This is a genomic window from Variovorax sp. LjRoot175, assembly GCF_964253805.1.
Taxonomy (GTDB): Bacteria; Pseudomonadota; Gammaproteobacteria; order Burkholderiales; family Burkholderiaceae_C; genus Variovorax.
In genome coordinates this window covers 5,512,055-5,566,717 of the sequence record NZ_CAXURY020000001.1, presented here as the reverse complement: position 1 = coordinate 5,566,717, position 54,663 = coordinate 5,512,055, and the positions used below count along the sequence as shown (strand labels likewise).

Here is a 54,663-nt window from a genome sequence, read left to right as displayed (position 1 = left end):
CTACGCCGCGGTCGACGAGCTGGTGGACAAGCTCGATCGGCAGGTGGTCCGTCACAAAGACCGCCTGCAGGACCACCATCACGAGGCGCCGAAGCGCGTGATGTAGTACCTCTCCGGGCAAATACTCTTGCGGGCCGCCTCAGGGCGGCCCTTTGCTTTTTGCGGAGCAGGTGCATAATCGCCCCCGCCCCGCCCCAACATGAACCGACTCGCGTCCATCCTGCCGCCCGCTCAAGTCCTCGTGAGCGTTGACGCCACCAGCAAGAAACGTGCTTTTGAAGAAGCGGGCTTGCTGTTTGAAAACCTGCACGGCCTGGGCCGTGCCCTCATCACCGACAGCCTGTTCGCCCGCGAGCGCCTGGGTTCCACTGGCCTCGGCCACGGCGTGGCCATCCCTCACGGGCGCATCAAGGGCCTCAAGTCGCCGATGGCCGCGGTGTTCCAGCTCGCGAATCCGATCGGTTTCGACGCGCCGGACGAGCAGCCGGTGGTGCTGCTGATCTTCCTGTTGGTGCCCGAAGCGGCCACCCAGAAACACCTTGAAATACTTTCGGAGATCGCGGAGCTGCTCAGCGATGCCGGCCTGCGCGAGCAGATCAAGTCGAGCTCCGACGCCGCCGCGCTCCACGCCCTGATCGCAGGATGGCAGTCCGCCCAGGTGGCCTGAAGCGCATCCGCACGAGACAGTCTGGCGCATGAAGCCGACCGTCATCAGTGCCGACGCGATGTTCGAGGAGTTCCGCGGCTCGCTCCGGTGGGAGTGGCTGGCGGGGCTGGGCGCCTCGGAGCGCCAGTTCGATCCCGGCGTCATCAGCCGCGCCCAGTCGGCCGCCGACCTGGTGGGCTACCTCAACTACATCCATCCTTACCGCGTGCAGATTCTCGGTGCGCGCGAAGTCGCCTACCTGACGCGCGGCACGCCCGACGATTGCGTGCGGCGGATCGCCCGCATCGTCACGCTGGAGCCGCCCATGCTGGTGCTGGCCGACGGCCAGCCGGCGCCCGACGAACTCCTGTCGATCTGCGAGCGGGCGCAACTGCCCCTGTTCGCCACGCGGGAATCCTCGGCCTTCGTGATCGACCTGCTGCGCGCCTACCTCTCCAAGCACTTCGCCGAGCGCACCTCGATGCACGGCGTGTTCATGGACATCCTGGGCCTGGGCGTGATGATCACGGGCGAGTCGGGACTCGGAAAGAGCGAGCTCGGCCTGGAGCTGATCTCGCGCGGCAACGGCCTGGTGGCCGACGACGCGGTCGACCTCTACCGCATCAACCAGACCACGCTGGAAGGGCGCTGCCCCGAGCTGCTGCAGAACCTGCTCGAGGTGCGCGGCATCGGCCTGCTGGACATCCGCGCGATCTTCGGCGAGACGGCGGTGCGCCGGAAGATGCGCCTCAAACTGATCGTGCACCTGGTACGGCGCGACAGCTTCGAGCGCGACTACGAACGCATGCCTTCGGCGCCGCTGACCCAGGACGTGCTGGGCATTCCGGTGCGCAAGGTGATCATCCAGGTGGTGGCCGGGCGCAACATCGCGGTGCTGGTGGAAGCGGCGGTGCGCAATTCGATCCTGCAGCTGCGCGGCATCGATACCTACGCCGATTTCGTCGCCCGCCACCACAAGGCCATGGAAGGCGCCCGCGAGGACGATTAGCCCCCCGGCTTTTCACTTCGCTTCGCTGCGTGTAACTCCACCCCCCGAGGGGGAGGCGCGGCCCGCCTTGGGGCGGCCCGGCGGCGGCCGCCGTCTTTCAGTTCAGCGCTTGCTGGCGCAGTCGCCGCACAGGCCGTAGAGCGACATCGCGTGGTCCTGCAGAATCCACTTCTTGTCGGTCGCGATCATCTGCTGGCGGCGCTCGATCTCGGGGTCGTAGAACTCCTCGACCTTGCCGCAGGAGGTGCACACCAGGTGGTCGTGGTGCTTGCCTTCGTTGAGTTCGTAGACCGCCTTGCCGCTCTCGAAATGGCTGCGCTCGAGAATGCCGGCCTGCTCGAACTGCGTCAGCACGCGGTAGACCGTGGCCAGGCCGATGTCGGAGTGCTCGTTGAGCAGCACCCGAAACACGTCTTCCGCCGTCATGTGGCGCTGGCCGCCGTTCTGGAAGATTTCGAGAATCTTGAGACGCGGCAGGGTGGCCTTGAGGCCGGTGTTCTTCAGTTCGTCGATGTTGCCCATGATGGTTCCTGCGCCGGCTGTGCGAGAGGGGCACGCCGAGGGGCAGCCGCTACAATGGCCCGATCATATCGCTACCCCTCTTTGCCCTTTTGCCCATGCCTGACATTCCACAACGCCGCCTCTGGCTGCTCGTCGGCGCAGTCGCTGGGAGCCTCTGCCTCGGCGCCTGCAGCAGCGTCACCGAACGCTCGCGCGATGCGCTGCATGCCATCACGCCCTACAAGGTCGACGTGGTCCAGGGCAATTTCGTGTCGAAGGAGCAGGTCGAGCTGCTCAAGCCCGGCATGTCGCGCCAGCAGGTGCGCGAAGTCCTCGGCACCTCCCTGCTGAACGACGTCTTCCATTCCAATCGCTGGGATTACGTGTTCACGATCCGGCGCCAGGGCGTCGAGCCCCAGCAGCGCCGCCTGACGGTGTTCTTCAATGGCGAAGTGCTCGAACGCTTCGAAGGCGACCCGATGCCGAGCGAGGAAGAATTCGTCGCCGCGCTCGACACCCGCAAGCGCAGCGGCAAGGTGCCGGCCCTGGAAGCCTCGGAAGACCAGCTCAAGAAGTTCGATCCGGCCAAGGACAAGAAGGCGGACGGCGAGTCCGCCGCCTCCTTGCCTCCGCTGCCGCCGAGCTATCCCCCGCTCGAAGCGACGCGCTAGCGCGCGCCGGCCGCGCCGGCCGGCTTTCTTCCAGGCTTCAAGGCTGAAACGCGTGACTGATTCTTCCTCTCCCTCCATTCCCCCGCTGCGGCGCATCGCGATCGCCGGCGCTTCCGGGCGCATGGGGCACATGCTGATCGAGGCCGTGCGCGAGGCGCAGGACTGCCGCCTCGCCGGCGCGCTCGATGTCGCCGGCAGTCCCGCGATCGGCAGCGATGCGGCTGCCTTTCTCGGCTTCACGAGCGGCGTCCCGATCGTGGCCGACCTGCGCACCGGCCTCCAGGACGCCCAGGTGCTGATCGACTTCACGCGGCCCGAAGGCACGCTGGCGCATCTGGCCGTGTGCCGCGAGCTCGGCGTGCAGGCCGTGATCGGCACCACCGGCTTCAGCGACGCGCAGAAGGCCGAGATCGCCGCGGCGGCGAAAGAAATCGCGATCGTGATGGCGCCCAACATGAGCGTCGGCGTCAACGTCACGTTCAAACTGCTCGAAATGGCGGCCAAGGCGCTCGCTACCGGCTACGACATCGAGATCATCGAGGCGCACCATCGCCACAAGGTCGACGCACCCTCGGGCACCGCGCTCAAGATGGGCGAGGTGATCGCCGATGCGCTGGGCCGCGACCTCAAGGAATGCGCTGTCTATGCGCGCGAGGGCGTCACCGGCGAGCGCGACCCGTCCACCATCGGCTTCGCGACCATCCGCGGCGGCGACATCGTGGGCGACCACACGGTGCTGTTCGCCGGCACCGGCGAGCGCATCGAGATCACGCACAAATCGGCCAGCCGCGCGACCTATGCGCAGGGCAGCCTGCGTGCCGTGCGCTTCCTGGCCGGGCAGCAGAGCGGCCTGTTCGACATGTTCGACGTGCTCGGCCTGCGCCAAAGCGCATGAGTGTTCTGGAGCTGCTCACCCACGGCGACGGCGTCAGCCGTTCCGTGGCCGTGCTGCTGCTCCTGATGTCGGTCTCCAGCTGGGTGGTGATCCTCTGGAAGGCCTGGCTGCTGCGCGGCGGCACGCGCGACGTGGTACGCAGCATCGCGGCCTTCTGGCAGTCGCCGTCGCTCGGCGATGCCGAGCAGAAGCTCAGGGCCTTCGACCGCGCGGCCCTGGTCTGGCCGGCCGTGAGCGCGGTCAGGAGCCTGGCCGCCAAGTCCGATGCCGCCACGCTCGGCGGCGCGGTCGACCGCGCCCAGCGCCTCACGCGCGCCCTGCGCGACGCCTTGCATGCCGCGCTGCGGCGCCTGCAGGCCGGGCAGATCCTGCTCGCCACGGTCGGCGCCACGGCACCCTTCGTCGGGCTGCTCGGCACGGTCTGGGGCATCTACGGCGCGCTCGTGGGCATTGCCGGGGAAACCGGCGGATTCACCATCGATAAGGTGGCCGGCCCGGTTGGCGAGGCGCTGATCATGACCGCCTTCGGCCTCGCGGTCGCGATTCCGGCCGTGCTCGCCTATAACGTGTTCGGCCGCGTGGTCAGCCGAATCGAGGCCGAGCTGGAAGGCTTCGCCCACGACCTGCTCGGCGCGCTCGGCGACGAGCCGCAGCGCGAAGCGCCGCTGCCGCCCGCGCGGCCGATGCCGGTCTGAGAAGGGCACAGAACCCATGGCCTTCGGTCGCACCTCGCTCGGCAGCACCGCCACCGGCGGGCGGGCGATCGGCGCCGGCGGGCAGCGGCCGCTGTCGGACATCAACGTCACGCCGCTGGTGGACGTGATGCTGGTGCTGCTGGTGATCTTCATCATCACCGCCCCGTTGATGGCCAGCTCGATCAAGCTCGACCTGCCGCGCACCGACGCCGGCCAGCCCGCCGACACGCCCAAGTTCGTGAGTCTCGCGGTGGATGCGGAGGGCAAGGTCTTCCTTAACGACCAGGCCGTGAGTGTCGAGGAGCTCGCGGCCGGCCTCGAGAAGGCCGCCGCCGCCAACCGCGACACCGAGGTCCAGCTGCGCGCCGACCAGACCGTGCCCTACGGCAAGGTGGTCGAGTTGATGGGCATCGCGAACAAGGCGGGGCTGAGCCGCATCGGCTTCGTGACCGAAGCGCCGGCCACCAGGAAGCCTTGAGCTTCCTCACCCGCGATAATCCGCATTCCCCGGCCGCCTGATGCCGGGCTGTTGCCCCAAGCCCAATGAACCCCAGCTACAAACCCAGCGACGTCGAGTCCGCTGCCCAGGCCGCCTGGACGGCGGCCGATGCCTACCGCGTGACCGAGGACGCGCGCAAGAAGAAGTACTACGCCTGCTCGATGCTGCCGTACCCCAGCGGCAAGCTGCACATGGGCCACGTGCGCAACTACACGATCAACGACATGCTCACGCGCTACCTGCGCATGAGCGGCTACAACGTGCTGATGCCGATGGGCTGGGACGCCTTCGGCCTGCCGGCCGAGAACGCGGCGCTCAAGAACGGCGTGCCGCCGGCCCAATGGACCTACGAGAACATCGGCTACATGAAGAGCCAGCTCCAGGCCATGGGGCTGGCGATCGACTGGAGCCGCGAGATCGCCACCTGCGACCCCAGCTATTACAAGTGGAACCAGTGGCTGTTCCTGAAGATGCTCGAAAAAGGCATCGCTTACCGCAAGACCCAGCTCGTCAACTGGGATCCGGTCGACCAGACCGTGCTGGCCAACGAGCAGGTGATCGACGGCAAGGGCTGGCGCACCGGCGCCACGGTGGAGCGGCGCGAGATCCCGGGCTACTACCTCAAGATCAGCGACTACGCCGAAGAACTGCTCGAGCACACCCAGCACAAGCTGCCGGGCTGGCCCGAGCGCGTCAAGTTGATGCAGGAGAACTGGATCGGCAAGAGCGAGGGCGTGCGCTTCGCCTTCCTGCACGACATCAAGGACGATCACGGCAAGCTGATCCAGAGCGGCCTCATGCACGTCTTCACGACGCGCGCCGACACCATCATGGGCGTGACCTTCTGCGCCGTGGCGCCCGAACACCCGCTCGCCGTGCATGCCGCGAAGAAAGACCCGAAAGTCGCCGCCTTCATCGAGGAATGCAAGAGCGGGGGCACCACCGAGGCCGAGCTCGCGACGCAGGAAAAGAAGGGCGTGCCCACCGGCCTGCACGTGCAGCACCCGATCACCGACGAGCCGATTCCGGTCTGGGTCGGCAACTACGTGCTGATCGGCTACGGCGACGGCGCCGTGATGGGCGTGCCCGCGCACGACGAGCGCGACTTCGCCTTCGCCAACAAGTACGGCATCGAGATCATCCAGGTCGTATTGGTCGACGACGAACCGCACTTCGACTACCACCGCTGGCAGGACTGGTATGCCGACAAGCAGCGCGGCGTGACCATCAACTCCGACAACTTCAGCGGCATGTCCTACGCCGAGGCGGTCAAGGCGGTGGCGCACGCGCTCGGCCAGAAGGGCCTGGGCGAGATGCAGACCACCTGGCGCCTGCGCGACTGGGGCGTGAGCCGCCAGCGCTACTGGGGCACGCCGATCCCGATCATCCACTGCGAGGAGCACGGCGCGGTGCCGGTGCCCGAGAAGGACCTGCCGGTCGTGCTGCCCACCGAGTGCGTGCCCGACGGCTCCGGCAACCCGCTGGCCAAGCATGAAGGCTTCCACGCCGGCGTGGTGTGCCCGGTCTGCGGCAAGCCGGCGCGGCGCGAGACTGACACGATGGACACCTTCGTCGACAGCGCGTGGTACTTCATGCGCTATTGCGACCCGAAGAACGACCAGGCCATGGTGGCCGAGGGCGCCGACTACTGGATGCCGATGGACCAGTACATCGGCGGCATCGAGCACGCGATCCTGCACCTGCTCTACGCGCGCTTCTGGACCAAGGTGATGCGCGACCTCGGTCTGGTGAAGATCGACGAGCCCTTCAGCAAGCTGCTCACGCAGGGCATGGTGCTCAACCACATCTTCTACCGGCGCACCGAGAAGGGGGCCAAGGAGTACTTCCCGCCTTCCGAGGTGACGCCCGTGCTCGATGCGCAGGGGCGCATCACCGGCGGCACCCTGGCCGACGGTTCGAAGCTCGAATACGGCGGCGTCGGCAAGATGGGCAAGAGCGAGCGCAACGGCGTCGATCCGCAGGACCTGATCGAGAAGTACGGCGCCGACACGGCGCGCCTCTACACCATGTTCACCGCGCCGCCCGAGGCCACGCTGGAGTGGAACGATGCGGCTGTGGAAGGCAGCTACCGTTTCCTGCGCCGGGTCTGGAACTTCGGGGTGGCGCTCGAAGCGGCGACCGTCAGCGCCGCGGAGAACGCGGAGATCGAGATCGACGCGATCGACCCGCGCTCGGCCTTCGGCAAGGAGGCCAAGGCGCTGCGCCGCGAGGTCCATACCGTGCTGCGCCAGATCGACTACGACTACCAGCGCATGCAATACAACACCGTGGTGTCGGGCGCGATGAAGCTCCTGAATGCGCTGGAGGGCTTCAAGTCCGACGGCAGCACGGGCGACCGCGCGGCCGTGCGCGAAGGCTTCGGCATCCTGATGCGCTGCCTCTACCCGGCCACGCCGCACATCACGCACGCACTGTGGCATCAGCTGGGCTACGACAAGCTGCACGGCCCGCTGCTCGACGCGCCCTGGCCGGTGGTCGACGTGGTCGCGCTGGAGCAGGACGAGATCGAGCTCATGCTGCAAGTCAACGGCAAGCTGCGCGGCTCGCTGCGCGTGCCGGCCAATGCCTCGAAGCAGGAGATCGAGAAGATCGCGCTCGCGAGCGAGGTGCTGGCCAAGCATGCCGAGGGCGCCGTGCCCAAGCGCGTGGTCGTGGTGCCCGGGCGGCTGGTCAACGTGGTGGTATGAAGGAAAGCATGAATACACGCACCCGGTCTCAGCGCTTCCTGCCGCGTCGCGGCTTTCTCGCCCTTGCCGCGGCGGCCTCGCTTGGGGTCGCGGGCTGCGGCTTCGAGCTGCGCCGTGCGCCGATCTTCGCGTTCAAGACGCTGGCGGTGCCGGGCAGCTCGGCTTTCGTGAACGATCTTCGGCGCCAGATCCGCGCCGCCGGCACCGTCGAGCTGATTCCGGCCGACAAGCTCGACACGGCCGAAGCGGTGCTCGACATCCTTGCCGAAAACCGCGAGCGCATCGTGCTCTCCACCAATTCGGCCGGCCAGGTGCGCGAGCTCCAGCTGCGCCTGACGATGCGCTTCAGGCTGCGCACGCCGGGCGGCAAGGAACTGCTGCCACCGACCGAGATCCAGCAGCAGCGCGACATCACCTACAACGAAACCGCGGCGCTGGCGAAGGAAAGCGAAGCGGAGCTGCTGTTCCGCGACATGCAGAGCGACATCGCCCAGCAGACGATGCGGCGGCTGGGCGCGGTGAAGAGCCTCTGATGCAGCTCGGCCCCGCGCAGCTGGAAGCCCATCTGCAGAAGGGCATCAAGCCGCTCTACACCATCCACGGCGACGAGCCGCTGCTCGCGCAGGAGGCGGCCGACGCGATCCGCGTAGCGGCACGAACGCAGGGCTACACCGAGCGCAGCTCGTACACCGTGGCCGGCGCGCATTTCGACTGGAGCGCGGTGCTCGCCGCGGGCGGGTCGCTGAGCCTGTTCGCCGACCGGCAGATCGTCGAAATCCGCATCCCCTCGGGCAAGCCGGGCAAGGACGGCAGCGTCGCGCTGCAGCAGATCGCCGAGGCCGCGCAGGGCAACGACAGCACCCTCACGCTGGTGATGCTGCCGCGCCTGGACAAGGCCACGCGCACCGGCGCCTGGTTCTCGGCGCTGGAGAACAACGGCATCAGCCTGCAGATCGAAAGCATCGAGCGCGCCGCGCTGCCGCAGTGGATCGCGCAGCGGCTCGCGCAGCAGGGCCAGCGCGTGAGAGGCGGCGAGGAAGGCCAGCGCACGCTGCAGTTCTTCGCCGACCGCGTGGAAGGCAACCTGCTCGCCGCGCACCAGGAAATCCAGAAGCTCGCGCTGCTGCATCCCGAGGGCGAGCTGTCGTGGGAGCAGGTCGAAGGCGCGGTCAACAACGTCGCGCGCTACGACGTGTTCAAGCTCTCCGAAGCCGTGCTCGGCGGCAATCCGCAGCGCGTCGCGCGCATGCTCGACGGCCTGCAGGCCGAAGGCGAGGCCGAGGTGCTGGTGCACTACACGCTGGCCGAGGACATCCGGGCGCTGAAGCGCGTCAAGGACGCGATGGCCGCCGGCCGGCCGCTGCCCATGGCGCTGCGCGAGAACCGCATCTGGGGCCTGCGCGAGCGCGCCTTCGAGCGCGTGCTGCCGCGGCTGGACGATCGTGCGCTGGCCCGCATGCTGCGCGCCGCGCACATCGTGGACGGCATCGTCAAGGGCCTGAAGCAGCCCGACTGGCCGGCCGGCGGCTGGCAGGCGCTGCAGCGGCTGGCGCTGATGCTGTGCCGGGCCTGCGCGGCGCCGGCCCGGGGCTGAGCGCGCGATCGTTCCTCTTTCGCGAACCCCGCGTTTCCACGCATTGCCGCCCTGCCCGCAGCCCGCGTGGGAAAATGCGCGGATGAACGCGTTCAACGTCAACGAACACATGCAGACCCTGGGGCTGCAGGCCAAGGCGGCCGCCGCCCTGATGGCCAAGGCCTCCGCGGCCACCAAGAACAAGGCGCTCAAGGCGCTGGCACGGCGCCTGCGCGAGAGGGCGGAGGGCCTGGCCCCGGCCAATGCGCGCGACATCGAGCGCGCTGTCGCGGCCGGCCTCTCGGCCCCGATGGTCGACCGGCTCAAGCTCACGCCGAAGGTCATCGAGACCGTGGCGCTGGGCTGCGAACAGCTCGCCGCGATGCCCGACGTGATCGGCGAAGTCATCGGCATGAAGCAGCAGCCCAGCGGCATCCGCGTCGGTCAGATGCGGGTGCCGATCGGCGTCTTCGGCATGATCTACGAGAGCCGGCCCAACGTGACCATCGAGGCCGCGAGCCTCGCGATCAAGAGCGGCAACGCGGCGATCCTGCGCGGCGGCTCGGAGGCGATCGAGTCGAACAAGGCGCTCGCGCTGCTGGTGTCGGAGGCGCTGGCCGAGGCGGGCCTGCCGGTCGAGGCGGTGCAGCTGGTGCAGACCACCGACCGCGAGGCGGTGGGGCAGCTGATCGCGATGCCCGAGTTCGTCGACGTGGTCATCCCGCGAGGCGGCAAGGGCCTGATCGAGCGCATCAGCCGCGAGGCCAAGGTGCCGGTCATCAAGCACCTGGACGGCAACTGCCACGTCTTCGTGGACGACACGGCCGAGCTCGACATGGCGGTCAAGATCGTCGACAACGCCAAGACGCAGAAGTACAGCCCCTGCAATGCGGCCGAGGGCCTGCTGGTGGCGGCCTCGATGGCCGAGAGCTTCCTGCCGGAGATCGGCGCGATCTTCGCGGCCAAGGGGGTGGAGATGCGCTGCGACCCCGCAGCGGCGCGCATCCTGCGCGCCGACGGTGCGCTCCCGCCGGGCGCCCGGGTGGTGGACGCGGTCGAGTCCGACTGGTCTGAGGAGTACCTGGCCGCCGTCATCAGCATCAAGGTGGTCGCGGGCGTGGACGAAGCCATCGCGCACATCAACCGCTATTCGAGCCATCACACCGACGCCATCGTCACGCGCGACCACATGCACGCCCAGCGCTTCCTGCGCGAGGTCGACTCGGCCAGCGTGATGGTGAACGCGAGCACGCGCTTTGCCGACGGCTTCGAGTTCGGGCTCGGGGCCGAGATCGGCATCAGCACCGACAAGTTCCATGCGCGCGGGCCGGTCGGCATCGAGGGGCTCACCTCGCTCAAGTACGTGGTGCTGGGCCAGGGCGAAGTGCGGAGCTGAAGGTGGCGCGGATCGGGGCAGCGCTTGTCATCCGCTCCAGCGCCCCCAAATCCTACAATTCCACTCCACCTTTCGTCGCAGAACACGCATAACAAGGCCGTCGCATGGTTCCCCATCTCGTCACCGCCCTGACCGGCCCCATCAACGAACTCGAACAACGCGTTCTCGACTCCATGCCGGCCATCGAGCGCTGGTTCCGGCTCGAATGGATGGAGCACACGCCGCCCTTCTACAGCTCGGTCGATATCCGCAATGCCGGCTTCAAGCTGGCGCCGGTCGACACCACCCTCTACCCTGGCGGCTGGAACAACCTGACCGATGACATGCTGCCGCTGGCGGTGCAGGCCGCGCAGGCCGCGATCGAGAAGATCTGCCCCGAAGCGCGCAACCTGCTGGTGATCCCGGAAAACAATGCGCGCAGCACCTTCTACCTGGCCAACGTGGCCCGGCTGGTGCGGATTTTTCATATGGCGGGGCTCAATGTGCGCGTGGGCTCGATCGATCCGGCGATCAAGTCGCCCAAGAAGATCGAGTTGCCGAACGGCGAGACCGTGTGCCTGGAGCCCGTGGTGCGCGGCAAGCGGCGCCTGGGGCTCAAGCATTTCGACCCCTGCACCATCCTGCTCAACAACGACCTCGCGGCCGGCACGCCCGGCATCCTGGAAGACCTGCACGAGCAGTACCTGCTGCCGCCGCTGCATGCCGGCTGGTCGGTACGCCGCAAGAGCAACCACTTCCACAGCTACGAGGAAGTTTCCAAGCGCTTCGGCAAGCTGTTGGGCATCGACCCCTGGCTGATCAACCCGATGTACGCGCGCGCCGGCGGCGTCGATGTCGCCGAGGGCCAGGGGATGGACGTGCTGACCAGCCACGTGGACGCGCTGCTCACCAAGATCCGGCGCAAGTACAAGGAATACGGCATCAACGAGAAGCCCTTCGTGGTCGTCAAAGCCGACAACGGCGCCCATGGCATGGGTGTCATGACGGTGCGCGACGTCAAGGATCTCGAGGCCCTCGGCCGCAGGCCGCGCAACAACAAGACCGGCACCGCCAGCGAAGCCCAGGAGCCGGGCGAGGTGATCGTGCAGGAAGGCGTGCTGACCAACGAGCGCGTGCACAACGGCGTCGCCGAGCCGGTGGTCTACATGATGGACCGCTACGTGGTCGGCGGCTTCTACCGGGTGCATGCCGAGCGCAGCCCCGACGAGAACCTCAACCTGCCGGGCGCGAGCTTCGTGCCCTTGGCATTTTCGGAGAGTGCGCACTTACCGCAACCGGGCGCCAAGCCCGGCGCGAGCGCCCCGAATCGCTTCTACATGTACGGCGTGATCGGACGGCTGGCCATGGTGGCGGCCAGCTACGAGCTCGAGGCGACCGATCCGGACGCCGAAATCTACGAATGATTTCGTAGTACGTGTTGCGGGGCCTTCCGGCGGCGGCAAAATAGCGACCCCACAGCAACGCAAACAAGAGGGCGGAAGGCGACGCGGCGGCTGCACCCAGCTGCCCAGGCGCCCGGGCGTGCAGCGTCATGCCGGACACCCTTTTTCATCGACTCCGTGTCCCCCACCAAATCTTCCTCTGCCGCGCTGATCCTTGCGGCCATCGGTGTCGTCTATGGCGACATCGGCACCAGCGTTCTGTATGCGGTCAAGGAGGTGTTCGGCCACGGCCACGTTCCCTTCACGGTCGAGAACGTCTACGGCATCCTGTCGATGTTCTTCTGGACCTTGACGGTGATCGTCTCGCTCAAGTACGTGGTGCTGGTCCTGCGGGCCGACAACGAGGGCGAGGGCGGCCTGGTCGCGATGCTGGCACTGGCCTCGCAGGCGGTGGTCGACAAGCCCCGCCTGCGCCACGTGCTGCTGATGGTCGGCATCTTCGGCACCTCGCTCTTCTACGGCGACGGCGTCATCACGCCGGCCATCTCGGTGCTGTCGGCGGTCGAGGGCCTGGAGGTGGTGTCGCCGCACTTCAAGCACTACGTGATCCCGATCACGCTGGTCGTGCTGTTCTGCCTGTTCGCGCTCCAGAAGCACGGCACCACGGGCATCGGCCGCTACTTCGGCCCGATCACGCTGGTCTGGTTCTTCGCGATCGCGCTGCTGGGCGTGTGGCAGATCCTCGCCCATCCTGAAATCCTCAAGGCCATGAGCCCGCACTATGCGCTGCGCTTCATGTGGGACAACCCCGGCACCAGCTTCATCATCCTGGGTGCGACCGTGCTGTGCGTGACCGGTGCCGAGGCGCTCTACGCCGACCTCGGCCACTTCGGCAAGCGGCCGATCCGCGTCGCCTGGTTCTCGGTCGTGATGCCGGCGCTCACGCTCAACTACTTCGGCCAGGGCGCGCTGCTGCTGGAGAACCCGTCGGCGGTGAAGAATCCCTTCTACATGATGGCGCCCGAATGGGCCCTGATACCGCTGGTGCTGCTCGCCACCGCCGCCACGGTGATCGCGTCGCAGGCGCTCATCACCGGCGCCTTCAGCGTCACGCGGCAGGTGATCCAGCTCGGTTACCTGCCGCGCCTGAACATCGAGCACACCAGCGTGCGCACCGCGGGGCAGATCTACATTCCCTTCGTCAACTGGGGGCTGTTCGTCGCGATCGTGCTGGCGGTGGTCATGTTCCGCTCGTCGAGCAACCTGGCCGCGGCCTACGGCATCGCCGTGACCACCGACATGCTGATCACCACGGTGCTGACTTTCTTCGTGATCCGCTATGCCTGGAAGTACCCGTTGTGGCTGTGCATCGCCGCGACCGGCTGGTTCTTCGTGGTCGACTTCCTGTTCTTCGCCTCCAACCTGTTGAAGCTGTTCGAAGGCGGCTGGTTCCCGCTCCTGATCGGCGGGTCCATCTTCATGCTGATGCTGACCTGGAAGGAAGGCCGGCGCCTCATGGGCCAGATGCAGTTGGCCGAAGCCATCGACCTGCGCGGTTTCCTCGATTCGGTGTTCGTCAATCCGCCGGCGCGCGTCGACGGCACCGCGGTGTTCATGACCGCGGAGCCGGGCGTGGTGCCCAATGCGCTGCTGCACAACCTCAAGCACAACAAGGTGATGCACGAGCAGAACCTGTTCGTCACCGTGCGCAGCCACGAAGTGCCGTGGATTCCGATGGACAAGCGCATCGAGATGGAGCCGCTCGGGCATCACTGCTGGCAGGTGGTGGTGCACTACGGCTTCAAGAACGACGTCGACCTGCCGCGCGCGCTGGAGCATGCGCGGCTGCGCGGCTGCCAGCTCGAGCCCATGACGACCAGCTACTTTCTCTCGCGCGACGTGGTGATCCCCACGCTCGGCAGCGGCATGGCGCCCTGGCGCGAGAAGCTCTTCGCGCAGATGCACCACAACGCGAGCGGGGCGGCGGGCTTCCTCGGGCTGCCGAACAACGCGGTGGTCGAGCTGGGCTCGAAGATCGAGATCTAGGGCGTCGAGGCCGTCGATGCGATTCTTCAAGGACCTGAGCCTCTCGGCCATCCAGCAGCTCGGCTGCGGCAAACCCTTCGCCGGCAAGGACATCGCAGCTGCCTGCAAGATCAAGCAAGACGCACGGGCCGCTTCTGCCGAAGCCGCCCCTTCCTCATCGTTCGCCGGAAAGACATCCTGATGCACATTCTTTTCATCGCTGACCCGCTCGAGCAGTTCAAGATCTACAAGGACACCACCTTCTCGATGATGCGAGAGGCGCAGCGCCGCGGCTACACGCTCTCGGCCTGCGAGCCGCGGCACCTGAACTGGCAGCGCGGCCGGCCGGTCACCGCCAGGGTGCGCGAGATCGCGCTGACCGGCGAGCAGGCATGGTTCCGCGAAGAGGCCGTGATCGAACGCCCGCTGCACGCCTTCGACGTGGTGCTGATGCGCAAGGACCCGCCCTTCGACGCCGAGTACATCTACGCCACTCACCTGCTCGAACAGGGCGAGCGCGAAGGCGCGCGCGTCGTCAACCGGCCGCGCGCGCTGCGCGACCATCCCGAGAAGCTCGCGATCATGGAGTTCGCCGAGTACACGACGCCCACGCTGGTCACGCGCGATCCGGCCGCGGTGCGCGCCTTCCATGCCGAGCACCAGGACATCATCCTGAAGCCGCTCGACGGCATGGGCGGCATGGGCATCTTCCGCGTCAAGGCCGACGGGCTGAACCTCGGCTCGATCGTCGAGACGCTCAACAAGAACGGCGCCGAAACCATCATGGTGCAGCGCTTCGTGCCCGAGATCGCGCAGGGCGACAAGCGCATCCTCGTGATCGGCGGCCAGGCCGTGCCGCACAGCCTGGCGCGCATTCCGCAGGGCACCGAGGTGCGCGGCAACCTCGCGGCCGGCGGCAAGGGCGTGGCGCAGCCGCTGACCGACCAGGACCGGCGCATCGCCGAAGCGATCGGACCGGTGCTCAACGAACGCGGGCTGCTCCTGATCGGGCTCGACGTGATCGGCGGCTCGCTGACCGAGATCAACGTGACCAGTCCGACCTGCTTCCAGGAAATCACCGAGCAGACCGGCTTCGACGTGCCGGCGATGTTCATCGATGCGTTGGAGGCGTACCTCCGCTAGCGCCTGGCCCAGCGCGCGCACCGCCTCGGCGAAGCCCGTGCGCGGCGCCCGAATTCAGCCGGCGCGCTGGCCGTCGACGAACACCGCGAGCTCGTTGGGCGCGAAGGCGGTCCAGGTCTCGTTGGTGGTCAGGGGCGCCGTCACCACCACCGCCACCCGGTCATTCGGCGTGGTGTGCTGCGCAAAGTCGATGCTGAGGTCTTCGTCCGACAGCTCGGCCGTCACGAAAGGATGGCGCCGCTCGATGTACCAGAGGTTCGTCGAGGCGTGCGACCACAGCGCCTGCCCGTTCGAGAGCATGAAGTTGAAGGTGCCGTGGCGCGCGACGCGCGGCGCCAGCTCGCGCAGCGTGAGCGTCAGTTCCTCGACGCTCGGCACGTCGGCGTGCGACTTGGCCATCTCCTGCATGATCCAGCAGAAGGCGTGCTCGCTGTCGGTATTGCCCACGGGATGAAAGTTGCCGTGCAGCCGCGGCCTGAAGTCCTTCAGGTCGCCGTTGTGCGCGAACACCCAGTAGCGGCCCCACAGCTCGCGCACGAAGGGGTGGCAGTTCTGCAGGTTCACCGCGCCCTGCGTGGCCTTGCGGATGTGCGCGATGACGTTGCGGCTCTGGATCGGGTAGCGCCGGATCAGCTCGGCCACCGGCGACTCGCAGGCCGGCTGGTGGTCGACGAAATGCCTGAGGCCGCTGTCCTCGAAGAAGGCGATGCCCCAGCCGTCGGCATGGTGGTCGGTGCGCCCGCCGCGCTGCGCGAAGCCCGTGAAGCTGAATGTCACGTCGGTCGGCGTGTTGCAGTTCATTCCGAGCAATTGGCACATGGGTCAATTAGAGCGCTTTTCGCGCAACTGCCAGGCCGCGCAGATCGCCAGCGCGCAGAGGCCGGCCAGCATCGCGAACACCTCGTTGAAGGCCGCCAGCCGCGCCGGGCTGGTGGCCGTGTTGACCAGCGAATCGCCATGCACGGCCAGCCGCCATTCGAGCACGATCGCGCACAGGCTCACGCCGGCCGCGCCGCCCAACATGCGCAGGAAGTTGATTGCGCTCGCGCCCTGCGGAATCAGCGGCTTGGCGAGCGGGCGCATCGAGCCCAGGTTGAGCGAGGGCAGGATGAAGCCCAGCCCGACGCGGCCGATGATCGCGAAGGCCACCAGCAGCCAGAGCGCGCTGTCGAGCCGCAGCAACAGCATCAGCGCGAAGGAGACGGCCAAGAGCGCGAGCCCGGTGCACACCAGGAGCCAGGTCGGATGCCGGTCCGCGAGCCGGCCGACACCGGCAATGGTGAAGGCGAGCACGATGCCGGCCGGCAGCAGGATGGTGCCGACGTGCGAAGCCGAAAGCTGCAACCCGACCTGCATGTAGACCGGCAGCAGGTAGGTCGAGCCGAACAGCGCCGTGCCGTAGATGAAGGCGACCACGCTGCCCATCGCGAACTGCCGGTACTGGAACAGCGCCAGGTTCATCAGCGGCGTGCCGCCCGCGGCCGCGAGCCGCCGCTGCCAGCCGACGAAGGCGCCGAAGGCCACGACCGCGCCGACGAGCAGCGCCGCGGCCTGCAGCGGCGCGTCGCCGCGCAGTTCGACCAGCCCGTTCAGCAGGCACAAGGTGCCGGCGGTGCCCAGCGCGAGGCCGCCCCAGTCGAGCCCGCCGCTGCGCGCCGCCGCCACGCCGCCGGGCGCCGTGGTCGGCACGAACTTGTAGGCCAGCCAGATCGAGGCGATGCAGAAAGGCACCACCATGAAGAAGATCGAGCGCCAGCCGAACAGGTCGACCAGCACGCCGCCGATGCTGGGGCCGATGGCCGGCGCCAGCACCACGCCCATGCCGAAGATGCCGGTTGCGCGGCCCTGCTCGTGGGGCTCGAAGGCGCGCAGGATGATGATGGCCGGGATCGGCTGCACCACGCCGGCCGCCAGGCCCTCGGCGACCCGCGCGATCAGCACCAGCGGGAAGTGGTTGGCCAGCCCGCCCGCGACGCCGCCGAGCAGCAGCAGCACCATGGTGCCGACATAGGTGCGGCGGTAGCCGTAGCGCGCGAGCAGCCAGGGCGTGGTCAACATCGACACCGTCATCGCGACCATGAAGCCCGAGCTGACCCACTGCGCGCGCTCCTGGCCCAGCGCGAAGTGGTGGCTCATGCCCGGGATCGCCACGTTGACGATGGTCGAGGACATGATCGATGCCATCACGCCCACCATCACGGAAAAGAGCAGCAGCCAGCGGTAGCGGGGCCCATAGCGGCTGCTGAGGGATTGCGGCGGGAGCGTCGAGGTCATCGGGGGAGGCAGCCTGTTCGGGCCGTCCTACAAGGATATCGGGGTTTGCGCGCCGGTCCTGGCGCAGAGGCAGCCTTCACAATGGTCCGGCTGTCCCGCACGAAATCCAAAAGAACACAGAGCTATGGAATCCCCTACCCCCGACGACAGCGGCCCCGCCGTCGAAGCCGAAGCCGCGCCCTCGCTCGCGGCCGAGCTCCAGGCGCCCACCGTCACCCGTGCCTACCAGTGCCAGTGCGGCCGCCCCGTGTTCCTGCGCAACAGCCAGTGCCTGGCCTGCCATACGCCGCTCGGCTTCGTGATCGAAAGCCTGGGCGTGGTGCCGCTCGCGCCCGCAACGTTGGAAGGCGCCGAGCCCGACACCTTCACCGTCTTCGGCGATGCCGGGGGCAAGACCTACCGCCGCTGCGCCAACCTGATGACCCCGGCCGCCTGCAACTGGATGGTGCCCGCGCCGCGCGAAGGTGACGACCCGGCCTTCCACACCGACGGCCTGGTGCCCGGGCTGTGCCTCTCATGCAGCGTCACGCGCACCATCCCCGACCTGTCGATCGAGAGCAACGGCGAGCTGTGGCGCAAGCTCGAACTCTCCAAGCGCCGGCTGATCTCGCAGCTGCTGGCGCTGGGCCTGCCGGTCGTCACGCGCCTGACCGATCCGGTGCACGGCCTGGCCTTCGACTTCCTGAGCAACATGCCGGGCGGCCCGCATGTGATGACCGGCCACGAGATGGGCCTGATCACGCTCAACGCCGAAGAGGCCGAGGACGCGGTGCGCGAGCGCATCCGTGCCGAGATGCGCGAACCCTATCGCACGCTGGTCGGCCATTTCCGCCACGAGATCGGTCACTACTACTGGGACCTGCTGGTCTTCCCGACGCCGTGGCTCGACGGTTTTCGCGAGCTCTTCGGCGACGAGCGGGCCGACTACGCGACGGCGCTGCGCAACCACTACGACAACGGCCCGCCGCCCGACTGGGCGAACCGCTACGTCACGAGCTATGCAAGCGCGCATCCGTGGGAAGACTGGGCCGAAACCTGGGCCCATTACCTGCACATGGCCGACACGGCGGACACGGCGAAGAGCTTCGGCGTCGATGCGCAGAACGTCGAAGTCACCAGCGACCTGTTCGAGCTCTCGGATCTCTGGCAGCCCGAACATCCCGGAGCGGCGAATTTCCTCGACTTCCTCAACGGCTGGGTGCGCCTCACCAATGTGCTCAACGAGCTGTCGCGCAGCATGGGCCAGCCCGACTACTACCCCTTCGTGCTGCCGCACGTGGCCGTAGGCAAGCTGCAGTTCATCCACGAGGTGATCGCCGAAGAGCGGGAGCGCGGCCGGCAGCCGCCGGCGCCCGTCAATCCTGAACCGCCGGCGCAGGAGCAGGATCAGCAGCAGTCGCAGCAACAGCGGCTGCAGTAGTGCAGCGCGCGCAGATGCAGGCGAGGCCGCGCATCTCTGCAGGGACGCGCGCGAGCACGGCGCGGTCGAAGTCGGTTTGCATGCACCAGCAAGGCGGCTGCACTTGGCCGGTCTCGCGCTCGATCTCCATCGCGCAGCGGTTCGCCTCGCCGCACAGAGGGCAACGCGAAGGATCGGGCCGTGCAGCTGCGGCGTTCATTTGGCGATCTCGAAGGCCGGCAGCTTCTTCGCGACCACGTGGTTCTGCAGCGTCACGTAGACCGGCAGCCCGTCGCGGTAGGCCGGATAGTCCTCGCCCTGGATCAGCGGCAGCAGGTAGCTGCGGCACTTGTCGGTGATGCCGTAGCCGTCGGCCGAGATGAAGTCGCGCGGCATGAACTTCTCGGTGTTGGCCACCTGGTCGAGCGGCGCGCTGCCGATGCGGTAGGCATAGGGCGAGTCGGAGGTCCGATCGATGGTCGGCATCACCGAGTTCTTGCCTTCGAGTGCCAGCTCGACCGCGCGCTGCCCGAGCTCATAGGCCTGCCGCGCGTCGGTGGCCGAGGCGATGTGGCGCGCCGAGCGCTGCAGATAGTCGGCCACCGCCCAGTGGAATTTGTAGTCCAGCGCCTCCTTGACCATCTGCGCCACCACAGGCGCCGCGCCGCCGAGCTGCGCATGGCCGAAGGCATCCTTGGTACCCTGCTCGGCGAGGAAGGTGCCGTCGGGATGGTGGCAACCTTCCGACACCACCACCGTGCAATAGCCATGGTGCTTGACCAGCGCATCGACGCGCGCCAGGAAGGCCGGCTGGTCGAAGGGAATCTCGGGGAACAGGATCACGACAGGAATGCCGTGGTCCGCCGCCAGGCCGCCGGCCGCCGCGATCCAGCCCGCGTGGCGGCCCATCACCTCGAGCACGAACACCTTGGTGGAGGTGGCGGCCATCGAGCGCACGTCCAGCGAGGCTTCGAGCGTGGACACCGCCACGTACTTCGCGACCGAGCCGAAGCCCGGGCAGCAGTCGGTGAGCGGCAGGTCGTTGTCGATGGTCTTCGGCACATGGATCGCCTGCAGCGGGTAGCCGAGCGAAGCGGACAGCTGGCTCACCTTGAAGCAGGTGTCGGCCGAATCGCCGCCGCCGTTGTAGAAGAAGTAGCCGATGCCGTGCGCCTTGAAGACCTCGATCAAGCGCTCGTACTCGCGCCGGTTCTTTTCCAGCGACTTGAGCTTGTAGCGGCAGGAACCGAAGGCGCCCGCGGGCGTGGAGCGCAGCGCCGCGATCGCCTCGGCCGACTCCAGGCTGGTATCGATCAGCTCCTCGGCGAGCGCGCCGAGAATGCCGTTGCGTCCGGCGTAGACGGTGCCGATTCGATCGGCGTGCCGGCGCGCCGTTTCGATCACGCCGCAGGCCGAGGCGTTGATGACCGAAGTGACGCCGCCGGACTGGGCATAGAAGGCATTGGTGGGCATGACGCGGGCTCCTATGCGGCAAGCGAGAACTTGTCGTCGTTTTCGGTTTGGATCAATACCTCAGCTGGAATGCCGAGCCCCTTGTGGATTCGACGAATCATCCTCAAGGTCAAGGGACGTTTGTGATTGAGGACTTCGTACACGCGATTCAACTGCCCGATGAAAGGCTCAAGATCCTTCGCCGAGAGGCCCTGCTGCTCCATTCGGAACTTGATCGCCTCGATCGCGTCCGGCGGGTCGATCGGGTGATTTTTCGATTCATAGCTCTGGATCAATGCCAGCAACACTTCGAAGCGATCGGCGTCCTCCGTGCCCGGCGCCGGCTCCTGATCGAAGTACGGCGACACCGCCTTCAGTGTGGCCTTGTAATCAGCTTCGGTTCGGATGGGTCGGATGTCCATGGACTACTCCACTTCAATAGGTTGGGCATCGATTCGGTCATATTCCGAATGCGTGCCGATGAATTTGACGCAAACGGCCTCGTATCTGTAAGCGATGGCAGCGATAAGGCGGTAGTCATTGCCCTTGATGTTGAAAACGACCCGGTTGCTTCCAACAAAGCGAGCACTGCGATAGCGGTCCTTGATGTCCTGCGGTGTCTTCCAAACTGCCGCCTTGGCCTCTTCATGCCAAGCCTTCAACGGCTGTTCCGAGGCGGGGTGGCGCACCCCAAAGTCCCTCAAGTACTTCACCGAAATGATCCGCATCGCGGTCAAGTTTAGTCCCAAATTGGGACTAAAACAAGCGCTTCCCCTCAGCGCCCCGGCAACCCCATCGCCCGCGTGATCACCTCTTTCATGATCTCGTTGGTGCCGCCATAGATGCGCTGCACCCGCGCATCGGCGTAGGCGCGCGTCACCGGGTACTCCCACATGTAGCCGTAGCCGCCGTGCAGTTGCACGCACTCGTCCATCACCTTGCACTGCAGGTCGGTGGTCCAGTACTTGGCCATGCTCGCGGTCGCGGTGTCGAGTTTTTCCTGCATCAGAAGCTCGATGCATTTGTCGACGAAGACCTGCGCCACCTGCACCTCGGTCTGCAGCTCGGCCAGCGTGTAGCGCGTGTTCTGATACGCCGCCACGGGCTGGCCGAAGACCTTGCGCTCCTTCACATAGGCCACGGTGTGCTCGATCGCGGCCTGCGCAGCGGCCACCGCGCTGATCGCGATCTGCAGCCGCTCCCACGGCAGTTGCTCCATCAGGCAGACGAAGCCGCGGTTCTCCTGCGCGGCGCCGCCGAGCAGCGCCTCGGCCGGCAGGCGCACGTCGTTGAAGAAGAGCTCCGAGGTGTCCTGCGCCTTCAGGCCCAGCTTCTTGAGACGCTGGCCCTTTTCGAAGCCAGCCATGCCGCGCTCCAACAGGAACAGGCTGGTGCCCTTGGCGCCGCCTGCGGGGTCGGTCTTGGCGACCACGATCACGAGGTCCGCATGCCAGCCGTTGGTGATGAAGGTCTTGCTGCCGTTCATCAGGTAGCTGCCGTCGGGCTGCTGGATGGCGGTGGTGCGCACGGCCTGCAGGTCGCTGCCGGCGGCCGGCTCGCTCATCGCAATGGCGCCGATCATCTCGCCGCTCGCGAGCTTCGGCAGGTAGTTCTTCTTCTGTGCCTCGGTGCCGTAGCGCAGGATGTAGGGCGCCACGATCTCGCTGTGCAGCCCGAAGCCGATGCCGGTGAAGCCGCGCGCCCAGACCTCCTCGAACTGGATCACCGAATAGAGCAGGTCGGCGCCCGCACCGCCGTATTCGTCGGGCAGCGCCATGCAGAGAAAGCCGTTCGCGCCGGCCTTGTTCCAGACCTCGCGCGCGACGTAGCCCTGCTCTTCCCAGGCCTCGTGGAAAGGCGCGATCTCCCTGTCCATGAAGCGGCGGAAGCTGTCGCGGAAGGCTTCGTGGTCGGGGCCGAAGAGGGTGCGTTCGATCATGACTCGCGGCCCGGAAAGGTGGGTGCACGTTTCTGCAGGAAGGCGCTCACGCCCTCGCCGAATTCGGGCCGGTTCAGGAGCTCGCGCTGGCGTTCGCTTTCGTAGCGCAGCTGCTCCGGCAGCGTATGCCGCGCCGAGGCCTCGAAGGCCTTGCGCGCTTCGAGCACCGCATGCGCGGGCAGGCGCGCCAGGCGCTCGGCGATCTGCTGCGCTTCGAGCAGCAGCAGATCGTCCTCGACGCAGGCCCAGATCAGGCCCCACTGCGCCGCGCGTTCCGCCGGCAGCCGCTCGTCGAGCAGGCTCATGCCCATCGCGTGCGCCGGGCCCACGAGGCGCGGGATGAACCAGGTGCAGCCCAGGTCGGGCACGATGCCCAGCTTGGGCAGGAAGGAGAGGTAGAAGTAGGCGCTCTTCGCCGCGAGGGTCACATCGCCCGCGAGCGCGAGGCCGACCCCGGCGCCCGCCGCGGCGCCGTTGACCGCGCACACCACCGGCACCGGCAGCGCGCGCATCTCCTCGATCAGCGGGTTGCTGACCGATTGCATCCATTTCGCCGTCTGGTCGCCGAGCGTCTCGCCGGCTTCGGGCGCGCGCATCGCGCTCAGGTCCGCGCCCACGCAGAAGGCCTTGCCGGCGCCGGTGAGCACGACGGCGCGCACGCTGCGGTCCTCGCGCACGCGGGCGAAGGCCCCACGCAGTTCGTGCTGAAGGTCGAGCGCGATCGGGTTGAGCTTGTGTGGAAGGTTCAGCGTCAGCGTCGCTACGCTGTTTTCAAGATCCCAGAGGACGGTCGACATCAGAGTCTTTCGATGATCGTCACGTTGGCCATCCCGCCGCCCTCGCACATGGTCTGCAGCCCATAGCGCTTGCCGCGCTGTCCGAGCGCATGGATCAGCGTGGTCATGAGCTTGGTGCCCGAGGCGCCCAGCGGGTGGCCGAGCGCGATCGCGCCCCCGTTCACGTTGAGCTTCGCCGGGTCGGCGCCCAGGGTCTGCAGCCAGGCCAGCGGCACCGGCGCGAAGGCCTCGTTGACTTCGTAGAGATCGATGTCCTCGATCTTCATGCCGGCCTTCTTGAGCGCACGCGCGGTCGCGGGGATCGGCGCCTCCAGCATGATCACCGGGTCGTGGCCCAGCACGCTCATGTGGTGGATGCGTGCCAGGGGCTTCACGCCCAGTGATTTCAGGCCGCGCTCGTTGACCACCAGCAGCGCGCTCGCGCCGTCGCAGATCTGGCTTGCGGTGGCTGCGGTGCAGCGGCCGCCTTCGGCGATCAGCTTCACGCCCGCAATCGCTTCGAGCGTGGCATCGAAGCGGATGCCTTCGTCGATCGTGTGCATCTCGCCCGAGGCCGAGCCGTCGGCCAGCCGGATCTCTACGGGCAAGATTTCGTCCTTGAACAAGGCTTCGCGGGTCGCGGCGATCGCGCGGCGGTGGCTCTCCAGCGCATAGCGGTCGAGCGCATCCTTATCGATCCCGTACTTCTTCGCGATCATCTCCGCGCCGACGAACTGGCTGAACTCCACGCCCGGGTAGCGCCGCTGCATCCCGGGGCTGGCGTAGGTCCCGAGCCCCGCCTTGGCCGGCAGCGAATTGGGCGTGAACATCGGCACGCGCGTCATGCTCTCGACGCCGCCCGCGATCACCGCATCCATGCTGCCCGCCATCACGGCCTGCGCCGCGAAGTGCAGCGCCTGCTGCGAGGAGCCGCATTGGCGGTCGACCGAGGTGCCCGGCACCGATTCGGGCAGCTTCGAGGCCAGCACCGCATTGCGCGCCACATTGCTCGCCTGCTCGCCGACCTGGCTCACGCAGCCGAGGATCAGGTCCTCCACCGCGGCCGGGTCGATGCCGCTTTTCGCCACCAGCGCGTCGAGCACCTGCGCCGCCAGATCCGCCGGATGCCAGCCCGCGAGCTTGCCGCCGCGGCGGCCGCCTGCGGTGCGCGCGGCGGCCACGATGTATGCCTCTGCCATGTGAATTCCTTAGAAGAAAGTCGATGGCCGGCGCCTCCCAAGCAAAACGCCGTCCCGAGGGACGGCGTGCATAGGTGCATCCAGGGCCACGAGCGTCGATAGTTCTACGCTCGGGCCCCCATGGTCAAGCCGGGGACATCCCGTGGGGCCGGAGTCGCCAAGGCGACCGTTCGCGCGACTTGGCCGAATGTGCCGGCAGCGCCGCCGGCCGCGAGCCGGAGACGGTGATGCACGACGGCTCCAGCGCCGACACCAACATGCGCCGGTGCGAATCGCCTTCGAAGCGCTCGCCGGGCTCCAGCACCACGTCGCGCGGATCGTTGTCGAGCGTGACCCAGACGGTGCCGCTGCGGCACTCGATGCCGACGCCGGCTGCGTCGGGCAGGGTGAAGATGGCGCGCTTCGCCAGGCTCAGGTGGAAGCGGCTGGTGTCGGTTGTCATGGCGGACTCCTTTGCATTCGGTATGAGAATGAATATAGTGAGTGAGTCCCTGTACGTCACACGGTCATCCGGAACTCGTTGCATGCGTGTTGAGAATGCGAAACTCTTTTCCGCCGCGGCCGACCTGCCGCCCCTGGAGCTGCTGCGCAGCTTCGAGGCGGCGGCGCGCACGCTGAGCTTCACCCAGGCGGCCGGCGAGCTTTTTCTCACCCAGTCGGCAGTCAGCCGCCAGATCCAGCAGCTGGAAGCCAGCCTCGGCGTGCTGCTGTTCGAGCGCCGCCATCGAGCGCTGGCGCTGACGGAGGCCGGCGGCGTATTGCAGCGCGCCGTGGTCGAAAGCCTGGAGCGGCTGCGCGACGCCACCGCGCGCCTGCGCGCCGCGCCGGCGCCGCGCCAGGTTGCGATCACCTGTACGCCGGGCTTCGCGTCCTTCTGGCTCATCCCGCGCTTGGCGCGCTTCACGGCCAACCATCCGCTGGTCGACGTGCGGCTCTCGGCCACGCTCGAGGTGCTCGACCTGGAGCGCAGCCGTCTCGACATCGCGGTGCGCTTCGTGCCGATCGAACGCGGCACCGGGCCGGCGCTGTTCGAGGAGTCGGTGATGCCCCTGTGCGCGCCGCAGGTGGCCGACCTGCTGCGGGTGCCGGACGATCTGGCGGACCAGACCTTGCTGACCATCGAGATGCCGAAGCACAGCGAGGCGCCCACTGTCGATTGGGAGCCCTGGTTCGAGGTGATGGGCCTGCCCGAACTGCGCATGAAGAACACCATGCGCTTCACCCAGTACACCGACGCGGTGGCGGCCGCCGTGGCTGGGCAGGGCGTGGTGATCGGCCGCCTGCCGCTGTTGCGCGAGCTGGTGCAGAGCGGGCAGTTGGTGGCGCCCTTCAGCGAAGGCGCTGCATCGCGTCGCGCCTACTTCATCGAGAGTTCGCGCCGCGCGGCCGGCAATGCCGACGCGCAAGATTTCGTGCGCTGGCTGCGCGCCGAGGCCGAGGCGGCGCAGCGCGCTTGAGGTTCAGCGCGCATCGGCCGCGAAGCTGAACAGTTCGGCGGCGGGAGCGGTCTCTGGCAGCACATAGACCAGGCCGCGCGAGGCACCGAGTGCAGGTTTCACATACGCGTCGTAGAAATCGGCCGGCACATTGATACAGCCGTAGGAAATGCGGTTGTCGTCGACGCCGGGAGAAGCCAGGCGTTCGAGGCGGCGCTCGGACTTCTCGGTGGCGCGCACACGGTGCATCGACACGGCCGCGCCGTAGTCGACCCAGACGATGTCTTCGCCCTGCATGTTGCGCCCCGGCTCGGAGACGAAGCGGCCGGCCGGCGTGGTGCGCTCCTCGGGGCGGATCTCCGACATCTTGCGTTCGCCGATGCCCGGCACCGATCGATCGCCGCGGGCCAGGCCCAGCAGCACCGGCGCGTCGCCGCGCAGGCGGCCATCGGCATCGAACACGAACACCCTCGCGTTGCGCTTGTCCACGATCGCGAACGGCCGCTGGGCGCTGTCGCCCGTGGCCACCGCGCGCTGCGCGAACTGCGCGATCTCGGCGGGCGCATCCGCTGCTGCGACGGCAGCCGAGCAAGCCGCCAGACAAAGGACGAAAGAGGTGAAGCGCTTCAATGCGTCGACTCCGAATGGACTGAAAAAGCCGGGCATGCAGCCCGGCTCGTGGCGAAAAATGCTATCTCACAGCACCTCAGTTGCGGTCTGCGCGCGGCGGAGACATCGGTGCCGGCGTCGTGGTGTCGGTGCTGGGCGCGGGCATGGCTGCAGGTGCCTGGCTTTGGCTCGGGCTTGTGGTCGTGCCCGGGCTCGTCGGCGTCTGAGCTTGCGCCACGGAGGTGCCGGTCGAGCCCATCGGGCCGCCCGCAGGACTTTGCTGGCCGGCTGCGGTGGGCGGGTTGGGCGATGCGGTCGTCGGTGGCGTGGCCTGCGCGAAGGCAAAGCCGCTGGCGCCTAGCGCGAGGACGGCGAGAAGATGCTTGCGTGCGTTCATGCGATTACTCCTTGAGGACAGACTGAGGGTTCGATGGAATGCGCCGGCCCGAATGACCAGCTGCGTTCAACTTAGGCGACCCCTGTGCATGCGCCGGGTCGGCACCCGGCGCGCAGTCCTGTAGGAAGGAGACCACGCGGCATTACAGTCCGGGGCAACCATATCGAGAGAAAAGTTTTTTCTGATGACCGACACCGCTCCCGCACCGACCACCGAAAACAAGAAGAAGGAAGGCGGCCGCCCCCGCCGCAAGCCCCAGTCCCAGGACGCCAAGGCGCCCAAGGCCCCGCCGCGTCCGCGCAAGGTGAACCCCGTGCTCGAACGCCTGTTCGAGCTCTACCCGAAGATGTTCGGCGCGCGTTTCCTGCCGCTCAAGCTCGGCGTGTTCCAGGACCTGCTGGCGCTGCACCCCGACGAATTCAAGAAAGAGGACCTGAAGATCGCGCTGGGCCTTCATGCGCGCTCCACCCGCTATCTCGAGGCGGTGGCCGCGGGCGAGAAGCGCCATGACCTGAACGGCTTGCCAGTGGAAGACGTCGCGCCCGAGCATGTTCACCACGCGATCCTCGAAGTGTTCCGCCGGCGCCAGGCGCGCACGGCCGACGACTTGCGGCCCCAACTGCGCGCGCGGCTGGTCGAAGCCATCGAAGCCTCGGGCCTCTCGCGCGAGGAATACATGCTCGTCGTTCGCACGAACGACGAGGCATCGAACGCCGTGCTCGACGAGGCCTTCGCCGAATGGGGTGCGCGCACCGCCAAGCGCGAGGCGCTGCTGCGTGCCTTCGAGGCCAGCGGGCGCAGCGTGGCGGAGTTCGCGGAGATGTATGGGATGGATCCGGCCGAGGTAGGACGGACGCTGGAGCGCGCGCGGGCGCGCGCGCAGTCCGAGTAGCCACACGAACGCAACCGCCGTCGTCTTCGCGCCACAACCACCGGCTCTGCGCTTGCAGGCGGTGGCCGGTCTCGCCACAATCCGCGCTTCGTTTCAGCAAGCGTTTGCTGTGCGTCCGGTGACGATCAACCTCCCTGACGAGCTTTACTTTCCATGAACCGTTTTCTGAACTTCTGACCCGCACTCCGACCGCCCCGGCCGGACGTGCATACGTCCCGCCGCGGCCCGTCGACACAACGGCCCCGGCGCAGCCATCTGCCGGGGCTTTGTTTTTTGGAGTGCGGATATGAGTTCGCGACGCAGGGCGCGTGACGACGACAAACGTCTCGCCCGTTTTTACTTTCCGCTGCCGGCCGCGCCGGCGCCGCGCAACCCCGTGGTTGCCGCGATGGCGCATCGCGCGTCGAGCCAGGGTGCAGGCCGGCACTTGCGCAGCCGCCGCGCCGAACGGCGCGCGCAACGCGTGGCCTTGCAAAAAGCCGTGCGATGGATCGAGGAGCCTTGAGATGCGCGAGGACATGGACAAGGTCATCGTCGAGCGCCCCCGTCGCGGCGGCGGCGTGCAGGGCGACGGGCGCATCTGGCGCAACAGCAGGGATCGCGGCGCGCACTTGGGCATGCAGCGCGGATACGCGCACCCCAAGGGTTTCAACGAGAACCTCGCGCCGCTCAAGCGCTGGTTGCACAAGCAGGCGCACCGGCCGTGGGACGCGGTGTATTCCGAGCTGTGCAGGGGCATCGACCGTCGCAACACGGTGCAGGCCCACGTCCATCAGCACGTCGACCAGTTCGTCGAACGCGAGACGCGATGGATCGATGGCATGGTGATGGTCTGGCGCCGTTGGCCTGGACCTCCGGCGTGGGTGCCGGTGCGCGAGCATTCATACACCGAACTGTTCGTTCACCCCGTCACCGGCGTGTTGTTGCCGAATCGAGGCCAGCACAAGGCGCGGCAGCAGGAGCGGGCGCGACGGGCGCAGCGGCACACGGACCAACCCTATGCCGAGTACCACGTAATCGACAGCGTCACGCAGTGGCATCGGGTCGATGGTTGCTGGTTCGAAGTGAGGCTCGCGCCGCTGCCGCTCGGCACGGGAGCGACGGCAGAGCGCTATGACGTGCTGCGCCGCTGCAAGGTGACCCGCGCGCACGCGCGCCAGCCGCCGGCGCCCGGTGTGCCGGCGACGCGCGCCATGTATGGACAGGACTGCGTGTACGCGGTCGCCAAGCGGCAGCTCAGCCGCCGGGAGGTGCAGTCGCGCCTGGCCGGCGGCGCCTGAAGACTCGGCGTCAGGCCTCGCCCTTCACCTTCAACCGCCAAGCATGCAACAGCGGCTCCGTGTAGCCGCTCGGCTGCGCGATGCCCTTGAACACCAGCTCCTGCGCCGCCTTGTACGCGGCCGAGGTCGCGAAGTTGCCGGCCATGTTCTGGTAGAGCGGATCGCCGGCGTTCTGCCCGTCGACCACCGCGGCCATGCGCTGGAAGGTGGCGTCGACCTGCTCTTTGGTCACCACGCCGTGCAGCAGCCAGTTGGCGATGTGCTGGCTCGAGATGCGCAGCGTGGCGCGGTCTTCCATCAGGCCCACGTTGTGGATGTCGGGCACCTTGGAGCAGCCGACGCCCTGGTCGATCCAGCGCACCACGTAGCCGAGGATGCCCTGCACGTTGTTGTCGAGCTCCTGCTGGCGCTCCTCGGCCGACCACTTCGCTTCGGGCACGACCGGCACCTTGAGCAGGTCGCCCAGGATGTTGTCGCGCTCGGCGTTGGCGTCGATCTTCTCCAGCTCCTTCTGGACATTCGCCACGCTCACCTGGTGGTAGTGCAGCGCGTGCAGCGTGGCGGCAGTGGGCGAGGGCACCCAGGCGGTGTTGGCGCCGGCCTTGGGATGGCCGATCTTCTGTTCCAGCATCGCGGCCATCAGGTCGGGCATGGCCCACATGCCCTTGCCGATCTGCGCCTTGCCGCGCAGGCCGCACGACAGGCCCACCAGCACGTTGTTCTTCTCGTAGGCCTGGATCCACGGCGTGGTCTTCATGTCGCCCTTGCGCAGCATCGGGCCGGCGTGCATGGCGGTGTGCATCTCGTCGCCGGTGCGGTCGAGGAAGCCGGTGTTGATGAAGGCCACGCGCGCGGCCGCCTCGGCGATGCAGGCCTTGAGGTTGACGCTGGTGCGGCGCTCCTCGTCCATGATGCCGAGCTTCACGGTGTTGGCCGGCAGGCCCAGCATCTCTTCGACGCGGCCGAAGAGCTCGCTCGCGAAGGCCACTTCGGCCGGGCCGTGCATCTTCGGCTTCACGATGTAGACGGAGCCGGTGCGCGAGTTGCCCTTGCGCTTCAGGTCGACGGTGGCGATGGTGGTGGTGATCACCGCGTCCATGATCCCTTCCGGAATCTCCTTGCCGCCGCCATAGAGGATGGCCGGATTGGTCATCAGGTGGCCCACGTTGCGCACGAACATCAGCGAGCGGCCGTGCAGGCTGACCGGCCGGCCGTCGGCGCCTGTGTATTCGCGGTCGGGGTTCAGGCCGCGCGTGAAGGTCTTGCCGCCCTTGGCGACTTCCTCGGTCAGCGTGCCCTGCAGGATGCCGAGCCAGTTCGAGTAGGCGAGCACCTTGTCGGCGGCATCGACCACGGCCACCGAGTCCTCGAGGTCGAGGATGGTGGAGAGCGCGGCTTCGAGCACCACATCGCTGATGCCGGCGGGGTCGGTCTTGCCGATGGCGGTCGTGCGGTCGATCTGGATGTCGATATGGATGCCGTTGTGCTTGATGAGCACCGACTTCGGCGCCGCCGCGTCGCCCTGGTAGCCGGCGAACTGCGCTGGGTCGGCGAGGTGGGTGCTGCTGCTTTGCAGCGCCACCACGAGCTGGCCGTCCTTGACCGAGTAGCCGGTCGCGTTCTTGTGCGAGCCGTTCTCGAGCGGGGCCGCCTGGTCGAGCACGCCGCGCGCGAAGGCGATCACCTTGGCGCCGCGCGCCGGGTTGTAGCCCTTGCCCTTCTCGGCGCCGCCGGTCTCGGGGATAGCATCGGTGCCGTAGAGCGCGTCGTACAGCGAGCCCCAGCGTGCGTTGGCGGCGTTGAGCGCGTAGCGCGCATTGAGGATAGGCACCACCAACTGCGGGCCGGCCTGCAGCGCGAGTTCGGCGTCGACGTTGGCGGTGCTGGCCTTCACGTCCTTGGGTTGCGGCAGCAGGTAGCCGATCTTCTCGAGGAAGGTGCGATACGCCGGCATGTCGGCGATCGGACCGGGGTGGGCCTTGTGCCAGGCGTCCATCTCGGACTGCAGCCGGTCGCGTTCGGCCAGGAGCGCGATGTTCTTCGGCGCGAGCTCGCCGACGATCGCGTCGAAGCCCTTCCAGAAGGTCGCGCTGGCCACGCCGGTGGCGGGCAGCACCTTGTCTTCGATGAAGCGATGGAGCTCGTCGGCGACCTGGAGGCCGTGGACGGTGGTGCGGGCGGTCATGTTCTCTACTCCTTGAAATCGAATGCAGCCGAAGACTTTATTCGATACCTGGCTGATCAGTAAGAGCCGTGAGCGGGTTTTATCAATGACCAAATTGAAGGTAATCGCGGCCCGCCCAGGCTTCGGCTCAAAGGGTAGGCCCTGATAGGAGCGATGTACATGCCCCGGATAATTTAACTTCTTAAATAATTACGATTTGAAGCGATGATCCTGCTGGCATCCAACGAAAACCCGCTCGGCATGCCCGAATCGGCGCGCCGCGCCGCCGCAGCAGCGCTGGAAGGCGCGGGCAACTATCCCGACAGCAACGGCACCGCGCTCAAGCATGCGCTGGCCTCGCGGCTGGACGTGCCGATGGACTGGCTGACGCTGGGCAGCGGCTCGAGCGAGATCCTCGAGCTGGCGGCGCAGGTGAGCGTCAAGCCCGGCGAAGGCGTGGTCTATTCGCAATACGGCTTCATCGTCTATGCGCAGGCGGCGGCCCATGCCCATGCGAGAAGCACCGTGGTGCCGGCGTGCGATTTCGGCCACGACCTCGACGCCATGCGGGCGGCCATCGGCGAAGACACGCGCCTGGTCTTCGTGGCCAATCCCAACAACCCGACCGGCACCTTCATCGAAGCAGGCCCGCTGCTCGAATTCCTGCAGGCGGTGCCGGCGCACGTCACGGTGCTGCTCGACGAGGCCTACACCGAGTACCTCGCGCCGGCACAACGCTACGACAGCATCGCCTGGGTGCGGCGCTTCCCGAATCTGATCGTGGCGCGCACCTTCTCCAAGGCCTACGGGCTGGCCGGGCTGCGCATCGGCTACGGCGTCGCGCAGCCGGCGCTGGCAGCGCGCCTGAATGCACGGCGGCCGCGCTTCAACGTGAGCATGCCGGCCCAGGTCGCAGCGGTGGCGGCGCTGGCTGACGCGGCCTTTCTCGCGCGCAGCTACCAGCTCAACACCATCGGGCGGGCGCAACTCGCGAACGGGCTGCACGAGCTCAGGCTGGCTTCCATTCCGTCGTCGGGCAACTTCGTGATGGTGCAGGTCGGGGAGGGGCGCACCGTGCATGCGCGCCTGCTGGCCGCCGGCATCGAGGTCTCGCTGCTCGACAACTACGGCCTGCCGCACTGGCTGCGCATCACGGTCGGCCTGACTGAGCAGAACGAGGCCGTGCTTGACGCGCTCCGCGACAACGCGCCAGCACGCTGATCCCGCTCGGCAAAGTCCGGTCCTTCAAACCTGCCCGCTGAGTCGGCTCGCGGCGGCGCGCACGGGTTCGATGTGCCGCTCGTCATAGCGATGCGCCGGCATCGTCAGCGTGAGCGCCGCGGCCAGGCGGCCGTCGGCGTGGAACACCGGCGCCGAGATGCCGCCCAGTTCGGCCGAGCGGTCGCCGACCATCGCGCAGTAGCCCTGGGCGCGGATGGCGTCGTAGAGCTTGCGCTCCTTGCTGCCGCGCGGGCGTTCGGCCTCGGGGCCGAAGGCGATCAGGATGCGGGCGCCGGCGCCGCGGTCGTTGGGCAGCAGGTCGCCGGCGCGCACGTGGTCGCGTACCACGTGAGGTGAGTCGACGCGGTAGAGGCACAGGCGCGCCCAGCTGTCGCCCTGGTCCTGACGCACGTGGTAGGACGCGCTCTCGCCGGTGGCCGCGACCAGCTCGCGCAGCACCGGAGGCACGATGCGGTCGAGCGAGAGCGAGGCCGCGTAAAGGCCGTGTAGCCGCGCGATCTCCATGCCGAGCGCATAGCGGCCGTCCTCCTGCCGGCGGATCAGGCGCGCATGCTCGAGCGAGGCGAGCAGGCGCAGCACCGTGCTCTTGTAGAGCTGCGTGCGTTCGGCGAACTGCGCCAGCGTCAGCGCCTCGTCGCCGGGCTGGAAGCATGAAAGTAGGCTCAGCGCCCGATCGACCGCAGCGGCGCCGCCCGGCGCGGCGTTGAGGTCGGAGACCGATTCGGTGTGGGCTTTGCGGGGCATGGCTTCGGGTTGACAGTGGAGGGCGTGCTGCGGTCTAATTCTGTAAAACAGAATTTAGTTCTATTAGATAGAACTGTCAAGCGCCCTTCAAGGAGACAAGCCCGATGACAAGTCCCGATGTCCTCATCAGCGAGGTCGGCCCGCGCGACGGCCTGCAGTCCGTCAAGGCGACGATGCCCACGGACTACAAGCTGCGCTGGATCGAAGCCCTGTACGCCGCCGGCGTGCGCGAGATAGAGGTTGCCTCCTTCGTGCCGGCCCGCCTGCTGCCGCAGATGGCCGACGCTGCCGAGGTGGTGCGCCACGCCGTCACGCTGCCTGGCCTCACGGTGATGGCCTTGGTGCCCAATCGCAAGGGCGCCGAAGCCGCGCTCGCGGCGGGCGTGCACAAGCTCACGATGCCGGTGTCGGCCAGCGCCGCGCATTCGCTGGCCAATGTGCGCAAGACGCGCGAAGAGATGGTCGAAGAGGTGCGCGCCATCGCCGAACTGCGCCGCGAGATCGCGCCGCAGGTGAAACTCGAGGCCGGCATCTCGACCGCCTTCGGCTGCACGCTGCAGGGCGAGGTGCCGGAAGACGAAGTCATTTGGCTGGCCGCGCAATGCGTGGCCGCGGGCGCCGACGAATCGGGGCTCTCCGACACGGTCGGCTATGCCAACCCGGCGCAGGTGCGCCGTCTCTTCAGGCGCCTGCGCGCCGAGCTCGGCGACAAGGCCGGCGCCGCCCACATGCACAACACGCGCGGCCTGGGCCTGGCCAACTGCCTCGCGGCCTACGAAGAAGGCGTGCGCACTTTCGATGCCTCGCTCGGCGGCCTCGGCGGCTGTCCCTATGCGCCCGGCGCATCCGGCAACGTCGTCACCGAGGACCTGGTCTTCATGTTCGAGGCCATGGGCGTCGCCACCGGCATCGACATCGAGAAACTCATCGCGGCGCGCGCGCCGCTCATGGCCGGCCTGCCGGGCGAGCCGGTCTACGGCATGACGCCCGAGGCCGGCCTGCCCAAGGGCTTCATTCAAGGAAAAGCACATGTCTGAAAGCACCGCTCCCCTGCCGTACGAAGGCGTCCGTGTCGTCGAATTCACCCACATGGTGATGGGCCCCACCTGCGGCATGCTGCTGGCCGATCTCGGCGCCGAGGTCATCAAGGTCGAGCCGATCGAAGGCGATGCCACGCGGCGCCTGCTGGGCTCCGGCGCCGGCTTCTTCCCGACCTTCAACCGCAACAAGAAGAGCATCGCGCTCGACCTCAAGAAGCCCGAGGGCGTCGAGGCTGCGCTGCGCCTCGTCGCCACCGCCGACATCGTGAGCGAGAACTTCAAGCCCGGCACGATGAAGAAGCTGGGGCTGGACTACGAGAGCCTGAAGCAGCTCAACCCCCGCCTGATCTACGTGAGCCACAAGGGCTTCCTGCCCGGCCCCTACGACCATCGCACCGCGCTCGACGAGGTGGTGCAGATGATGGGCGGCCTGGCCTACATGACCGGCCGCATCGGCGACCCGCTGCGCGCCGGCACCAGCGTCAACGACATCATGGGCGGCATGTTCGGCGCCATCGGAGCGATGGCGGCGCTGCGCCAGCGCGAGCAGACCGGCCGCGGCTGCGAGGTGCAGTCGGCGCTGTTCGAGAACAACATCTTCCTGGTCGCGCAGCACATGATGCAGTTCGCCGCTACCGGCAAAGCGGCCGATCCGATGCCCAGCCGCATCTCGGCCTGGGCCGTGTACGACGTCTTCACCGTCAAGGACGGCGAGCAGATATTCCTGGCCGCCGTCAGCGACAAGCAGTGGACCATCTTCTGCAAGGCCTTCGGCCTCGAGGAGATGCTGGCCGATCCGCGTTTGAAGACCAACAACGACCGCGTGCTCGCGCGCGACTGGATGATGCCGATGCTGCGCTCGCACCTGGCGGGCCACAGCGCGGCCGAACTGAGCACCGTGTTCGAGAAGAACGAGCTGCCCTTCGCGCCCATCACCAAGCCGCAGGAGCTGTTCGACGATCCGCACCTCAACGCCACCGGCGGCCTGGCGCCGATCCGCATGAACGACGGCAGCACCTCGAAGGTGCCGCTGATGCCCTTCACGCTCGGCGGTGAACGCCCGGGCATCCGCATCCAGCCGCCGCTGCTCGGCGAGCACACGAACGCGCTGCTGAAGGAGGTCGGCTACAGCGACGCGCAGATCGCCGAACTGAAGACGCAGAACATCACCACCGGAGACTGAACCCATGGCTTCCATCCCACGCCGCACGCTGCTCGCCTGCGCCGCGACCCTCGCCGTCCTGCCCGCGATGGCCCAGTCCGCCTGGCCCGACAAGCCGGTGCGTCTGGTCGTGCCCTACGCACCCGGCGGCACCACCGACTACGCCGCGCGCCAGATCGCGCAGAAGCTCACGGAGCAGACCGGCAAGTCCTTCTATGTCGAGAACAAGGCCGGTGCCAGCGGCACCATCGGCTCCGACATGGTGGCCAAGGCGCCGGCGGACGGCAGCAGCTTCCTGGTCAACGACACCACCTACGCGATGCTGCCGCACCTGTTCAAGAAGCTGCCGTGGGACCACGCGAGCGGCCTGGTGCCGGTCACCACCATCGTCGATGCGCCGCTGGTGCTGGTGGTCGGCGCCGCCTCGCCCTACAAGACGGTGCAGGACCTGGTCGATGCGGCGCGCAAGAGTCCCGACAAGCTCACCTTCGGCTCGGGCGGCGTCGGCAGCTCCACCCATCTGGGCGGCGAGCTCTTCAAGCAGCACGGCAAGCTGGCCCTCACGCACGTGCCTTACAAGGGCGCGGGCGAGGCGATGCTGGGCGTGGTGTCGGGCCAGGTCGACGTGCTGGTCACCGCCGCGCCCACGGCCATCCCGCAGGTCAAGGGCGGCAAGGTGCGCGCGCTGCTGGTCACCTCGCCGAAACGGCTCGACGCACTGGCCGATGTGCCGACCAGTGCCGAGGCCGGCATGAAGGCCTTCAACGCCACCAACTGGTTCGGCATCGCCGCGCCCAAGGGCACGCCGCAGCCGATCATCGACAAGCTGCAGGCCGAGGTGAAGAAGGCGTTGGCCTCGCCCGAGCTGGTCAAGCGCTTCGCCGAGCAGGGCGCGGCGCCCGGCGGCATGGCGGTGGCCGAGTTCCAGAACTACGTGAAGAGCCAGACGCAGGACTGGGGTGCGGTCATCAAGGCCGCCGGCGTGCAGCCGGAGTGAGCGGGCCATGTGGAGCTTGAGCTTCAAGCCGCCGGAAATCATCGAGGCCCGCGTGCTGACGCGGCTGCCCGATGCATTGCGACAGCCGCGCCGCACCGACTGGGTCGATGCCAACAAGCCCGGCCATGTGATGGACAGCTTCCTCGAAGGGCCGGTGTTCGACCGGGCCGGCAACCTGTACGTCACCGACATTCCCTACGGCCGCATCTTCCGCATCACGCCGGTGCTCGACTGGCAACTGGTCGTGCAGTACGAAGGCTGGCCCAACGGCATGGCGATCCACGCCGACGGCAGCCTCTGGATCGCCGACTACCGGCGCGGCATCCTGAAGCTCGATGCGGCAAGCGGAGCGATCGAGCCCGTGCTTGCGCACCGCAACAGCGAGTCCTTCAAGGGGGTGAACGACCTGACGTTCGATAGCGCTGGCCGTCTCTTCTTCACCGACCAGGGCCAGACCGGCCTGCACGATCCCACGGGCCGCGTCTATCGCCTCGGCACCGATGGCAAGCTGGATCTGCTGCTCTCCAACGCGCCCAGCCCCAACGGCATCGCCGTGAGCGAAGACGGCAAGCTGCTCTTCGTCGCCGTCACGCGCGGTAACCAGGTGTGGCGCGCGCCGCTCCTGCCCGACGGCAGCATCTCGAAGATGGGCGCCTTCCAGAGCTTCTTCGGCACCAGCGGACCCGACGGCCTGGCGCTCGCGGACGACGGCAGCCTGGTGGTGGCGCATGCGAGCCTGGGCGGTGCCTTCGTACTCAATGCGCGCGGCGAGATCACGCATTTCGTGCGCAGTCCGGGCGGCCAGACCGTTACCAATGTGGCGTTCAGGCCGGGAACACGGGAGCTGGTGATGACCGAATCGGCGACCGGGACCGTGCTGTCGGCCGAGCTGCCCGTGGCGGGCGTGCCGCTGTTCTCCCACCGGTCCTAGCCCATGCGGGCCCTGCCCCCTCAGGCCGTCATCAGCGGCGGCCAGTTGTGGGTTTCGCCGCGCCCCTCGCGGCACCACGCATACAGCGCGTCATACATCACCAAACCGTGGCGCAGCATCTCGTGGTCGTCGGCAAACACGCGGGACAGACCGAGCGAGATGGCGTACAGCCCCGCGGACTGCGGCGTGAGGTCCGGCCGCGAGGTGTCGGCGCCGCGAACGATGGCGGCCAGCTGCAGCAGCGACGGCTCGTCCAGGCGGTACTTCGTCAGGAAGGCGTCGAAGCTGCACAGCTCGCCGACATGGCTCATCTCCACCCCGGGGATGTCGTAGGGCGTGGCGCCGGTGTCCGCCGCGATGCGCAGCACCTCCGGCGCCGGCACGTAGAGGAACTCGGCCTCGCGGTCGATGAAGCGCAGGATCAACCAGGGGCAGGCAATGCGGTCGATCTTCGGGCGTTCGCGGGTCACCCACTTCATGATGTCCCTCCTTGCTTGCCGGGCTTGGCGGCGAGTGGTTGCCCGGCGCTCTGCCAGCCGTCGATACCGCCGCGCAGGTAGCGCGCCTGCAGGCCCGCGGCGCGCAGGCGCATCGCCGTCGAGCGCCCCACCTCGTGGCCGTAGACGCAGTAGACGACCACCTCGCGGTCGGTGGGCAATTCGCCGGCCCAATCGCCGACATCGGCCGGGTCGCGCCAGCGGGCGCCGGGAATCATCGATGCCGCCTGTTCGAACACGCCGGCGCGACGCACGTCGAGCAGCAAGGCGTCCGCGACCTCGTCCTGGCGCGCACCGAAGGGCTCGCTCGCCGCATGCACGGCCTCCTGGTAGCGCTCGTACACCGGATTCCAGTCGATGGCGGCGATGAACGCTTCGATGTCTTCCTGCTTGTCGACGGCCAGGATCGGTATGCCGTCGCCGCCGGGCGCCTGCTGATTGACGAGCGTGCCCTCGCGCGGCTGGAACATCAGCAGCACGGAGCTCGAAGCGACACCGGGCGTCCTGGCCATCGCGATGAACTCCTCGCGCCAACGCTCGACGCTGCCGAAATTGGCGGCCAGGGCCAGCGCCATCGGTGGGGGCAGGACGGATGCATCCATGGAACTCTCCTCAGGGGAAAAGCAGCGGCCTGCCCAACGTGACGGCGAGCCCCGCCAGTGCGCAGGCGCCGAGCAGCGGCATCACGCCGAGCTTGAAGCGGAACAGGGCGATGGCCGCGGCCACGACGATGACGGCCGAGACGAAATCGAAGCGGCCGCCGAAGCCCTGCGGCCACAGCACGTGGTACGCGAAGAACAGTGCGAGATTCAGGATCACGCCCACCACCGCCGCGGTGATCGCGGACAGCGGCGCGGTGAAGCCCAGCTTGCCGTGGGTCGACTCGACCAGCGGCCCGCCCGCCAGGATGAAGATAAAGGAGGGCAGGAAGGTGAAGAAGGTGACGACCGTGGCAGCCAGTGCCCCACCGAGGAACAGCGCATCGGGTCCCAGCACCTGCTTCGCCCATCCGCCGACGAAGCCCACGAAGGCCACCACCATGATCAGCGGGCCCGGGGTCGTCTCGCCCAGGGCCAGGCCGTCGATCATTTGCGCGCCGCTGAGCCAATGGTGCTGTTCGACCGCGCCCTGGTAGACATAGGGCAGCACCGCGTAGGCGCCGCCGAAAGTCAGCAGCGCCGCCTTGGTGAAGAACCAGCCCATCTGCGTCAACGTGCCCTGCAGGCCTTGGATGGCGACGAGCGCGCCCATCGCGAGCGCCCATGCACCCAGCCCGACGGCCAGCAGCTTCGCCAGGTGGCTGCGCGAGAAGCGCGCGTGTGCCGGCGTCGGCGTGTCGTCGTCGATCAGCGCCGGTCCGTAGCTCTGCTGTTGGCTGCCGTGGCCGCCGCCGAGCGCGAACACGGCGGGCGCCCGGCGCGCGCCGAAGTGCCCGATCAGCCCGGCCGCGAGGACGATGGCCGGGAAGGGCGTGTCGAAAGCGAAGATGGCCACGAAGGCCGCCGCCGCGATGCCCCACATCCAGGGGTTCTTGAGCGCGCGCGTGCCGATGCGGTGCGCCGCGTGCAGCACCAGCGCCGTCACGGCCGGCTTGATGCCGTAGAAGATGCCGGCCACCACCGGCACGTCGCCGAAGCGCAGGTAGATCCACGAAAGCGCGATCAGGATGAAGAGCGAGGGCAGCACGAACAAGGCGCCGGCGACGATGCCGCCCCAGGTGCGGTGCATGAGCCAGCCGATGTAGGTGGCCAACTGCTGGGCCTCCGGACCGGGCAGCAGCATGCAGTAGTTGAGCGCGTGCAGAAATCGCTTCTCGCTGATCCAGCGCCGGCGCTCGACCAGCTCGGTGTGCATGATCGCGATCTGCCCCGCCGGCCCGCCGAAGCTGATGAAGCCGAGCTTGAGCCAGAAGCGGAAGGCCGCGCCGAAGCTGACGGGGTCGGGCGCGGCGATCGCCTCGCCCGTTTTCTCCAAAGTGGCGCTCACGAAGATGCTCCCGGCGCCGCATACAGCGCATCGAATACGGCCGCCGCGGCGGCGATCAGCTTGTCGTCCTTGGCGTGCACTTCGCGCAGGCCGCCCAGTACCGCTTCCAGCCCGGCCGCTTCGGGCACGGGGATGCCGCCGACGTCGAGATAGTGCACCGCGCCGGCGACGCGCTGCAGCCTCGGATCGGATTCCAGGCCGAAGCTCGCGGCCATTACTTCGAAGGTGACGCGCGTCCCGACGTGGGTGAAGCGCGCGCCGTCGTAGTCGAAGCCGATGGCGCCGCGCGGCGTGCGAACCGGGGCGCGGGCCCCGTCCAGCCAGACGAACTCGGCCGCCGGGTCGATGAAACGCCGCACCAGCCAGGCGCAGGCCAGCCGGTCCACCCACGGGCGCGCGCGGGTGGCCCAGCGCTTGCCCTGGAACCGGGCCCGATCCAGTCGCTCGATGCCGTCGTTCGGGCGCGGCTGCGGTTCGCCCTTGGAGAACCTGGCGTCGAGCGTGCGCCGCAGCGCCAGCAGTTCGGACTCGGCCTGTTCGGCGGCCGGGCCGGGGTAGTAGTCGATGCCGCGCAAGGCCTGCAGCGCGTCGGCCACGCCGCGCTGCCTGCGCCTGGCCTCGGTTTCGGCCAGGCCTTCGAGTTCGAGCTGCAGCGCCGTCGCGGTTTCGCGCCACTGCGCATAGGCATCGGTGCGATCGAACTGCGCCAGCACCTCGACGCGCTGGGCCTCGTCGCGCGGCGACAGCGTCATCACCGACGCCGTGCCGCCGTGCTCGCGCACCTCGGCGGCCAGGGACTCCAGGATCGATGCGTGCGCGTCGGGCAGCAGGTGGGCGCCGTCGCGCAGCGCCGCGCACCCCAGCGCCTTGAGCGCCCGCCAGATGCGCAGGCGCACCGCGTTGGGCTGGGTCGGAAGGGTGACGATCAGGATGGCCCACATGGTGAGTAGCATACGCTACAAGAAATGTAGTATCAATATCAAAATTCGGAGCTGGGATTGGTGGCGCCGGCAGCGCATGCATCATTGACGCCCCGCCATGGACAGACTCAAGCAACTCGAATCCTTCGTCGCCATCGCCACCCGCGGCAGCCTCACGGCCGCGGCCAAGGCCGAGGGCGTGGCGCCGGCGATCATGGGCCGGCGCCTGGATGCGCTGGAGGAGCGCCTCGGCGTCAAGCTCCTGCTGCGCACCACGCGCCGCATCACGCTCACGCACGAGGGCAGCGCCTTCCTCGAGGACTGCCAGCGCCTGCTGGTCGAGCTCGCGAACGCCGAGGCCAGCGTGAGCGCCGGCGGCGTCAAGGCCGCCGGCCATCTGCGCGTGACGGCACCGGCGGGCTTCGGCCGGCGCCATGTCGCGCCGCTGGTGCCGCGCTTCCACGAGCTGCACCCCGAAGTCACGATCTCGCTCAACCTCAGCGACCGCGTGATCGACGTGGCAGGCGAGAGCTACGACTGCGCGGTGCGCGTGGGCGATCTGCCGGACTCCTCGCTGGTGAGCCTGCGCCTGGCCGACAACCGGCGCCGCTGCGTCGCTACGCCCGAGTTCGTGCGTCGCCACGGCGCGCCGCGGCATCCGGGCGAGCTGGCGCGCTTCGCCTGCCTCAGCCTGTCGAGCGATGCCTCGCAGACCCGCGGTTGGGCCTTTCGCGTGCCGACCGCGGGCGGCGAGCACGAAGTGATCTACCTCAAGCCGACCGGCCCGCTCGATTGCTCCGACGGCCAGGTGCTGCACGACTGGTGCCTGGCCGGCCACGGCATCGCCTGGCGCAGCACCTGGGAGGTGGAGGCCGAGATCGACGCCGGCCTGCTGGTGCCGCTGCTCGACGAGTTCGCCGCGCCGCCCAACGGCATCTACGCGGTATTCCCGCAACGCAAGCATCTGCCGCTGCGCGTGCGGCTGTGGCTCGATTTTCTGAAGGCGCACTATGCGCGGCCGGAGTTCTGGGGCGGCACAATCGCTGCGCAGTAGAAACAACAGGAAAAACCACGATGACCCTCGAAGCGATCCTTGCCTACCTGCACATCCTGGCCATCCTCACGATGGTGGTCTTCATCTCGAGCGAAGCCGCGCTGTGCCGCGTGCAGTGGCTCAACTCCGCGGTGGTCGAGCGCCTCGCCAAGGTCGACATGGTCTACGGCTTCTCCGCCATCGCCGTGCTCGCGACCGGCGTCGCGCGCACCTGGTGGGGCATGAAGGGCACCACCTGGTACTGGACCAATCCGCTGCTGCACGTGAAGCTCACGCTCTTCATCATCATCGGCGTGATCTCGATCTTCCCGACGCTGACCTACTTCCGCTGGCGCAAGGCGGTGCGTTCCACCGGCACCCTGCCGAGCGAGGCCGAGATCAAGAAGACCCGGCGGCTGGTGATGATCCAGGCGCACCTGCTCGTGCTGATCCCGCTGGTCGCCGCCTTCCTGGCACGCGGCTTCGGCGCGCGGAGCTAGCCCCGCATGAAGCCGGCCTACGTCAAGGCGCTGTTCGCCGGCACCATCTTCACCAGCGCCTTCCTGCTGTTCCTGGTGCAGCCGCTGATCGCCAAGCAGATCCTGCCGTGGTTCGGCGGCTCGGCGGCGGTGTGGTCGGTGTGCATGGTGTTCTTCCAGGTGGTGCTGCTGGCGGGCTACGCCTACTCGGACTGGATCACGCGCCGGCTGAGCGTGCGCGCGCAGACCCGGCTGCACGTCGCGCTGCTGCTGGCGAGCCTGGCTTTCCTGCCGATCGTGACCAGCGCGCGCTGGAAACCGACCGGTGCCGAAGATCCGACCTGGTGGATCCTCGGCCTGTTGATGGGCACCATCGGCCTGCCGTACTTCCTGCTCTCCACCACCGGGCCGCTGGTGCAGTCCTGGGTGGCGCGCACGCCCTGGGGTGCGCAGGTGTACCGCTACTTCTCGCTGTCGAACCTGGCCTCGCTGGTCTCGCTCTTGAGCTACCCGGTGCTGATCGAACCGCGCAGTACGGTGCTTCAGCAGAGCTATGGATGGTCATGGGGATACGGTCTCTTCGCCGTGCTGTGCAGCGCCACCACGCTCTATGTCTCGCGCCGCTGGGCCGCGAGCACGGTCGTGCCCGCCTCGAAGGTCGATCGCGCCACCGCCGTGCCCGACGCGCCGCCGCGCACCGCCGACTACCTGCTGTGGCTGGCGCTGCCGGCGCTCGCGTCCTGGCTGCTGCTGGCGGTCACCAACCACATCACGCAGAACGTGGCGTCCATCCCCTTCCTGTGGGTGCTGCCGCTGTCGGTGTACCTGCTGACCTTCGTGCTGACCTTCGAGAGCGACCGCTGGTACCGCCGCGGCGTGGTGCTGCCGGCGGCGGCGGTCATGCTGGTGCTCTGCGCCTTCGGGCTGCAGGACAACATCGGTTCGAACGTCAAGACCGGGCTGCCGATCTATGTCGCCGGCCTGTTCGTCTTGTGCATGTTCCTGCACGGCGAGATGGCGCGGCTGCGCCCAGGCGCGCGTTACCTCACGCGCTTCTATCTCATGCTGTCGCTCGGCGGTGCCGCAGGCGGCGTGACGGTGGGGCTGGTGGCGCCGCACGTGCTGCCGGCCTACTACGAGCTGGGCATCGGCCTGGTGCTCGTCGCACTCGCCGGCGTGGCGCTGCTGCGCACCCGGCGCATCCTGGTGTTTTCGACGCTGGCGCTCGCCGCCTGCTGCGCGTGGTTCCTTGTGCTGCAGGTGCGCCACGACGTGACCGGCGCGCGGCGCATGGTCCGCAATTTCTACGGCACGGTGATCACGTTCGACTCGCACCGCGCCGATCCGGCCGATGACGTGCGCCAGATGTACCACGGCTCGGTCAAGCACGGCGAGCAATACCTGGCGCCCGCGCGCAGGCGCGAGCCGACGGCCTACTACGGCCCCGACTCCGGCATCGGGCGGGCGATCGCCGCGGCGCCGCTGCGGCCGCGCCGCGTCGGTGTGATCGGGCTCGGTGCCGGCACGCTCGCGGCCTACGGCCGGGCCGGCGACGTCTACCGCTTCTATGAGATCGATCCGCAGGTGTACAAGCTAGCGGACACCGAGTTCAGCTTCCTCGCCGACAGCGCCGCGCGCATCGAACGCGTGACTGGCGACGGGCGGCTGGCGCTCGAGCGCGACAGCCCGCAGGCCTTCGACGTGCTGGCGGTCGATGCGTTTTCGGGCGGCGCGGTGCCCGTCCACCTGCTCACTGCCGAGGCCATCGATGTCTATCTGCGGCACATGCAGCCGGGCGGCGTGATCGTCTTCAACGTCACCAACCGCTACATCGCGCTGGCCCCGGTGATCCAGAAGATCGCAGACTCCAAGGGCCTGCACGGGGCGCTGGTTCACGACGAGGCGGAGAGCACCCCGTTTCGCGCCACCGACTACGTGCTGGTCGCGCGCGATCCGCAGGCGCTGATGCGCCATCCGATCCGCGGCGCGACCTCTGCGCCCGAGCCGATTGCGAGCCTCGAGCCCTGGACCGACGATTTCAACAATCTCTTCAGCGTGCTGAAGTAGGGTCCGGGTCCGAGAACGCCTGCATGACGATCAAGGGGTTCTCGCGAGGCGCGGCCGGCATGCGGCCGGCCTACGTCAAGGCACTGTTCGCCGGCACCATCTTCGCCAGTGCCTTCCTGCTGTTCCTGGTCCAGCCGCTGATCGCCAAGCAGATCCTGCCCTGGTTCGGCGGCTCGGCCGCGGTGTGGTCGATCTGCATGGTGTTCTTCCAGGTCGTGCTGCTGGCAGGTTATGCCTACTCGGACTGGATCACGCGCCGGCTCGGCGTGCGCGCGCAGGCGCGGCTGCATGTCGCGCTGCTGCTCGCGAGCCTCGTCTTCCTGCCGATCGTGACCAGCGCGCGCTGGAAGCCGATCGGTACCGAAGACCCGACGCTGTGGATCCTCGGCCTGCTCGTCGGCACCATCGGCCTGCCGTACTTCCTGCTCTCCACCACCGGGCCGCTGGTGCAGTCCTGGGTGGCGCGCACGCCCTGGGGTGCGCAGGTGTACCGCTACTTCTCGCTGTCGAACCTGGCCTCGCTGGTCTCGCTCCTGTGCTATCCGCTCCTGATCGAGCCGCGCAGCACACTGCTGCACCAGGCCTGGGGCTGGTCGGTGGCTTACGCCGTCTTCGTGCTGCTGTGTGCGAGCACCACCTTGTACATGGCGCGGAACTGGACCACGGCCACGCAAGCCGCGCCCGCGTCCGCGCCGGCCGCTGCGCCGGCCGCGAAGCCGCGCGGCACCAACTACCTGCTCTGGCTCGCGCTGCCGGCGCTCGGTTCGTGGCTGCTGCTCGCCATCACCAACCACATCACGCAGAACGTGGCGTCCATCCCCTTCCTGTGGGTGCTGCCGCTGTCGGTCTACCTGCTGACCTTCGTGCTCACCTTCGAGAGTGACCGCTGGTACCGCCGCCGCGTGTTCCTGCCGCTGGCCGCAGCGATGCTCCTGCTGTGCGCCTTCGGGTTGCAGCACCGCATCGGCACCAACATCAAGACCGCGCTGCCGATCTACGTCGTCGGCCTGTTCGCCCTGTGCATGTTCCTGCATGGAGAGATGGCCCGCATGCGTCCCGCGGCGGCCTGGCTCACGCGCTTCTACCTGATGCTCTCGCTCGGCGGCGCCATCGGCGGCGTGAGCGTGGGGCTCGTCGCACCGCATGTCTTGCCGGCCTACTACGAGCTGGGGCTCGGCCTGGTCCTGTGCGCGCTGGTTGCTGCCGCGCTGTGGCGCCGCAAGCGCATCGGCCTCGCGGCCTCGCTGGCGCTGGCCGGTTGCTGCGCCTGGTTCTTCGTACAGCAGGTGAAGAGCGATGCGGTCGGCATTTTTCGCATGGAGCGCAATTTCTACGGCGCGCTGCTCACCACGGAAACGCGCAGCGGTGCGAAGGGCGCGATGCGCAAGCTCTATCACGGCTCGATCAAGCACGGCGAGCAGTACCTCGCGCCCGCATTGCGCCGCGAGCCAACGACTTACTACGGGCCCACCTCAGGTATCGGACGCGCGATCGCCGCCGCGCCGGCGGGCCCGCGCCGCGTCGGGCTGATCGGCCTCGGCGCCGGCACCCTGGCGGTCTACGGCCGGCCGGGCGACATCTACCGCTTCTATGAGATCAACCCGCTGGTCTTCGAGCTGGCCGATCGCGAGTTCAGCTTCCTGGCCGACAGTGCGGCGCGCATCGAGCGGGTGCTGGGCGATGCCCGGCTCGCGCTGGAGCGCGAGAGCCCGCAACGATTCGACGTGCTCGCGGTCGATGCCTTCTCGGGCGACTCGATACCCGTTCACCTGATCACGGCAGAGGCGATGGATGTCTATCTGCGCCACATGCAGCCCGGCGGCGTGATCGCCTTCCATGTGAGCAATCGCTACCTGGCCCTGGCGCCGGTGGTCGACAAGATCGCGCGCGCCAAGGGCCTGCACGCGGCGCTGGTGGTGGACCAGCCAGACAAATCGACGAGCCTGCACGAGACCGACTGGGTGCTGGTGTCGCGCGACCCGCAGGCCTTGGTGCGCGACCCGATCCGCGGCGCCACTTCCGTCCTCGAGCCGATCTCGGGCCAGAAGCCCTGGACCGACGACTTCAACAACCTCTTCAGTGTGCTGAAGTAAGAAAAGTGCTGCGGTGTTCCCTCGATTGGCGGCATTAGGTCACACGAGGAGAAGTTATCGACGGTCCTTTGGCCGGCGTTGCGCCTTGCCGCCGGTATAACCCGCCGGCGGCAATCCACGCCCGCTACTTCGACCTGGCCTCCCAATGAAAACAACCAAAAGCGGGATGCGGCTGCGTCGTACCCAGATGTTCCTGATCTTCGCGGCCTTCGCCGCTGCCGCGCCTGCCGTTCAGGCCGCCGACGAGGCTGGCAGCAGCGGACCCCGATTTGCCATTTCCCGCTTCGCCGTGGAGGGCAACAGCTTGCTGCCCAGCGCAGAGGTCGATGGCCTGCTGGCTCCTTTTGCCGGCCCGGCGCGCAACTTCGGCGACGTGCGGCGCGCGGTGGAAGCGCTGCAGCAGGCGTACCGCCGGCGCGGCTACAGCGTGGTCCTCGTGCAATTGCCCGAGCAGGAGCTCGCCCAGGGCGTGGTGCGCGTCAAGGTGATCGAGCCGCGCATCCGCCGCGTCGCGGTGGAAGGCAACCAAGGCTTTTCGACCGCCAACATCCGCGCCAGCCTGCCGGCACTGAAGGAAGGCGCCACGCCCAACATCCGCGACGTTTCGGCGAGCCTGAAAGTGGCCAACACCAATCCCGCCAAGCAGATCACGCTGGCGCTGCAGGCTGCCGAGCAGCCCGACGAGGTCGCCGCCGTTGTCCGCGTGGCCGAAGACAAGCCATGGCGCATCGGCCTCGCCGCCGACAACACCGGCAACGCCGACATCGGCCGCACGCGCCTGAGCACGCTCTACCAGCATGCCAACCTCTGGGGCCTGGACCACGTGGCGAGCCTGCAGTACATCACGTCGGCCGAGAAGCCTTCGAAGCTGAGCGTGTTCGGTGCGGGCTACCACGTGCCGCTGTATGCGCTGGGCGATTCGCTGGATTTCTTCGCCAGCCATTCGGACGTGAACTCCGGCATGCTGACGGCTGGCGTGCTGAACCTGCAGGTCAGCGGCAAGGGAACGGTCCTGGGCACGCGCTACAACCACAACCTGCCGCAGTGGGGCGACCTGAGCTCCACGCTGATCTACGGCGTCGACTGGCGGACCTACAAGAACGACATCGACCTCGAGGGCGCCCAGCTGGGCGGCGAGGTCACGGTCCATCCGCTGTCGCTCGGCTATTCCGGCCAATGGGCCCTGCCCGCCGCCGTGCTCGGGGTCCAGCTCATCGGCCTGCAGAACATCCCCGGCGGGTCGAACGGCCGCAGCGAGGATTTCGCCCGCCAGCGCGCCGGCGCCTCGGCCAGCTACCGCATCCTGCGCTACGGCGCGGCCTACAGCCGGCGGCTGGCGGACGATTGGCAGCTGCGCCTGCAGTTCAACGGCCAGGCCACCCGTTCGGCACTCGTCTCCGGCGAGCAGTTCGGCGCCGGCGGCGCCGGTTCGGTGCGGGGCTTCCAGGAGCGCGAGGTCGCCGGCGACAAGGGCCAGTTCGCCAACGTGGAAATCCAGACGCCCAATTGGTGCCCGGCCACGGCTGCCATCGTCGTGCAATGCCGCGCGCTGGCCTTCGTCGACGCTGCCAGCGTGTCGCGCAACAAGGCGCTGCCCGGCGAAGAGCAGCGCACGTCCATCTCCAGCGCGGGCCTGGGACTGCGATTCGCCATGGACCGGCGCGCCAGCCTGCAGGTGGACTACGCCCGCGTGATCGACGGCGGCGGCGTGCGCGCGTCCGGCGACAGCCGGGTGCACGTCGCCCTGTCGCTTTCCTACTGACATGACCCGAGGGATGAAAAAAATGAAAACAACCCACGCACGAACTGCACGGGGCTTGTTGGCAGCCGCGCTCATGCTCGCCGGCGCGGGCGGGGCTGTAGCCCAGACCGTCGTCCACGGCCAGGCCAGCTTCCAGCAACTGGGCAATGTCCGCGCGATCACCAACACCCCGGGCACCATCATCCAGTGGCCCGGGTTTTCGATCGCGGCCGGCGAGGTCACGCGCTTCATCCAGCAGAGCCCCACCAGCACGGTGCTCAACCGCATCACGGGCCAGGAGCCTTCGATGATCCTGGGCGCCCTGCAGTCGAACGGCCGCGTCTTCCTGGTCAACCCCAACGGCGTTGTGTTCGGCGCCGGTTCGCGGGTGGACGTGAACGGGCTGGTGGCTTCCAGCCTGGCGATCTCCAACAGCGATTTCCTGGCCGGCAGGATGAACTTCAATGCCGGCCCCGTGGCGGGCCGCGTCGCCAACCAGGGCCGGATCTCGACGCCGGAAGGCGGCCACGTGATCCTGATCGCGCCGGACGTCCAGAACAGCGGCCTCATCCATTCGCCCGGCGGCGACGTGGTGCTGGCCGCGGGTCGCAGCGTGAAGCTGGCCGACAGCGCCAACCCGGCCCTGCACGTCGTGGTCAGCGCGCCGCAGGACCAGGCCGTCAACCTGGGCGAGATCGTGGCGCAAAGCGGGCGCATCGGCATCTACGGCAACCTGGTCAACCAGCGCGGCCTGGTCAGCGCCGACAGCGCGACGGTGGGCGCCGGCGGGCAGATCGTGTTCAAGGCCAGCGGCGACCTGCTGCTGGAGGGCGGCAGCCTGACCAGCGCCACGGGTGCCGGCACCGGCACCGGCGGCACCATTCATCTCCTGGGCGAGCGCGTGGGCCTGGCGGGCAACGCGCGCGTGGACGCCAGCGGCGAGGCCGGCGGCGGCACCGTGCTGGCCGGCGGCGACTATCGCGGCCAGAACCCGGCCATCGCCAATGCCCAGCAGCTCTACGTTTCCGGCGACGCCAGCATCCGCGCCGACGCCATCGGATCCGGCAACGGCGGCAAGGTGATCGCCTGGTCCGACGGCATCACGCGCGTCTACGGCAGCATCAGCGCCCGCGGCGGCGCCCGCTCGGGCGACGGCGGCTTCATCGAAACCTCGGGCCACACGCTGGACATGCGCGGCCGCGTCGATACGCGCGCGCCGAACGGCCGCACCGGCACCCTGCTGCTGGACCCGACCAACATCTACATCGCGAACGACCAGGCCAGCGCCACCGCCGCGGGCATGGTGGGCACCGATAGCTCGGCCGCCACCTTCGTCGCCACCGGCGCCGTGAGCGACTCGCTGCTGACCGTCGGCACGCTGCAGGCCGCGCTCGCCAGCAGCATGGTGGTGGTCACCACCGACAACGCGGCGGGCACGGGCGCCGGCATCATCCAGGTGGTTGACGCCGTGACGTGGACCAGCGACACGAGCCTGGCGCTGCATGCCGCCGCGGGCATCAACATCAACGGGGCCATCACCGGCGGGCCCGGCAGCCGGCTCGAACTGCGCACCGCTGCGGGCGACATCAACCAGACGGCGCCCATCACCGTGGTGACGCTGTCGGCCCGCGCGGACACCGGATCGGTCAACCTCACCCACGCGGGCAACCAGGTGCAGCAGCTGGCCGGCTTTGCCAGCGGGGCCGGCGGATTCAATTTCCGCGGCAACAACACGCCCTTGATCATCGGCATGGCCGGCCCCGAAACCGGCATCACTTCGCTGGGCAGCGGCCCCATCAACATCGACGTCGCCGGCAACCTCACGCTGCAAAGCCCCGTCAGTTCGCAGGCGGGCAACATCGTGCTGACCTCCGCGGCCACCTTCGACAACCAGTCCACCGTAGATTCGATCAGCGGCCGCGTGACGGCGCAGGGCATCGTGCTGCGCCCCTCGCTGGCCGACTGCATGGCCGACACGGCGCTGACAGGCTGCGCCGCGGTGCTGCCGACCCTGGCGGCCTGCCAGGAAAATCCGGCCACCGCCGGCTGCTCGGTCGTGTTGCCGCCGCCTGCGCCGCCCCTGTCACCTGCGCCTGCGCCAGCGCTCCCCACGCTGAGCGCATGTATCGCCGACCCGGCCATGGACGGCTGTAGCGCCGTGCTGCCCAGCCTGGCCGCCTGTACCAGCACGCCCAGCATGCCCGGATGCAGCGTGATCCTGCCGAGCCTCGGCACCTGCACGGCCGTGCCCACGCGGTCGGGGTGTTCTGCCGTGCTGCCAACGTTGTCGCAATGCATCAGTGCACCCAGCACGACGGGTTGCTCCGCCGTGCTGCCGAACCTCGCCGCTTGCACCGCGACCCCTGCACTGATGGGCTGCTCGGTCGTGCTGCCACCTGTGCAGACCACCCTCTCGTCAACGCCCCTCACCCAGGCCGTGAACACGACCGTCGACATCATCAACACCGTCAGCACCACGGTGTCTCAGCCGGTCGTCAAGTCGGAATCCAAGAAAGAAGCGACCAAGGAAGAAACAAAGGAAGCGGCGAGCGACACGGTCGGCGCCAAGAACGAGCCGACCAAGAAGATGTACTGCAACTAACCGGGGCCGACCATGAACCTCCAATTCCCTGTCCTCGCATCCTTCCTGGCCGCGCTGTCGCTCTGCGGAGCGCAAGCCCACGCCGGCACGCCGGCCGCCCAGGTGACGCAGCTGAGCGGCTTCGTCATGGCCGTCAAGGCCGATGGCGTGCTGAAAGTGCTGTCGCCGCAATCCGTGATCGACGTGGGCGACACCCTGACGAGCGAGCAGGACACCTACGTTCGCATCGGCCTGGCCGACGGCCGCCAGGCCGTGCTGGGCCCCAAGACCCGGCTGAAGATCGCCAGTGCCGCCACGCTCGAGCTGGCCGCCGGTCAGCTGCAGGTGGTCGCAAGCGCAACCCCCGGCGCCGGCCGCCTGGCCATCGAGGCCGGCGAAACCACCGTCGATGCCGGCGCAGGCAGTTTCAATCTCTTCTACCGGCCGGATCCGGCCGTCGCCGTGGCGCGGCGCGCTTATGCGCAAGCCAGCCTGGCCTCAGCCGCCAGCCCGGTGCGAAGCGATGCGGGGACAGCCTTGCCCGTCTGGGAGAGGGTTGCGCAGGTCCAGATCCCCTCCGTGCCGCGCGCACCTTCCGTGCCGGGCGCGCTCGCGCCAGGCCTGTATGTGCACGTGATCGACGGCTTGGTCAACCTGTCGAACAAGGGAGGGTCGCAACAATTCTCGGCCGGGCAGTTTGGCTTCACACCCTCCTTCGTGCAGCCGCCGGTGGTATTGCCCATCAACCCCGGCCTCAAATTCACCCCGCCGCCGGTGTTTTCATCCTCGGCTTCCAGCGGCACCAGCGGCACGAAGAGCAACACCGTCGATTGCGAAGTGCGCTGAGCGCAAAGAAAAAGCCCCGCCAGGCCGAAGCCTGCGGGGCTTTTCTTAGCCAGCTTGCGGCGTCGCTCAGGCAGCCGGCTTGGCCGAGAGGCATTCCTTCATGAAGGCCTTGCGCTCGTCGCCTTTCAGCGCCTTGGCCTTGGGGTCGGCGTTGCAGCTCTTCATCTTGTCCTGCTGCGTCACCGGCTTGGCCGAGAGGCAGGTCTTCATGAAGGCCTTACGCTCGTCGCCCTTCTTGTCGCCGGCGTCCTTGTTGCAGGTCGCCATCTTGCTTTGCTGGGCCGTGGGGGCCTTGTCCTGCGCATGCGCGACGCCGATGGAGAGACAGGCGGCCACGGCAAACAGGGAGAGAAGCTTCTTCATGGTGTAGGTGTCCTCAAGGGTGGTTGTGACAGGAGCCCCGGCCGGGGCCGCCCATGCTAACGGCCCGAGGCAACGCCTGGATGACCATGGCCGGCCGGGGCCGGGTTTGCCCCCGGTAAAATCCCGCGATGCTATTGGTCAAACAGAAGCTGCTCGCGGCGCTCGCGAACACGCTCGAATCCTTCTCGCCCGGCGCCGGCGCCAAAGCCGCGTTCGAATCGCCCAAGGTCGCGGCGCATGGCGATTTCGCAAGCACCGCTGCGATGCAGCTCGCCAAGCCCCTGGCGCGCAAGCCGCGCGAACTGGCCGAGGACATCAGCGCCGCGCTCCAGGCCACCCCGGCCTTCGCGCAGTGGGTCGATGCCATAGAGATCGCCGGCCCCGGCTTCTTGAACATCCGCCTCAAGACCGCTGCCAAGCAGCAGGTGGTGCGCGAGGTGCTGGCCGCGGGCGAGGCCTTCGGCCGCCAGCCCGCGCGCAGCGATCGCGTGCTGGTCGAGTTCGTCTCCGCCAACCCGACCGGCCCGCTGCATGTGGGCCACGGCCGCCAGGCCGCGCTCGGCGACGCGATCTGCAACCTGCTCGCCTCGCAGGGCGCGCAGGTCTGGCGCGAGTTCTATTACAACGACGCGGGCGTGCAGATCCAGACGCTCGCCACCAGCACCCAGCTGCGCGCCAAGGGCTTCAAGCCCGGCGATGCCGAATGGCCCGAGCAGGCCTACAACGGCGAATACATCGCCGACATCGCCGAAGACTTCAAGGCGAAGAAGACTGTGCGCTCGGACGACCGCGAATACACCGCGAGCGGCGACGTCGACGACATCGACTCGATCCGCCAGTTCGCCGTGGCCTACCTGCGCCACGAGCAGGACTTGGACCTGAAGGCCTTCCAGGTCCGCTTCGACAACTACTACCTCGAATCGAGCCTCTACACCAGCGGCCGGGTCGAGGCGACGGTGAAGCGGCTCATCGAGGCCGGCAAGACCTACGAGCAGGACGGCGCCCTGTGGCTGAAGTCGACCGACTACGGCGACGACAAGGACCGCGTGATGCGCAAGAGCGACGGCAGCTACACCTACTTCGTGCCCGACGTCGCCTATCACATCGCCAAGTGGGAGCGCGGCTTCGGCGAGGTGGTCAACATCCAGGGCACCGACCACCACGGCACGATCGCGCGCGTGCGCGCCGGCCTGCAGGCCGCGAACGTCGGCATCCCGGCCGGCTATCCCGAGTACGTGCTGCACACCATGGTGCGCGTGATGCGCGGCGGCGAAGAGGTCAAGATCAGCAAGCGCGCCGGCAGCTACGTGACGCTGCGCGACCTGATCGAGTGGACCAGCACCGACGCCGTGCGCTTCTTCCTCCTGAGCCGCAAGCCCGACACCGAATACACCTTCGACATCGACCTCGCGCTGGCGCAGAACAACGACAACCCGGTCTACTACGTGCAGTACGCGCATGCGCGCATCTGCTCGGTGCTGGCGGCCTGGGGCGGCGATGCGGCCGCGCTGGCGGATGTCGAGCTCGCGCCGCTGCAAAGCCCGGCCGCGCAGGCGCTGCTGCTGCTGCTGGCCAGGTACCCCGACATGCTCGCGGCCGCGGCCAAGGATTTTGCGCCGCACGACGTCACCTTCTACCTGCGCGAACTGGCTGCCTGCTACCACAGCTACTACGACGCCGAGCGCATCCTGGTGGACGAGGAGCCGGTCAAGCGGGCCCGCCTGTCGCTGGTCGCGGCCACCGCGCAGGTGCTGCACAATGGGCTGGCAATTCTCGGCGTGAGCGCGCCGCGCAAGATGTGATTTCGAACCATGACTAAAAGACAGAGCGGCAACATTGTCATCGGGCTGATCGTCGGCCTGGTGCTGGGGCTGGGCGTGGCGCTGGGCATCGCGGTCTATGTGACCAAGGTGCCGATCCCCTTCATGACCAAGACCCAGCGCGGCGGCCCCGAGCAAGACGAAGCCGAGGCGCGCAAGAACCGCGACTGGGACCCCAACGGCCCGCTCGCCGGCAAGGCAGGCGCCGCCCGCCCGCAGGCACCCGCGACGCCCGCACCGCCCCAGCCCGCCACGGCGGGGGCGCCCACGCCGCCGACCGCGCCGGCGCCCGTGGTGGTGCCACCCGGCGCGCAGCAGCAACAACCACAGCGCGCCGGACGGCCGCCCCTGCCGGCCGAAGCCAACGCGGTGCCGCCATCGAACGACCCGATCGGCGATCTCGCGCGGGCACGTTCGGGCGCCAGCCCCGGCGCCACCACCGCCGCCGCGGCGCCCAGCGCCAGCACCGATCCTTTCATGTATTTCGTCCAGGCCGGCGCCTTCCGCACCCCCGAGGACGCCGAGGCGCAGCGCGCCAAGCTTTCGCTGATGGGCGTGGAAGCGCGCATCACCGAGCGCGAGCAGGCCGGCCGCACCGTCTACCGCGTGCGCGCGGGGCCTTTCAACAAGAAGGAAGATGCGGACCGGCTCAAGGAGCGGCTCGACGGCGGTGGCCTCGAATCTGCATTGGTGCGCGTCCAGCGCTGAGCCTTCATCCATACTCAAGCTCGCCGGTCCGGGAACTCCGGGCCAGCCGCGGGCTCTGTCAGCCGCACAGGAGAACTTCTTAATATGAAACGTCGTGACTTTTCGCTGGCCGCCACTTCGCTGGGGCTTCTTCCCCTCGCCTCACCTTCGCACGCCCAGGCGCTCGCGCCCAAGGCGGGCACCGACTACGCCGTGCTCGACAAGCGCGTGCCGGTCGACGCGCCGGCCGGCAAGATCGAGGTGATCGAGTTCTTCTGGTACAGCTGCCCGCATTGCAACGCCTTCGAGCCGACGCTCGAGACCTGGATCAAGAAGCTGCCCGCCCACGTGTCTTTCAAGCGCGTGCCGGTCGCCTTCCAGCCCAGCTTCCAGCCGCAGCAGCGGCTCTACTACGCGCTGGAAGCGATGGGCAAGGTCGACGAATACCAGCGCAAGGTGTTCGCCGCGATCCAT

The 54,663-nt window shown here is 68.1% G+C and carries 55 protein-coding genes (2 of these 55 only partly in view); 35 read left to right on the top strand and 20 right to left on the bottom strand.

Annotation, left to right across the window (positions count from 1 at the left end):
- The 3 genes from hpf to hprK all read left to right on the top strand — a co-directional run.
- On the top strand, positions 1–106 hold the end of the coding sequence (gene hpf, locus ACSQ89_RS27610) for a ribosome hibernation-promoting factor, HPF/YfiA family (RefSeq protein ID WP_093109940.1). Its footprint begins 224 nt before the window's first position; the window shows 106 of its 330 coding nt (coding positions 225–330); its start codon lies beyond the left edge, outside the window; its stop codon occupies positions 104–106.
- 93 nt (positions 107–199) lie between these two features.
- Entirely contained in the window at positions 200–667 is a 468-nt protein-coding gene (locus ACSQ89_RS27605) for a PTS sugar transporter subunit IIA (protein WP_093109941.1), read from the top strand.
- A gap of 28 nt (positions 668–695) precedes the next feature.
- Positions 696–1,655 (top strand): HPr(Ser) kinase/phosphatase, encoded by a 960-nt coding sequence (gene hprK, locus ACSQ89_RS27600; protein WP_093109942.1) that lies wholly within the window; start codon positions 696–698, stop codon positions 1,653–1,655.
- Between the two features lie 102 nt (positions 1,656–1,757).
- On the opposite strand, the gene fur is transcribed toward hprK, so the two are convergent.
- Positions 1,758–2,177, bottom strand: coding sequence for a ferric iron uptake transcriptional regulator (gene fur, locus ACSQ89_RS27595; RefSeq protein WP_093109943.1), 420 nt, complete (start codon positions 2,175–2,177; stop codon positions 1,758–1,760).
- 95 nt (positions 2,178–2,272) lie between these two features.
- Here fur and ACSQ89_RS27590 point away from each other — a divergent pair, with 95 nt between their 5' ends.
- The 12 genes from ACSQ89_RS27590 to gshB all read left to right on the top strand — a co-directional run bounded on the left by ACSQ89_RS27590 (position 2,273) and on the right by gshB (position 15,143).
- Complete coding sequence (locus tag ACSQ89_RS27590) at positions 2,273–2,827, top strand: outer membrane protein assembly factor BamE (protein WP_436292140.1); 555 nt, start codon at positions 2,273–2,275, stop codon at positions 2,825–2,827.
- 85 nt (positions 2,828–2,912) lie between these two features.
- On the top strand, positions 2,913–3,722 hold the full coding sequence (gene dapB, locus ACSQ89_RS27585) for a 4-hydroxy-tetrahydrodipicolinate reductase (protein WP_093110037.1): 810 nt from the start codon (positions 2,913–2,915) through the stop codon (positions 3,720–3,722).
- Positions 3,719–4,417, top strand: coding sequence for a MotA/TolQ/ExbB proton channel family protein (locus tag ACSQ89_RS27580; RefSeq protein WP_093109945.1), 699 nt, complete (start codon positions 3,719–3,721; stop codon positions 4,415–4,417). Before dapB ends, ACSQ89_RS27580 begins: the two co-directional genes overlap by 4 nt.
- 16 nt (positions 4,418–4,433) lie before the next feature.
- On the top strand, positions 4,434–4,895 hold the full coding sequence (locus tag ACSQ89_RS27575; RefSeq protein WP_093109946.1) for an ExbD/TolR family protein: 462 nt from the start codon (positions 4,434–4,436) through the stop codon (positions 4,893–4,895).
- Between the two features lie 65 nt (positions 4,896–4,960).
- Positions 4,961–7,624 (top strand): leucine--tRNA ligase, encoded by a 2,664-nt coding sequence (gene leuS / locus ACSQ89_RS27570; RefSeq protein ID WP_436292141.1) that lies wholly within the window; start codon positions 4,961–4,963, stop codon positions 7,622–7,624.
- An 8-nt stretch (positions 7,625–7,632) separates the two neighbouring features.
- On the top strand, positions 7,633–8,157 hold the full coding sequence (locus ACSQ89_RS27565) for an LPS assembly lipoprotein LptE (protein ID WP_436292142.1): 525 nt from the start codon (positions 7,633–7,635) through the stop codon (positions 8,155–8,157).
- Positions 8,157–9,218 (top strand): DNA polymerase III subunit delta, encoded by a 1,062-nt coding sequence (gene holA / locus ACSQ89_RS27560; RefSeq protein WP_436296587.1) that lies wholly within the window; start codon positions 8,157–8,159, stop codon positions 9,216–9,218. The genes ACSQ89_RS27565 and holA overlap by 1 nt, the downstream gene beginning before the upstream one ends.
- 82 nt (positions 9,219–9,300) lie before the next feature.
- Positions 9,301–10,593 carry a glutamate-5-semialdehyde dehydrogenase gene (locus tag ACSQ89_RS27555; RefSeq protein WP_093109950.1) on the top strand — a complete coding sequence of 431 codons (1,293 nt, stop codon included), beginning with the start codon at positions 9,301–9,303 and terminating at the stop codon, positions 10,591–10,593.
- A gap of 104 nt (positions 10,594–10,697) precedes the next feature.
- Positions 10,698–11,996 (top strand): glutamate--cysteine ligase, encoded by a 1,299-nt coding sequence (gene gshA / locus ACSQ89_RS27550; protein ID WP_093109951.1) that lies wholly within the window; start codon positions 10,698–10,700, stop codon positions 11,994–11,996.
- 156 nt (positions 11,997–12,152) lie between these two features.
- Positions 12,153–14,021, top strand: coding sequence for a potassium transporter Kup (locus ACSQ89_RS27545; RefSeq protein ID WP_093109952.1), 1,869 nt, complete (start codon positions 12,153–12,155; stop codon positions 14,019–14,021).
- 16 nt (positions 14,022–14,037) lie between these two features.
- Positions 14,038–14,202 carry a hypothetical protein gene (locus tag ACSQ89_RS27540; RefSeq protein ID WP_436292144.1) on the top strand — a complete coding sequence of 55 codons (165 nt, stop codon included), beginning with the start codon at positions 14,038–14,040 and terminating at the stop codon, positions 14,200–14,202.
- Positions 14,202–15,143, top strand: a complete 942-nt coding sequence (gshB, locus tag ACSQ89_RS27535) for a glutathione synthase (RefSeq protein ID WP_436296586.1) — start codon at positions 14,202–14,204, stop codon at positions 15,141–15,143. The genes ACSQ89_RS27540 and gshB overlap by 1 nt, the downstream gene beginning before the upstream one ends.
- A gap of 54 nt (positions 15,144–15,197) precedes the next feature.
- On the opposite strand, the gene ACSQ89_RS27530 is transcribed toward gshB, so the two are convergent.
- Together ACSQ89_RS27530 and ACSQ89_RS27525 are read right to left on the bottom strand one after the other, a co-directional pair.
- Positions 15,198–15,962 carry a class II glutamine amidotransferase gene (locus tag ACSQ89_RS27530; RefSeq protein ID WP_436296585.1) on the bottom strand — a complete coding sequence of 255 codons (765 nt, stop codon included), beginning with the start codon at positions 15,960–15,962 and terminating at the stop codon, positions 15,198–15,200.
- A gap of 3 nt (positions 15,963–15,965) precedes the next feature.
- Entirely contained in the window at positions 15,966–17,417 is a 1,452-nt protein-coding gene (locus ACSQ89_RS27525) for an MFS transporter (RefSeq protein ID WP_436292147.1), read from the bottom strand.
- A 124-nt stretch (positions 17,418–17,541) separates the two neighbouring features.
- Between ACSQ89_RS27525 and ACSQ89_RS27520 the strand changes: the two genes are divergently transcribed.
- A complete protein-coding gene (locus tag ACSQ89_RS27520; protein ID WP_436292148.1) occupies positions 17,542–18,837 on the top strand; it encodes a zinc-binding metallopeptidase family protein in 1,296 nt (431 codons plus the stop codon).
- Here the strand turns inward: ACSQ89_RS27520 and ACSQ89_RS27515 are convergent.
- From ACSQ89_RS27515 to ACSQ89_RS27480, 8 genes are all read right to left on the bottom strand, one after another.
- Positions 18,773–19,036 carry a cysteine-rich CWC family protein gene (locus ACSQ89_RS27515; RefSeq protein ID WP_436292149.1) on the bottom strand — a complete coding sequence of 88 codons (264 nt, stop codon included), beginning with the start codon at positions 19,034–19,036 and terminating at the stop codon, positions 18,773–18,775. The genes ACSQ89_RS27520 and ACSQ89_RS27515 overlap by 65 nt on opposite strands.
- Positions 19,033–20,289, bottom strand: coding sequence for a 6-phosphofructokinase (locus ACSQ89_RS27510; protein WP_093109958.1), 1,257 nt, complete (start codon positions 20,287–20,289; stop codon positions 19,033–19,035). The genes ACSQ89_RS27515 and ACSQ89_RS27510 overlap by 4 nt, the downstream gene beginning before the upstream one ends.
- Before the next feature lie 11 nt (positions 20,290–20,300).
- Positions 20,301–20,690, bottom strand: coding sequence for a helix-turn-helix domain-containing protein (locus ACSQ89_RS27505; protein WP_093109959.1), 390 nt, complete (start codon positions 20,688–20,690; stop codon positions 20,301–20,303).
- A 3-nt stretch (positions 20,691–20,693) separates the two neighbouring features.
- Complete coding sequence (locus tag ACSQ89_RS27500) at positions 20,694–20,996, bottom strand: type II toxin-antitoxin system HigB family toxin (protein WP_436292150.1); 303 nt, start codon at positions 20,994–20,996, stop codon at positions 20,694–20,696.
- Between the two features lie 47 nt (positions 20,997–21,043).
- A complete protein-coding gene (locus ACSQ89_RS27495) occupies positions 21,044–22,207 on the bottom strand; it encodes an acyl-CoA dehydrogenase family protein (protein WP_436292151.1) in 1,164 nt (387 codons plus the stop codon).
- Complete coding sequence (locus tag ACSQ89_RS27490) at positions 22,204–23,004, bottom strand: enoyl-CoA hydratase-related protein (RefSeq protein ID WP_093109962.1); 801 nt, start codon at positions 23,002–23,004, stop codon at positions 22,204–22,206. Before ACSQ89_RS27490 ends, ACSQ89_RS27495 begins: the two co-directional genes overlap by 4 nt.
- A complete protein-coding gene (locus tag ACSQ89_RS27485) occupies positions 23,004–24,182 on the bottom strand; it encodes an acetyl-CoA C-acetyltransferase (RefSeq protein ID WP_093109963.1) in 1,179 nt (392 codons plus the stop codon). Before ACSQ89_RS27485 ends, ACSQ89_RS27490 begins: the two co-directional genes overlap by 1 nt.
- Before the next feature lie 124 nt (positions 24,183–24,306).
- Positions 24,307–24,624, bottom strand: a complete 318-nt coding sequence (locus ACSQ89_RS27480) for a DUF2917 domain-containing protein (protein WP_093109964.1) — start codon at positions 24,622–24,624, stop codon at positions 24,307–24,309.
- 82 nt (positions 24,625–24,706) lie between these two features.
- Between ACSQ89_RS27480 and ACSQ89_RS27475 the strand changes: the two genes are divergently transcribed.
- A complete protein-coding gene (locus tag ACSQ89_RS27475; RefSeq protein WP_436292152.1) occupies positions 24,707–25,639 on the top strand; it encodes a LysR substrate-binding domain-containing protein in 933 nt (310 codons plus the stop codon).
- Between the two features lie 3 nt (positions 25,640–25,642).
- On the opposite strand, the gene ACSQ89_RS27470 is transcribed toward ACSQ89_RS27475, so the two are convergent.
- Positions 25,643–26,248: a L,D-transpeptidase gene (locus ACSQ89_RS27470; protein ID WP_436292153.1), complete on the bottom strand. Its 606-nt coding sequence runs from the start codon at positions 26,246–26,248 to the stop codon at positions 25,643–25,645.
- Positions 26,249–26,324: 76 nt separating this feature from the next.
- Positions 26,325–26,624, bottom strand: coding sequence for a proteophosphoglycan ppg4 (locus ACSQ89_RS27465; protein WP_212733695.1), 300 nt, complete (start codon positions 26,622–26,624; stop codon positions 26,325–26,327).
- A gap of 184 nt (positions 26,625–26,808) precedes the next feature.
- Between ACSQ89_RS27465 and ACSQ89_RS27460 the strand changes: the two genes are divergently transcribed.
- The 3 genes from ACSQ89_RS27460 (at position 26,809) to ACSQ89_RS27450 (ending at position 28,796) form a co-directional block, all read left to right on the top strand.
- Positions 26,809–27,516: a ProQ/FINO family protein gene (locus tag ACSQ89_RS27460; RefSeq protein WP_093109967.1), complete on the top strand. Its 708-nt coding sequence runs from the start codon at positions 26,809–26,811 to the stop codon at positions 27,514–27,516.
- A gap of 286 nt (positions 27,517–27,802) precedes the next feature.
- Positions 27,803–28,021, top strand: coding sequence for a hypothetical protein (locus tag ACSQ89_RS27455; protein ID WP_093109968.1), 219 nt, complete (start codon positions 27,803–27,805; stop codon positions 28,019–28,021).
- 1 nt (position 28,022) lies between these two features.
- On the top strand, positions 28,023–28,796 hold the full coding sequence (locus ACSQ89_RS27450; protein ID WP_436292154.1) for a hypothetical protein: 774 nt from the start codon (positions 28,023–28,025) through the stop codon (positions 28,794–28,796).
- 10 nt (positions 28,797–28,806) lie between these two features.
- Here ACSQ89_RS27450 and ACSQ89_RS27445 read toward each other — a convergent pair whose 3' ends face one another.
- Positions 28,807–30,981: a malate synthase G gene (locus tag ACSQ89_RS27445; RefSeq protein WP_436292155.1), complete on the bottom strand. Its 2,175-nt coding sequence runs from the start codon at positions 30,979–30,981 to the stop codon at positions 28,807–28,809.
- 204 nt (positions 30,982–31,185) lie between these two features.
- Between ACSQ89_RS27445 and hisC the strand changes: the two genes are divergently transcribed.
- The gene (hisC, locus tag ACSQ89_RS27440; RefSeq protein ID WP_436292156.1) at positions 31,186–32,181 is read left to right on the top strand and encodes a histidinol-phosphate transaminase; all 996 of its coding nucleotides are present in this window, start codon (positions 31,186–31,188) and stop codon (positions 32,179–32,181) included.
- A gap of 24 nt (positions 32,182–32,205) precedes the next feature.
- On the opposite strand, the gene ACSQ89_RS27435 is transcribed toward hisC, so the two are convergent.
- Positions 32,206–32,946 carry an IclR family transcriptional regulator gene (locus ACSQ89_RS27435; RefSeq protein WP_093109972.1) on the bottom strand — a complete coding sequence of 247 codons (741 nt, stop codon included), beginning with the start codon at positions 32,944–32,946 and terminating at the stop codon, positions 32,206–32,208.
- Positions 32,947–33,050: 104 nt separating this feature from the next.
- On the opposite strand from ACSQ89_RS27435, the gene ACSQ89_RS27430 reads away from it, so the two are divergent.
- From ACSQ89_RS27430 to ACSQ89_RS27415, 4 genes are read left to right on the top strand one after another with little or no spacing between them, the layout of a single operon-like run.
- Positions 33,051–33,983, top strand: a complete 933-nt coding sequence (locus ACSQ89_RS27430; RefSeq protein ID WP_436292157.1) for a hydroxymethylglutaryl-CoA lyase — start codon at positions 33,051–33,053, stop codon at positions 33,981–33,983.
- Positions 33,976–35,169: a CaiB/BaiF CoA transferase family protein gene (locus ACSQ89_RS27425; RefSeq protein WP_436292158.1), complete on the top strand. Its 1,194-nt coding sequence runs from the start codon at positions 33,976–33,978 to the stop codon at positions 35,167–35,169. Before ACSQ89_RS27430 ends, ACSQ89_RS27425 begins: the two co-directional genes overlap by 8 nt.
- Positions 35,170–35,173: 4 nt before the next feature.
- Positions 35,174–36,145, top strand: a complete 972-nt coding sequence (locus ACSQ89_RS27420) for a Bug family tripartite tricarboxylate transporter substrate binding protein (RefSeq protein WP_436292159.1) — start codon at positions 35,174–35,176, stop codon at positions 36,143–36,145.
- 7 nt (positions 36,146–36,152) lie between these two features.
- Positions 36,153–37,076: an SMP-30/gluconolactonase/LRE family protein gene (locus ACSQ89_RS27415; protein ID WP_436292160.1), complete on the top strand. Its 924-nt coding sequence runs from the start codon at positions 36,153–36,155 to the stop codon at positions 37,074–37,076.
- A gap of 20 nt (positions 37,077–37,096) precedes the next feature.
- On the opposite strand, the gene ACSQ89_RS27410 is transcribed toward ACSQ89_RS27415, so the two are convergent.
- From ACSQ89_RS27410 to ACSQ89_RS27395, 4 genes are read right to left on the bottom strand one after another with little or no spacing between them, the layout of a single operon-like run.
- Positions 37,097–37,555, bottom strand: a complete 459-nt coding sequence (locus ACSQ89_RS27410) for a chromate resistance protein ChrB domain-containing protein (protein WP_093109977.1) — start codon at positions 37,553–37,555, stop codon at positions 37,097–37,099.
- Entirely contained in the window at positions 37,552–38,175 is a 624-nt protein-coding gene (locus tag ACSQ89_RS27405) for a rhodanese-like domain-containing protein (protein WP_436292161.1), read from the bottom strand. The genes ACSQ89_RS27410 and ACSQ89_RS27405 overlap by 4 nt, the downstream gene beginning before the upstream one ends.
- Positions 38,176–38,185: 10 nt before the next feature.
- Positions 38,186–39,559 (bottom strand): chromate efflux transporter, encoded by a 1,374-nt coding sequence (chrA, locus tag ACSQ89_RS27400; protein WP_436292162.1) that lies wholly within the window; start codon positions 39,557–39,559, stop codon positions 38,186–38,188.
- Positions 39,556–40,500 carry a chromate resistance protein ChrB domain-containing protein gene (locus ACSQ89_RS27395; RefSeq protein WP_436292163.1) on the bottom strand — a complete coding sequence of 315 codons (945 nt, stop codon included), beginning with the start codon at positions 40,498–40,500 and terminating at the stop codon, positions 39,556–39,558. Before ACSQ89_RS27395 ends, chrA begins: the two co-directional genes overlap by 4 nt.
- Before the next feature lie 97 nt (positions 40,501–40,597).
- On the opposite strand from ACSQ89_RS27395, the gene ACSQ89_RS27390 reads away from it, so the two are divergent.
- From ACSQ89_RS27390 to ACSQ89_RS27360, 7 genes are all read left to right on the top strand, one after another.
- Positions 40,598–41,533 carry a LysR family transcriptional regulator gene (locus ACSQ89_RS27390; RefSeq protein WP_436292164.1) on the top strand — a complete coding sequence of 312 codons (936 nt, stop codon included), beginning with the start codon at positions 40,598–40,600 and terminating at the stop codon, positions 41,531–41,533.
- A gap of 20 nt (positions 41,534–41,553) precedes the next feature.
- Positions 41,554–42,012 (top strand): DUF2214 family protein, encoded by a 459-nt coding sequence (locus ACSQ89_RS27385; protein WP_093109982.1) that lies wholly within the window; start codon positions 41,554–41,556, stop codon positions 42,010–42,012.
- A 6-nt stretch (positions 42,013–42,018) separates the two neighbouring features.
- Positions 42,019–44,058, top strand: coding sequence for a spermidine synthase (locus ACSQ89_RS27380; protein WP_436292165.1), 2,040 nt, complete (start codon positions 42,019–42,021; stop codon positions 44,056–44,058).
- A 23-nt stretch (positions 44,059–44,081) separates the two neighbouring features.
- A complete protein-coding gene (locus tag ACSQ89_RS27375) occupies positions 44,082–46,151 on the top strand; it encodes a spermidine synthase (RefSeq protein WP_436292166.1) in 2,070 nt (689 codons plus the stop codon).
- Positions 46,152–46,296: 145 nt separating this feature from the next.
- Positions 46,297–47,913 carry a ShlB/FhaC/HecB family hemolysin secretion/activation protein gene (locus ACSQ89_RS27370; RefSeq protein ID WP_093109984.1) on the top strand — a complete coding sequence of 539 codons (1,617 nt, stop codon included), beginning with the start codon at positions 46,297–46,299 and terminating at the stop codon, positions 47,911–47,913.
- A 22-nt stretch (positions 47,914–47,935) separates the two neighbouring features.
- Positions 47,936–50,494 (top strand): two-partner secretion domain-containing protein, encoded by a 2,559-nt coding sequence (locus ACSQ89_RS27365; RefSeq protein WP_436292167.1) that lies wholly within the window; start codon positions 47,936–47,938, stop codon positions 50,492–50,494.
- A 12-nt stretch (positions 50,495–50,506) separates the two neighbouring features.
- Complete coding sequence (locus ACSQ89_RS27360) at positions 50,507–51,319, top strand: hypothetical protein (protein ID WP_436292168.1); 813 nt, start codon at positions 50,507–50,509, stop codon at positions 51,317–51,319.
- A 66-nt stretch (positions 51,320–51,385) separates the two neighbouring features.
- Here the strand turns inward: ACSQ89_RS27360 and ACSQ89_RS27355 are convergent, their stop codons facing one another.
- Complete coding sequence (locus tag ACSQ89_RS27355) at positions 51,386–51,682, bottom strand: PsiF family protein (protein ID WP_093109987.1); 297 nt, start codon at positions 51,680–51,682, stop codon at positions 51,386–51,388.
- Between the two features lie 128 nt (positions 51,683–51,810).
- Between ACSQ89_RS27355 and argS the strand changes: the two genes are divergently transcribed.
- From argS to ACSQ89_RS27340, 3 genes are all read left to right on the top strand, one after another.
- Positions 51,811–53,484, top strand: a complete 1,674-nt coding sequence (argS, locus tag ACSQ89_RS27350; protein ID WP_436292169.1) for an arginine--tRNA ligase — start codon at positions 51,811–51,813, stop codon at positions 53,482–53,484.
- Between the two features lie 9 nt (positions 53,485–53,493).
- Positions 53,494–54,210 (top strand): SPOR domain-containing protein, encoded by a 717-nt coding sequence (locus tag ACSQ89_RS27345; protein WP_436292170.1) that lies wholly within the window; start codon positions 53,494–53,496, stop codon positions 54,208–54,210.
- Between the two features lie 84 nt (positions 54,211–54,294).
- Positions 54,295–54,663 carry the 5' portion of a thiol:disulfide interchange protein DsbA/DsbL gene (locus ACSQ89_RS27340; RefSeq protein WP_436292171.1) on the top strand. 276 nt of this gene lie beyond the right edge of the window, so only the first 369 of its 645 coding nucleotides appear in the window; it begins with the start codon at positions 54,295–54,297; the stop codon falls past the right edge of the window.

What these genes read in the sequence shown, in the direction of transcription:
- ACSQ89_RS27605 (WP_093109941.1), top strand. Translation starts at nt 200, where the DNA reads ATGAACCGACTCGCGTCCATCCTGCCGCCCGCTCAAGTCCTCGTGAGC.
- hprK (WP_093109942.1), top strand. Translation starts at nt 696, where the DNA reads ATGAAGCCGACCGTCATCAGTGCCGACGCGATGTTCGAGGAGTTCCGC.
- fur (WP_093109943.1), bottom strand. Translation starts at nt 2,177, where the DNA reads ATGGGCAACATCGACGAACTGAAGAACACCGGCCTCAAGGCCACCCTG.
- ACSQ89_RS27590 (WP_436292140.1), top strand. Translation starts at nt 2,273, where the DNA reads ATGCCTGACATTCCACAACGCCGCCTCTGGCTGCTCGTCGGCGCAGTC.
- ACSQ89_RS27580 (WP_093109945.1), top strand. Translation starts at nt 3,719, where the DNA reads ATGAGTGTTCTGGAGCTGCTCACCCACGGCGACGGCGTCAGCCGTTCC.
- ACSQ89_RS27575 (WP_093109946.1), top strand. Translation starts at nt 4,434, where the DNA reads ATGGCCTTCGGTCGCACCTCGCTCGGCAGCACCGCCACCGGCGGGCGG.
- leuS (WP_436292141.1), top strand. Translation starts at nt 4,961, where the DNA reads ATGAACCCCAGCTACAAACCCAGCGACGTCGAGTCCGCTGCCCAGGCC.
- ACSQ89_RS27565 (WP_436292142.1), top strand. Translation starts at nt 7,633, where the DNA reads ATGAATACACGCACCCGGTCTCAGCGCTTCCTGCCGCGTCGCGGCTTT.
- holA (WP_436296587.1), top strand. Translation starts at nt 8,157, where the DNA reads ATGCAGCTCGGCCCCGCGCAGCTGGAAGCCCATCTGCAGAAGGGCATC.
- ACSQ89_RS27555 (WP_093109950.1), top strand. Translation starts at nt 9,301, where the DNA reads ATGAACGCGTTCAACGTCAACGAACACATGCAGACCCTGGGGCTGCAG.
- gshA (WP_093109951.1), top strand. Translation starts at nt 10,698, where the DNA reads ATGGTTCCCCATCTCGTCACCGCCCTGACCGGCCCCATCAACGAACTC.
- ACSQ89_RS27540 (WP_436292144.1), top strand. Translation starts at nt 14,038, where the DNA reads ATGCGATTCTTCAAGGACCTGAGCCTCTCGGCCATCCAGCAGCTCGGC.
- gshB (WP_436296586.1), top strand. Translation starts at nt 14,202, where the DNA reads ATGCACATTCTTTTCATCGCTGACCCGCTCGAGCAGTTCAAGATCTAC.
- ACSQ89_RS27530 (WP_436296585.1), bottom strand. Translation starts at nt 15,962, where the DNA reads ATGTGCCAATTGCTCGGAATGAACTGCAACACGCCGACCGACGTGACA.
- ACSQ89_RS27525 (WP_436292147.1), bottom strand. Translation starts at nt 17,417, where the DNA reads ATGACCTCGACGCTCCCGCCGCAATCCCTCAGCAGCCGCTATGGGCCC.
- ACSQ89_RS27520 (WP_436292148.1), top strand. Translation starts at nt 17,542, where the DNA reads ATGGAATCCCCTACCCCCGACGACAGCGGCCCCGCCGTCGAAGCCGAA.
- ACSQ89_RS27515 (WP_436292149.1), bottom strand. Translation starts at nt 19,036, where the DNA reads ATGAACGCCGCAGCTGCACGGCCCGATCCTTCGCGTTGCCCTCTGTGC.
- ACSQ89_RS27510 (WP_093109958.1), bottom strand. Translation starts at nt 20,289, where the DNA reads ATGCCCACCAATGCCTTCTATGCCCAGTCCGGCGGCGTCACTTCGGTC.
- ACSQ89_RS27505 (WP_093109959.1), bottom strand. Translation starts at nt 20,690, where the DNA reads ATGGACATCCGACCCATCCGAACCGAAGCTGATTACAAGGCCACACTG.
- ACSQ89_RS27500 (WP_436292150.1), bottom strand. Translation starts at nt 20,996, where the DNA reads ATGCGGATCATTTCGGTGAAGTACTTGAGGGACTTTGGGGTGCGCCAC.
- ACSQ89_RS27495 (WP_436292151.1), bottom strand. Translation starts at nt 22,207, where the DNA reads ATGATCGAACGCACCCTCTTCGGCCCCGACCACGAAGCCTTCCGCGAC.
- ACSQ89_RS27490 (WP_093109962.1), bottom strand. Translation starts at nt 23,004, where the DNA reads ATGTCGACCGTCCTCTGGGATCTTGAAAACAGCGTAGCGACGCTGACG.
- ACSQ89_RS27485 (WP_093109963.1), bottom strand. Translation starts at nt 24,182, where the DNA reads ATGGCAGAGGCATACATCGTGGCCGCCGCGCGCACCGCAGGCGGCCGC.
- ACSQ89_RS27480 (WP_093109964.1), bottom strand. Translation starts at nt 24,624, where the DNA reads ATGACAACCGACACCAGCCGCTTCCACCTGAGCCTGGCGAAGCGCGCC.
- ACSQ89_RS27475 (WP_436292152.1), top strand. Translation starts at nt 24,707, where the DNA reads ATGCGTGTTGAGAATGCGAAACTCTTTTCCGCCGCGGCCGACCTGCCG.
- ACSQ89_RS27465 (WP_212733695.1), bottom strand. Translation starts at nt 26,624, where the DNA reads ATGAACGCACGCAAGCATCTTCTCGCCGTCCTCGCGCTAGGCGCCAGC.
- ACSQ89_RS27460 (WP_093109967.1), top strand. Translation starts at nt 26,809, where the DNA reads ATGACCGACACCGCTCCCGCACCGACCACCGAAAACAAGAAGAAGGAA.
- ACSQ89_RS27455 (WP_093109968.1), top strand. Translation starts at nt 27,803, where the DNA reads ATGAGTTCGCGACGCAGGGCGCGTGACGACGACAAACGTCTCGCCCGT.
- ACSQ89_RS27450 (WP_436292154.1), top strand. Translation starts at nt 28,023, where the DNA reads ATGCGCGAGGACATGGACAAGGTCATCGTCGAGCGCCCCCGTCGCGGC.
- ACSQ89_RS27445 (WP_436292155.1), bottom strand. Translation starts at nt 30,981, where the DNA reads ATGACCGCCCGCACCACCGTCCACGGCCTCCAGGTCGCCGACGAGCTC.
- hisC (WP_436292156.1), top strand. Translation starts at nt 31,186, where the DNA reads ATGATCCTGCTGGCATCCAACGAAAACCCGCTCGGCATGCCCGAATCG.
- ACSQ89_RS27435 (WP_093109972.1), bottom strand. Translation starts at nt 32,946, where the DNA reads ATGCCCCGCAAAGCCCACACCGAATCGGTCTCCGACCTCAACGCCGCG.
- ACSQ89_RS27430 (WP_436292157.1), top strand. Translation starts at nt 33,051, where the DNA reads ATGACAAGTCCCGATGTCCTCATCAGCGAGGTCGGCCCGCGCGACGGC.
- ACSQ89_RS27425 (WP_436292158.1), top strand. Translation starts at nt 33,976, where the DNA reads ATGTCTGAAAGCACCGCTCCCCTGCCGTACGAAGGCGTCCGTGTCGTC.
- ACSQ89_RS27420 (WP_436292159.1), top strand. Translation starts at nt 35,174, where the DNA reads ATGGCTTCCATCCCACGCCGCACGCTGCTCGCCTGCGCCGCGACCCTC.
- ACSQ89_RS27415 (WP_436292160.1), top strand. Translation starts at nt 36,153, where the DNA reads ATGTGGAGCTTGAGCTTCAAGCCGCCGGAAATCATCGAGGCCCGCGTG.
- ACSQ89_RS27410 (WP_093109977.1), bottom strand. Translation starts at nt 37,555, where the DNA reads ATGAAGTGGGTGACCCGCGAACGCCCGAAGATCGACCGCATTGCCTGC.
- ACSQ89_RS27405 (WP_436292161.1), bottom strand. Translation starts at nt 38,175, where the DNA reads ATGGATGCATCCGTCCTGCCCCCACCGATGGCGCTGGCCCTGGCCGCC.
- ACSQ89_RS27395 (WP_436292163.1), bottom strand. Translation starts at nt 40,500, where the DNA reads ATGTGGGCCATCCTGATCGTCACCCTTCCGACCCAGCCCAACGCGGTG.
- ACSQ89_RS27390 (WP_436292164.1), top strand. Translation starts at nt 40,598, where the DNA reads ATGGACAGACTCAAGCAACTCGAATCCTTCGTCGCCATCGCCACCCGC.
- ACSQ89_RS27385 (WP_093109982.1), top strand. Translation starts at nt 41,554, where the DNA reads ATGACCCTCGAAGCGATCCTTGCCTACCTGCACATCCTGGCCATCCTC.
- ACSQ89_RS27380 (WP_436292165.1), top strand. Translation starts at nt 42,019, where the DNA reads ATGAAGCCGGCCTACGTCAAGGCGCTGTTCGCCGGCACCATCTTCACC.
- ACSQ89_RS27375 (WP_436292166.1), top strand. Translation starts at nt 44,082, where the DNA reads ATGACGATCAAGGGGTTCTCGCGAGGCGCGGCCGGCATGCGGCCGGCC.
- ACSQ89_RS27370 (WP_093109984.1), top strand. Translation starts at nt 46,297, where the DNA reads ATGAAAACAACCAAAAGCGGGATGCGGCTGCGTCGTACCCAGATGTTC.
- ACSQ89_RS27365 (WP_436292167.1), top strand. Translation starts at nt 47,936, where the DNA reads ATGAAAACAACCCACGCACGAACTGCACGGGGCTTGTTGGCAGCCGCG.
- ACSQ89_RS27360 (WP_436292168.1), top strand. Translation starts at nt 50,507, where the DNA reads ATGAACCTCCAATTCCCTGTCCTCGCATCCTTCCTGGCCGCGCTGTCG.
- ACSQ89_RS27355 (WP_093109987.1), bottom strand. Translation starts at nt 51,682, where the DNA reads ATGAAGAAGCTTCTCTCCCTGTTTGCCGTGGCCGCCTGTCTCTCCATC.
- argS (WP_436292169.1), top strand. Translation starts at nt 51,811, where the DNA reads ATGCTATTGGTCAAACAGAAGCTGCTCGCGGCGCTCGCGAACACGCTC.
- ACSQ89_RS27345 (WP_436292170.1), top strand. Translation starts at nt 53,494, where the DNA reads ATGACTAAAAGACAGAGCGGCAACATTGTCATCGGGCTGATCGTCGGC.